Raw genomic sequence first — 56,873 nt, forward strand, 5'->3', positions numbered from 1 at the left:
GGTCATTTTATTTATTACCAATTACTGAACTACGCTTCGAAATCGTAGTCGCCAGGGTCTTCATCCACTGCCATCATGGGTTCTTCCTTATCCCTCTTATCAAGGAATTGCAGAGTTTGCGCCACGATCTTCGTGAAGTACTTTGTTTCGCCTTTATCTTCATACTTGTCAGTCTTCAATCGACCTTCAAGGTAGATGAGACTGCCTTTCTTCAGATATTCCTGGCAAACTTCGCCAAGCCGACCCCAGGCTTCAACGTTGACCCACTCGGTCGATTCTTTCGTCTCGCCGCTCTTGTCCTTCCAGCGATTGCTGACAGCAAGGCTGAAATGAGTCACTTTTTTGCCGGTAGGGGTGAACTTACTTTCGGGGTCCTTGCCCAAACGGCCGATTAATTGAACGCGGTTTAGAGTTGGCATGGCTGCTCCCCTTTTGTTTCATAACTTTTAGATGCTAGTGTACGTGTCATATTAGTCTCCTTTTTTATCTAAAAGAACAATAGGTTGTGTCGAACAGGGTTATACTTTAATTAGCTTTCAGTTTCCTTGGGTGCTTCTGTGGATTCAGTAGTCGCAGCCACCTTTTTCTTGAGAACAGGCAGGCCGGTCTTCATTTCGACTACATCATAGCCTTCAGGCACGGCGTCTAAAGCGCCTTCCTTGATCTCCTTCGAGAAGAAGAACATTCTGCCTTTCGAGTGTAGGTAGTAGGTAGTTCCTTTTGAGTTGGTATGTCCGTATGCCATTATTATCTCCTTTTGTCTGAGTGTAACAAGAGTGTAGAACAAAGTTTCTAGCCTGTCAAGCCCCTAATTAGGGTATTGTATAGACAAATCTACTCGGAGCAGACATGAACACCGTATCCAGCCTCTCTGACCTAAGAACCGCCCGCCTCTCTCTCAAAGGGATAGTTGGTCTTGTCCCGACTATGGGATACCTACACCAGGGGCATCTCTCTCTCATCCGCCAGGCGAAAGCTGAGTGTGACCATGTGATCGTGACCATCTTCGTCAATCCTGCGCAATTCGGGCCAAACGAAGACCTCTCGAAATATCCCCGTGACCTCGAGCGGGATTTGAGCCTAATTCAGCCTCTCGGAGTCGATCTGGTATGGAATCCTACAGCGGAAGTAATGTATCCGACTGGCTACCAGACCTGGGTGGAGGTCGAAGCGATGACTCGTCCACTGGAAGGCGCAATGAGACCCGGTCATTTCAGAGGTGTAACTACCGTAGTCGCGAAGCTATTCACTGCTACTCAGCCTGATAAGGCTTATTTTGGCCAAAAGGATGCGCAGCAGGCAGCGGTCATCCGCCAAATGACGCGGGACTTAAATTTCCCAATCGATATTGTGGTCTGCCCTATCGTGCGCGAGGCAGACGGGCTGGCCATGTCCAGCCGTAACAAGTATTTGAGTGCCGAGGAACGCAAAGCCGCCACGGTGCTGTTCCGCGCTTTGAGTGCGGCAAAGGCGTTGTACGAGGCAGGCGAGAGGGATGCGGAAAAAGTAAGAGGAAAGATGAAAGAGGTGCTGGCGAGTGAGCCGCTGGCACAGATGCAGTATGTCTCCTGTGCAGATTACGACACGCTTGAGGAGTTGGATGCGATTAAAGGAAAAACACTGCTTTCGATGGCAGTGTTCTTAGGTAAGACAAGGTTGATCGATAATTTTGTACTGGGCGGATGAAACACAGACGCGCGTTTTTCATATTGCGAATATTCAGCGGAACTGTTCTTACAGTCTGCGCTCTGCTTGTCATCCTTGGGTTGATCGGGTTGTATGATGTCTTACACCCACCGCGCAAAATCCCGCCCGGCACTACTTTGATGGAAGAAAAAGTCAACTTTCAAAGAGTTGACCTGTTGACCGAAGATGGCATTCGCCTTACAGCCTGGTATACGCCACCAAAGAATGGAGCGGTCATCTTATTGGCGCATGGATACGGCGACAATCGCCCCGAATGGGTATATGCTTTGCTCGCCAAAAAAGATTATGGAGTGCTGGCCTGGGATGCGCGTGCACATGGCGAAAGCGATGGGGATATTTCGACTCTCGGTTATTTAGAAGTTCTGGATGTGAAAGCCGCGTTGGAATATGCATTGTCTCAGCCTGACGTTAAGCACATCGGTGCCTGGGGTGGTTCGATGGGCGGGGCGACAATGATCCGCGCAACAGCTCAACTTCCAGAGATAGAAGCATTGATTGTGGATAGCACATTCACCTCTTTGAATGATGAAGTCGATTTCCTTGTACCTTATCCGATCATCAATCCGCTAGCAAAATTTTATTTAACGCTAAGCCTTGATGTTGACTTGAACGATATCAGCCCGACTACGGTCATTAGTCAGATCAGCCCGCGCCCAGTGTATATCATTCAAGGCAGCATGGACTCGGTTGCATCACCTGATTCTGCCCAAGCACTATTCGATGCGGCAGGTGAACCAAAATTTTTATGGGTTGAGGAAGATGCGATCCATTTGGGGGTACATATGAACAACCCGTCTCGTTATCAAAGAAGGATCATGCGTTTCTTTGACGAATGGTTGTTGATTAAAAGGGAGGCTAACTATCAGAAATGTGACGTGTTTCACCGCTGACTGATACGCTCTCACCGACCTTCAAACTATATTTCACCAACAAACGGGAGGGCACTCCCATATCTTCTCCCTGTAATATCGTGAAGGCTTTTTTACCCTGCCAATTAATATCGCGCAAATATCCAGCCAGTGCCGCGGCTGCTGCACCTGTTGCGGGATCTTCATAGACTCCGCCTGAGGCAAAGGCATTACGAGAGTGGAACACTTCGTCAGATTCTAGCCATAGGATACTAATTGTGACCAGGTCCTCATCAGCCATGAGTGATTTCACAAGCTCGAATTGATAGCCCATGTCTGCGAGTGTTTTTCGATCTTTCACTACCATAATGAGATGCCTGGCGCCTGCAAAAGCAAACCGAATTGGAAACTCTGGAGCGAGCTTATCCTTTGCCAGACCGAAGGCCGCAAGAATTTTATCCACATAAGTCTCTGGCGCATCCTTGGACCAGGCCTCAGGGGATTGAAGTGTTACCGTAAAAACTCCGTTGTCAGATTTATCCGCCTTTACACTGATCTCGCCATCATTCAAATAAAGCTTGTAATTCCCTTCGCCAAAGCGTTCCCCTAAAGCTGCTCCGCTCGCAATAGTGGCATGGCCGCAAAACGGCACTTCCCTCTCTGGCGCAAAATAGCGGACTCTCCAGCCATCTTCCTGTTTTACCAGAAATGCCGTTTCAGAATAACCTACCTGTTTGGCAATCGCGAGCATTTCTTCCGACGCTGGCATCTCATCGTAAAATGCCACGCCAGCCGGGTTACCACCTTCACCTTTGTACGAGAATGCAGCTATTTTTAATATGTTCATGGTCATCCTTTGGAAATATTTGATTAATAAAAAAATTCTATATTACAGACAAGCTTCAATCCTTAATCACCGAAGAAACTCCAGGCATTACCAGTTGCTGAAACATCTCATCCATCTTCTGCGGTGAGTAGGACATATCATGTTTGATCCACCATTTGATCAGAGTCATCAAGGAAGCGGTCAGATAATCGATAATAACTGTCGCAGGTATTGAAGCGTTTTTATCAGTCGTTAGATGGCGTTCAATTCTTACTTGAATATCCCTGTGCACAATTCCATCGAGGGTTTTCATGGCTAAATTCATAGCTGGGTCTTTGGCAATGACCTTCATAATATGTCCCTGTGCTTGTATGTGATGGAACCAGAGGCGGGTCGGCAAGAATGAATTGTTTCCTTCTTCATCGTGGGCAATCGAGTCGGCATGTTGGTCCAGGTTGCCAGCAAAGATTCCCTGATGACCCACCAGCAAATCATTCTTATCCACATAATGCACATAAAAAGTTGAACGCGCCACATCTGCGCGCGCAATAATATCCTGCACCGAAATATCTTCGTACGTCTTTTCTTTTAACAATGCCAAAAGCACATCCTGTAAAAGCTGACGGGTTCACCGCGCACGCCGATCCTCTTTTTCATGTTTCATAATCACAACTCCATGTTTTCGGACAATCTATTTCATTTGTCCATTAACGGACATTCTTCGCATACTGCATGTTGACTACCACCCACCCCGTCATTATATTGAAAAGATATTTTATATCATACACATAAGGATGAACAAAATGAAACAAGCCTTCTTACATTATCTGCATGGCACTGAATTATGGGCCAGCCACCTGCCACGTATCCCAAAGGGACTTTCCCTTCTTGCAGTGATTGGATGTGCCCTTGGCGCCGCTTCTTTTTCTGGATTTGTAGCTGATTCAAATCTATTAAAGTTTTCCAGCTTTGGGCTGGGCATCCTGCTGATAGTGCCTGCCCTGCTCGCAGGACTCTTCGCCTATCGCAAGTGGAGCTACGCATTGGACATCCGCAAACAAATGCTTGATTCCATCACCTGGCGCGGCGATGAAAAAGTTTTGGACGTTGGCTGCGGCAGCGGACTCATCCTGAATGGGGCCGCCATGCGATTGACAAACGGTAAAGCCACAGGGATCGATATCTGGGCTCCACATAGCGGCGGCGGCAACCTTGAATTGTTGTGGAAGAATGCCAAAGCCGAAGGAGTGGCAGACAAGATCGAGTTCAAAAATGCGGATGTGCGGAAAATGCCTTTTGAAGATGCATATTTCGATATTATTTTTTCCAGCGGGGCATTGCATCATATCAGCCATAATTTTCCAGATCATGAGCAGGCATTGAACGAAATGGCGAGGGTGCTCAAACCAGGTGGAAAGATCATCCTGTGGGATACAACTCACATGGTCAAAGGCTATGCCTCAAGGATGAAATCCGTGGGTATTACAAGCGACGTAAAAGAAACAGACCGATTCCCGCTAGGGTTTGAAATGAGCATGATGGTTGGAAGAAATAAGAAGCACGGACAATGCAACTAACATAATTCCACTGGTATACTCCAATCAGACCAACATAGTCTGAATTGGAGGTTGCCTTGTCCCGATTAAGCCTGAGCACACGTTTTACCTTGATCCTGAGTGGAGTCTTCCTTATAGGTATAGCACTCAGTGGAGTGATCTACTGGCGTACGCTTCAACAACGTGCGCAGGAGGAAATCACATCACAAGGTTTGCTTCTGATCGAAACGATGAATGCTGTCCGCGGATATACGACCAAGAACGTCCGCCCGCTGCTTGCGGATGATCTGTCTGCCAGCTCTGAATTCATTTCGGAGACTGTTCCAGCTTTTTCCGCCCGAACGGTGTTTGAGAACTTCCGCGGCCAGTTGGATTACTCCACGTATCTTTACAAGGAAGCGGCTCTCAGCCCTACCAACCCCGCAGACACTGCCGACGCCTTCGAGACTGATTTGTTGACACAGTTTTCAAGCGGTGAGACCACGGGCGAGGTCAGCGGATACCGCGACTTAAACAATGAACGTCTCTTTTATATCGCCCGCCCATTGACGATTGGAGCTGAAAGCTGCCTCGAATGTCACAGCACGCCTGAACAGGCTCCGGCGAGTCTGATCGCTACTTATGGGGATCAAGGCGGCTTTGGTTGGGAGTTGGGGCAAGTGATCGCCGTCCAGATCATCTACGTCCCTGCCACGGAAGTCTTTGATGCCGCTTTCCGCAACTTCACGCTGGTGATGGGAATTTTCGTGATCACATTTGCGCTGGTCATTCTGTTGATCAACTCACTGCTCAAGAGGTATGTGATCCAGCCTGTGTACGTGTTGAGCGGGCTTGCGGATAAGATCAGCGCGGACGAGAATTTTGCAACAGAGTTGGAAAGCCGTGCGTTGCAAACCATTACCAGACGTTCCGATGAATTGGGCAGCCTGGCGCAGGTTTTCTGGAAGATGGCCTCGGATGTGTACGAGCGTACTGGCATGTTGAAGAAACAGGTTAATCAATTGATCATCAAAATTGACGAGATGCGCCGCAAAGAGCAGGTCTCGGAAGTGACGGAGTCCGAGTTCTTCACCGATCTGCAAAAACGCGCGCGTGAACTTCGCAACAAAGGGCAGGCTCCGGGCAGCGAAGGCGAAGCATCAGCAGATTAAACATAATTAACCCCAAATTTTATTTGGACGCAGATGAACGCTGATTTACGCTGATGAAAAGCAAAATCAGCGTTTTCTGCGTTTATCAGCGTCCCGTTTTTCTCTTAAAAACAAACTCACCCACGAAAGATTAGTTTCGGGGTGAGTCGTATTTAATTACACAGCCAGTTCTCAATCATCAAATCACCCGATCATTGCCACCATCCACAGGGACTTGAGCGCCTGTTGTCTTTGAGAATAACGGGCCGCACATTTCAGCGGCGAGTTCGGCCACGTCATGGCTTGTCACTTCCACATGCAGAACATTGTTGGTTTTATATTGCTCAACGGTCAGGCCGTAGCTTTGAGCGCGCTTTTGCAAAACTTCCTCGGTCCAGATGCCGGTATCGAATACGGCATTCGGATGAAGAATGTTTATGCGGATGTTGTCAACTCCCCATTCTAATGCGGCCACGCGCGCCAGTTGAGTCAGCGCAGCCTTTGAAGCGGAATATGCGCTCAGACCCGGACCTGGAGCGGGTACGTTTTTCGAACCGATCACGACTACCCGTCCGCCGCGCGGAGCAAGCTTGAGGAGAGGATGAGTCATATTCATCAGCACCAGGTTTGAGTTAAGGTTGATGCGCATCACTTTGTCCCATTCAGCAGAGGAGAGTGTTGCAATCTGCTGGCTGGCTGGGAAGATGCCAGCGTTGAGGATCAACATATCCAATCCGCCAAAGCACCGCACTGATCCTTCCAATGCAGAAACTAGCGCGGCTTCATCTGTCACATCACAAACTATGCCAAGAAAATCCTTGCGCTTATGGAGACTCGTGATGGCGGGGTTGAGATCAAGCCCCACCACCGCCGCACCACGAGCGAGCAGGGAAGCGACACAAGCCTTGCCAATGCCCGAGGCTGCACCGGTGACAAGCGCGATCTCGCCCGCAAATACTTTCGGCGTGCCCTGCCGTTTGAGCTTGGCTTGTTCAAGATCCCAATACTCCATGTCAAATAGATCAGATGCAGGCAGGGCTCGATAGCCTCCCAGCATTTCGGCGCGGGTGATGATCTCGATGGTGTGACGATAAATATCCTCGGTGATGGATGCGTCGCCCGCTGTGCGCCCCAACGTTATGAGACCAAGCTCCGCATCAAGGATAACGCGCGGCGCGGAGTCAAGCATGGTCAACTTTTGCGAGGAACTCTTTGCGTGTTCATCAAAGTATTTTTTATAATCCTGTGAATACCTGGTAGCATCCCGCCCAAGCAAGGGGAGGCGCTTGGTGCGGATCACATGGTCGGGTGTGGCCGGGCCTTGCTGGCTGACAGTTTCAATGTCGGTGCGCCGCACAAAGTTCAATACGCTTTCATTGGAGTGAGTGGAAAGAATCAGAGGGAAACCAGCAATGGCTGATACGTCCTTGCGCAGGGCGGCAAGGGATTGTTTTACCGGCTCATCCGTATCTTTGGTGGATTTTTTTACATCAATTGTCCATGCTTTCTTACTTTGCAAATACGCTTCTGCTTTGCCCACCATCTCGATCATTCGGTCATAACTTTCCTTTGCGGTGGCGCCAAAGGTAAAAATGCCGTGATTCATCAGGATCAGGCCAATGGTTTTTGATGTGGCTTGCTCATTAAAAAGAGCCGACACCGCACGCACCAGCTTAAAACCAGGCATCACATACGGAACGACGATCATAGAACCGTCATTGAAAATTTCCTGAATACGCTTTTCTCCGTTTGTTGAATTAGTAATGGTAACGATAACATTTGCGTGTGTATGGTCAACAAAGGTATGCGGGAGAATGGCGTGCAAAATTGCTTCCACTGATGGAGCGGGCGCGGATGGATTCGTCATGCTGAGTTGCAGCTCACGCGCCATCTCTGTGTCCGAGAGTTGTTCCAACGTGGCAAGCTTCAACAAATAATCCAATCGGCAGGGAGAAAATCCCGCCGCTTCGATGGTCGCCAGATCCCAGCCGCTGCCTTTGACATATAAAATCTTTTCGTCCTGCCCGAACAAATTCTTTTCAGTTGCCTTGACGGAGGTATTCCCGCCGCCGTGCAGGACGAGCGACGGGTCCGCACCTTGCAGCCGCGAGGTGTAAACACGCTGTTCGAGTAGGCTGGTGAAGCCCGCGGCGTCGTTGTCATTCCATTTGTTTTGCATTTATTACTCCAGAAAGTAGGTCGGTTTGAAAAAAAATAAATTTATTGAAGACATTATATTCTCATCTAGCTTTAAAACAAACAGACCGCATAACGAGCGCGGTCTGTTTGTTTACGAATCACCCTGTATATCATTTACTCATAGAATTCTTGTCAAACATCCATTTCTGCAAAATGTTCCATCAACAAACGGTGAACGAAAATATAACTTCCGCCTACGCGGCGGAGAAAAATAAGGTCAACAGCACTTTCGAGAAACGAGATAAGAGACCGTGGCAAGTATCTTTGCCATACCAAGATGTATCGCAAGATATAGTGTTGAAAAAAGGCATCAAGTCCGCCCTGCAGCCCACCAATCAACCCGATACTCAGCCCACCACTCAGTCCACCAGACAGCCCGATAATCGGTCTGAAAATCAGCCCACCACTCAGTCCGAAAATCAGCCCGAAAATCAGCCAGAAAATCAACCCACGAAAAATTCCATTATTAAGAGTTTGACTTATGCGTTGTCCGGGATAACTAATCTCTTCTATTTGCTCTCTGCTCAATCCGAAAATGAGCTCGACCATCAGCCAGACCATCAGCCAGACACCCAGCCCGACAATCAGCCCGAAAATCAGCCCGAAAATCAGCCCAACACCCAGCCCGAAAATCAGCCCGAGAATCAGCCCAACAATTAGCCCGAAAATCGACGCCTTATAAGCATCTTTCCAGGACCATCTTAATTTATCCGCCATTTGAATTACATTGCTCAGCCCGACAATCAGCCCGACACCCAGCCCAACACCCAGCCCGAAAATCAGCCCAACAATCAGCCCGAAAATCAGCCCGACACCCAGCCCGACAACCCATTTATATAAGCGTCTTTGTTTGTTATCTTCGAGCCACGAAGGCTGCACTGCTTCGATCTGAAATGTAATGATATTGTGCTGAATCATCTTTCGGGCAAGCCAACTTAAGTAATGTAATGTTTCCTTTTTTGTGAAAGAGAAGTTGTTTGAACGGGCTGAACGCTCAAACATTCGGTCGATATAGGTATCGAAAAGATGTTTACGCTGGTTACCCCTATTTTTCGAAGCGGTCAGTTCTTCGACTTTGATGTCTTTATAAGCAAGCGTCATAATGCTCAACATGAGCGGAGTTTCCGCCAGTTCCCGCAAGACTTTATCTTTTTTGAGAAGTTCTTTTGCACCTGCCAGGCTCTTACCTAGCCTGGCAAAGTAAGAATCAACTTGCTTTGAAGTGAGCGGCTGTAATGTGATGGCACCCTCCATTGAGAATTTCGTGCCAATGGCAGAATATTCTTCAATACGGCTGCAAACAACGAGTGAGGTTAAGCCATAATTAGTTCTAAATTGATTTATGGTCTCTACGCAATTTGCACGGCTTTCCTGCTTTACCTCATCCAAGCCATCCAGTAACAAAAGTATCTTGTTTTCACTTACCCACTTAGGCGCGGCCCTTCTTGGGACGTAATATATAAGATTTAATTGATCTACAAGCCAGTCTGCAAGTATTTTTTTTCAGTCCATGAGGCAAGGTTGAACACGACGGGAATAGGCTCGGTTTCATCATTGCGGGCGCGTTCTATTAATCGGCGGGCAAGCTCAATAAGCATGGTCGTCTTGCCCGAACCCGGTGCACCTAAAATCAGAAGGGAACGTCCTACACCGATTTCATCGAATATCTCCAACATAGATTTACCTTTAGGCAATGTCTCATTTGTTGATTCCCTTTTGATTGCCCAGGGATAGTTAATGACAGTCGGATCTTCTTTAATTCCCAATTCGAGCAGAGCGACGCCATGTAATGATTTTTCCAGAATTCCCTTAACCCAAAAGTTTTCGACATGGTTAAGCATCGCACGGCGATTGTGCTGGTCAAGGGTTTCGGTTTGCCTCTCATCAAGTGATTGAACCCAAATTGCAAATAAAATCGCTATAAATAATGGGATGATGTAATAGTAAACCCACCAATTGATACCAAGAAATTGTTTTAGCGTGTTGCTCTCAAAATAGGTGTAGGCTTCCACGAATCCCCATATCCCTGCAACAAGGGTTAGATAAGTGGTTATGAGTGCTTTCCAAAACGCCCACATTTTTAGCATTATGTGTCTACCCTGATAAGAATTGGAAGTATTATAACTGAACAAGCCGCATCATCACGGACACGGCTTGCCTAATCTCTAATTCTCTATTTCTCAATTACTATTTACCAATTACCTGGTGGTCTCGATATGCCATTCGCAACGAACGCTCATGGTTACTCGACCACCGGGATTAATCCAACTTCCCCGTAATCATTGCCATCTTCACTTCACCAATCGCCTTTGTGATCTTAATATCACGCGGACAGGCTTCGGTGCAGTTGAAAGCGGTATGACAGCGCGCCACGCCATCAGTTTCAGCCATGACCTGCATGCGCTGGTCGGCGGCTTCATCGCGGCTGTCAAAGATAAAGCGATGCGCGGTCACGATGGCGGCGGGGCCATAGTATTCGCCGTTCGCCCAATAGGATGGACAGGAGGTGGTACAAGCCGCGCAAAGGATACATTTGGTGGTCTCGTCGAACCGCGCGCGGTCTTCGGGGCTTTGCAATCGCTCGCGCCCATCTTCTGGCAGCGGGCTGTTGTTGATGAAATATGGAAGCACCTTCTTGTAATTATCGAAGAATGGTTCCATATCCACGATCAAATCCTTAGCAACCTTCAAGCCGAGCAAAGGTTCAACGGTAATGTTCGTGCCCACATCACGGATCAAAACCTTGCAGGCCAGCATATTGCGCCCATTGATGCGCATTGCGTCTGAACCACAGATGCCATGCGCGCATGAACGGCGGAATGAAAGCGTGCCGTCTGTTTTGCCTTTGATCAGTTCAAGCACATCCAGCACGCGGTCATTTTCATCGGCTTCCACTTTATACGTCACGTAGTTGCCGCGCTGGTCTTTCTCGGGGTTATAACGGAAAATTTTGACTGTAACTTCCATAAAGACTCCTCATTATGTCGTTGCGAGGGCGCTCTTGTTCTTTGTCCGAAGCAATCTCCTCAATGAGTGAGAGATTGCTTCGTCGGGGCGGGCACCCTCCTCGCAACGACATGATTTATATATTAATAAACTCTTGCCTTTGGTTGATGTTTCGTGATCACCACTGGTTTATAGTTAATCTCAAGTTTTCCGTTCTTCTTTGCGATCAACGTATGCTTCAACCAGTTCTTGTCATCGCGTTCGGGGTAGTCCTCACGGGAATGTCCGCCGCGCGATTCTTTTCTGTTCAACGCGCTCATCGCTACCACTTCCGCAATGTCGAGCAGGTTGCCAAGCTCCCAGGCATTCAGCAACTCTGTGTTGAAGATCCTGCCGGTATCGCTCACGCGCACGTCCTTGAATCTCTTTTGCAATTCACGCACTTTATCCAGAGCAGATTGCATATCCTTCTCGTTGCGATAAATGCCGACATCGGCAAACATGATGTTCTTCATTTCATTAGCGAGGTCGAACGCGTTTTCTTTTCCCGACCCGTTACGCAGCGCATCAAACTCGGACCGTGAGCCTGAGTCAGCGTTCTCGGGCAGTTTCTCAAATTCGACAGTCTTCGCATATTCCGCTGCTTTGAGCCCTGCATGTTTGCCGAACACAACAATATCGAGCAATGAATTCGTCCCCAGGCGGTTTGCTCCGTGGACTGAGACACAGGCACATTCACCTGCTGCAAACAAACCAGGGAACACAGTGTTCTTATCGTCAATCACTACTTCGCCAAATTTATTAGTGGGGATGCCGCCCATCGCGTAATGTGCCGTCGGCTGGATGGGCATCAGCTGAGTCACCGGGTCAACACCGAGGTAGACGCGGCAAAAATCCACAATGTCAGGAATCTTCTTTAGAACAGCATCAGCCGTCAGATTATAGGGAGAGCCGTCCGGGTTGGTGCGTCCATCATCTTTGGCAAATTTATTTACCGTCTCAGGACGAATATCCAAATAAACGTAGTTCTTGCCATCAATACCGCGGCCTTCCTTGATCTCGGTATAGATCGCGCGCGAGACAACATCGCGTGAAGCCAGGTCTTTGACCGTGGGCGCATACTTGGGCATAAAACGTTCGCCCTTGCCATTGATCAAAACGCCGCCTTCGCCGCGTACGCCTTCGGTGATGAGAATGCCGAGTTTATAAATACCGGTTGGGTGAAATTGGAAAAATTCCATGTCTTCGAGCGGAATGCCGCGGCGTAAAAGGATGGCCGGGCCGTCACCCGTATATGCATATGCATTGGATGTGACTTCAAAGATACGTCCGTAACCGCCCGTTGCAAAGACCACCGCTTTTGCATGGATGGTATGCAGTTCGCCGGTGGCGAGTTCTACAGCCACGATGCCTGCGGCCTTGCCATTGACCATAATGAAATCAAGCACTTGATATTCATCATAGAAAGTTACTTCATTTTTAATACACTGCTGATAAAGAGTTTGCAGGATCATGTGACCCGTGCGGTCTGCAGCGTGTGCGGCGCGTCGCACGGGTTTGCCCGTTTCATTATTGGTGTGCCCGCCGAATGGTCGTTGTGAGATGCGACCTTCGGGGGTACGGTCAAATGGAAGGCCCATGTGTTCCAGTTCGAGGACTGCGTCGATAGCTTCATTGCACATGAACTCGATTGCGTCCTGGTCGCCTAAATAATCCGACCCTTTGACGGTGTCGTACATATGCCATTCGGGTTTGTCTTCTTCGTAGTTGCCCAGCGCAGCAGAGATGCCGCCCTGCGCTGCGCCTGTATGTGAGCGCGTGGGATATAACTTGCTGATGACCGCAGTCTTTGCCGTTTTGGACGCATATAACCCTGCCATGAGTCCAGCGCCGCCCGCGCCGACAACGACCACATCATATTGATGAACTTTTGCCATGAATTACTCCTGAGTATAAAACAGCAAACACGAAGGGCACTAAGTACACAAAGGTTTAAATTGGTTTTCCTTCGTGCTCTTTGTGTCCTTTGTATTTAAGAACTTATGAAGTCAAGATGAGATACAAACCCATGCCCATTAGGGAAAGCATCATGATGACGCTCAAAAAGCGGACGACTTTGCGCCCGCCATCACCTGCAATGTAGTCATCCGCAATGACGACCAGCCCGTGCACGCCGTGCGCTGTTGAAACAAGCAGCAAAGCGCTGGCGGTTAATTTCCAAAATGTGGAAGCCCAGGGAGCAAGGTCCGGCACATCCGTGCTCTGCACATGAGATACATTGGGCATGAAGGCCCAACGCATCACATCCGCAAAGTTCATTTGGTTGCGCGCACCCATGATCAAGGCGCCGATCAGGCCAACGAGGATCAGACCATATATCGCCAGGGCAGAGAGGCGCGTGAAGATCCACATGATGGCTTCGAAATTCGTTAATCCGCGCTGTTTGATGGAAAGGTTTCTTGATTTTGCAGTCATCCTAGCCTCCCAATGCCGTGCTCATGATCACGAAGACCGAAAGACCAAAGAGCGGCAGGAAGACGGCCCACTCGATCCAAATGGCCTCACGATGGTAGTCGATCAACTTTGGGAACAGGTCCAGGATGGTAATGCGCAAGCCGTTGATCGCATGGAACAACACGCAAAAGAAAATAAATATCTGGAAGGCCCAATTCTCATAAATGCCGTTGAGGAACCCCCCGGTTCTGCCGCCGATGAAAGACGCCAGGATGTGTATGGTAATGAAGATCGCCATGCCCAGGCCACCAATGCGGTGCAGGACATACGTCAACATTGGTCCTTGTCCCTTGTAACGCAGCCCCGTGTACAGGCTGACATTCCTTTTCAAGCCCATCTATGCCTCCGTATCAAAATTTTAGGAAGATTCGCTTGCAATCTCACCCAAGTTTATGTTCTTAATATTGCAAGAGCCTATTTTACTCTCGAACCTTTGAAATCGCAAAATAAAGTGAAAACATGAACAATAAAGGTGACAATCATCCTAGTTATTTCATTATCAGCCTCCTACAAAAAAGCGGACATTGACCCTTATAATCCAATTCAAACCGCTTGTAATTTATAGTACTTTCTTTATTCATGATCTCGATTCGGCAAGCGCAACAAAATCTTTAGGAGGCGCACATGTCTGGTTCGCATGAGCTTTCCCGCCGCGATTTCATCAAAGTGACGACGGGAATTGTGGGTGGCTTGATCGGCGCAGTGATCGGTCTTCCTGCTGTTTATTATTTGATCGACCCTGCACTGCGCGAGGGTGGAAAAGATGCATGGATTCCAATCGGCAAATTCGAGGATATGCAGGTCGACAAACCCTATCCCTTCTCCTTCACGCGCGTACAGGTCAACGGTTGGGAACGGACCGCCAGCTCCTTCGGTGGATACGCCATTCGTAAATCGGACGATCCCAAAGACCTGCTCGTCCTCAACAGCCGCTGCACGCATCTTGCCTGCACCGTAAACTGGCACGAAGAATCTGACGCTTATATCTGCCCCTGTCACGATGCCAAATTCAGCATGGAAGGCGAAGTACTGGATGGCCCTCCTCCCCGCGCGCTGGATGTCTACGATGAACACCGCCTGACAGAAGACGGCCTGATCGAGATCTTCTTCAAGGAAGGTTAACTAGATTCTGTCATGCTGAGCGGAGCGACACTTGCGCCGCGCGCAGTGCGGTGAGCATCTCGTATTTTGGAGTAGAGACCCTTCGCTGTCGCTCAGGGTGACAAGTCCTGGAGCAAATCTATGTGGAATAACATTTATTTATGGCTCGATGAGCGCCTCGGCCTCAACGACATGTACACCAACCTGCTTGACCGCCCCGAACCGAAAACAACATGGTGGAATACGCTTGGTTCGGCCAGTATGTTCCTTTTCATCATGCAGGGACTGACGGGTATCTTCCTCACCGTTTATTACACCCCATCTCCAGATCATGCCTACGACTCTGTGCAATACATCATGGAAGGTGTGGCATTTGGTTGGCTGATCCGCGGTATCCATCACTGGGGCGCAACCTTAATGGTGATCGTGGTCTTCATCCACATGTTGCGCGTGTTTTATACCGCTTCGTTTAAATATCCACGTGAATTGACCTGGCTGATCGGCATCGGACTTTTCCTTACCACCCTCGGCATGGGCTTCACAGGTTACCTGCTCCCATGGAATCAAAAAGCCTATTGGGCAACCACCGTCGGCACACAAATTGCAGGGACGGTTCCCTTCCTGGGCGAGTTCATCCTCAAAGCCCTGCGCGGCGGACCAGAACTCAGCGCCCTGACCTTGCAGCGTTTTTTCTCCGCACATATCTGGATCATCCCCGCTGCTCTCGTAGGTTTGATGGGCGCACATCTGTACCTCATCATCAAACACGGCGAGTCGCACTTTCCAACCAGGGAAGACTAACCCTTTTCGTCATTGCGAGGAGCGGAGCGACGAAGCAATCTCCGATACTATGATGGAGATTGCCTCAGGCAAAGAACACCTTCGCAATGACGGTGGAGTCATTATGAACGACGAAACAAAAAAGAAAATCAATAAAAGATACGAACGCGAGCTCAATAAAGGCGAACGCTTCTGGCCCGATACCATCTTCAGAGACTTGATTGTATCGCTGGGTATCTTTCTACTTTTGATCCTGCTCGCATCTTTTATTGGCATTCCCGCCGAGCCCAAAGCCGACCCAAGCGACACATCTTACATCCCGCGCCCCGAATGGTATTTTCTCTTCCTCTTTAAATTCCTCGCACTCTATGGGCAGCTCCCCGTCATCGGCAAGATCGAATGGATCGCAACCGTTCTCATCCCTGGCATTGCCATCGGCGTGCTGACTCTAATGCCATTCATTGAGAAGAATCCAAACCGATATTACAGCAAGCGCGTATTGCCGATTTCGATCATGACCATCATGGTAACAGGTATTGTGTTGTTGACGTTAATGTCCGAAGTCCCTACCGTTTCCGAAGATGGCTCGACCTTGCTTGGGACTCTGCAAACCATTATTGGGATTTTCATCCCCCTGACCGCTTACATCTTATTTGTCTTCTTCAAATCGAACACCCGCCTCATGCTCTGGACGACAAGCCTGGCCGCCATTTCGATGATCCTCATCTCAGGGACGGTGCTTGCGCTCGCCCCCGAAAAGAAAGCCGAAGAGACGGAAGTCGCCGTCACGTTGGTTGACCAGATCTTCGCGGGGCAGGACCTGTACTCTGTCCATTGCACAGAATGCCACGGTGATGATGGTTCCATCGCGGTCATCGAAGGCGTGGAAGGACTCGAAGGCGAAGAGATCACCCCGATCAACAGCCGTGATGTGCTCTACACCATCACAGACTCCGCCATGGGTGAAGTCATCGCTTATGGACGTCCGAATGCGGGTATGCCTCCGTTCGGAAAAACATACGGAGGCGAACTCTCCAAGAGTGAGATGGATTACATCACAGTGTTCATGCGTTATATGTGGGATGATAGATTTGAAATTCCAGAAGAAGCACTCAAGCCTTTATTCCCGCCGCTTGCAGATGGAGAGGTACCATCCTATGATGTGCACATCCAACCAATCGTCAAACGCTATTGTGTCTCCTGTCACCGTGCTGGCAAGGAAAATAATAATTACCTGATGACAAGCTACGAGGAAATTCTCACCACCGGCGACAACGTTGCCAACAACATCATTGCCGGGGATGAAAACAGTTATCTCCTGCAAGTCATTCAGGAACACGCTATCATGAATCCGGAGAAACCTGATGAGGAACTGATCGCAGTCATGCCGCCCACCCGCGCCTTGAAACCAAATGTGATCGATGTCTTCATCCGCTGGATCATGAACGGCATGCCGCAAACGGCAGAGGAAGCGGGAGCGCTATCCATAGTGCCAACGCCTGCAACGACACCAATGCCGTAATCTAATTTGCATAAATAAGATGGTCATCGACTTTGCAGATGACCATCTTATTTTTTTAAGTATTGACATATGTATCATTTATGGTACACTTGTTGCATGGATGGAGATAAAGAAGAACCAATTTTGGATGTTGTCTTTTACCGCACAGAGTCTGGTAATGAACCTGTTCGTGAGTGGCTAAAAGACCTGCCGCGTGAAGATCGCAAAAATATTGGTGAAGATATTAAGACAGCGCAATATGGCTGGCCATTGGGAATGCCATTGATACGAAAACTGGAGCGAAATCTTTGGGAAGTTCGATCAAAGATAAGTTTTGGGATTGCGCGGGTGATTTTCACAGTTAAAGGAACAATGATGATTTTATTACACGGCTTTGTTAAGAAATCACAAAGGACACCAAAGGATGATTTAAATACTGCCCGCCGCAGATTGTCGGACATAGAGAAGGAGTAACGACATGAGAAGCAAACATATTGGAAGTAACTTTGACGACTTCCTGCGAGAAGAAAAAATATATGATGAAGTGAATGCTGCCGCAATTAAACGGGTGGTTGCATACCAGATTGCACAGGAAATGAAACGCCGCAAACTTACAAAAACTGAAATGGCAAATCGTATGAAAACCAGCCGCGCCGCATTAGAACGCCTGCTTGACCCAACCAATGCATCGGTAACGCTATTCACGCTGGAACGTGCTGCTTCTGCTTTGGGAAAAACACTCAAAGTCGAATTGGCATAAACAAGTAAAACGTTTCCCTAAACCCAAATTTTCAAACTGGAGAACCATGAAAACAATAAGTGGATTGGAATACATTGAAATGGAAGCTGGCACCGGCACTCAGGCTGAGGCCGGTAAATCTGTCAGCGTGCATTACACAGGCAAGTTTCAGGATGGCAAGGTCTTTGACAGCTCCGTTACTCGGGGCGAGCCAATCACCTTCCAATTGGGCCGCGGCAACGTGATCAAAGGCTGGGATGAAGGCATTGCCCTGATGAAAGTCGGCGGCAAGGCGCAACTCATCATTCCGCCTGATCTGGCCTACGGCGAACGCGGCGCAGGCGGAGTCATCCCGCCGAATGCCACACTCGTCTTTGACGTTGAATTGATTTCAGTGGCTTAAACAAAAAGGTCGGGACTTTCAAGGTCCCGACCTTTTTGTTCTAAGAATTTAATTTCAGGATTTATTTTTCTTTCTACTTTTTTTGCCTTTCTTCTTATTCGCAATATCTATCATCATTTTTACCTTCTGGGATCGGTTTGAAAAAGCCTTTTCTGTTCCAATTATTCCACCCGTAGAGGTTAATAAATAATTAAATTCCCATTCGCCGTTGTCATTCAAAAGGTATTGTAGCTTGGTTGCATTGAGCACTTGTCCAAAATGTTCAGCATGTTCAATGGCTGGCTCTAGCCTCTCTAAAACTAAGGCTGAAATTACTGTATTAGGATCACTTGTACGAGCCACAAACTCAATTAATGGATTAGTGGGCACGACAAATATATAAGTTACAGGACGACTCTTTGGATGTGCATATTTAACATACTTTATGATTGTGATCTTTAGGAAACTATAAAACTTGGCAAGATCTTCTGCAAAAACATCTCCACTTTTTTCAACAACTTTCTCTGCAAATTTCTTAACTATATCTTTTGCGAGCAGATATCCAACGATTGTCTGTGAAAGTTTAATTATTATCTCTGGATCTGGCACAGCAGCTTTTCGACCAAATATAGATGTTTCAAATTCAACATTAGATTCAGATCGAATTTCATTGAACATTTGCTTAGCATCATTGTAATCTTCAAAGTTAACTACATCAAAAGATATTTCATAGTCGTTTGTTTTCTGTTTTTCATATCTTTCATTAAATGGGCTTTTGTCAATTTCACTTTCTTGTTTTAAGAGTATTATCCCATCGCCTAAACTGAGTTCTTCAATTTTCTCAAAGACTTCAGTTTCTGTAATCAATTGGTATTCACCATCTTCTCGCATCTCAACTGTCGCCGATATTACTTTTCCCTTTGGAGGTAAAGTAACATCATGATCAGTGCCAAACAATGGTTTATCTCCATTGTTGATGGACTCGGCAGCGTGCTCAAGAGCTTCGCGAGTTATTTTCATATTTTGTTTGTCAATATGTGTTGTAGCAACAACTGCTCGAATTATTTGTGCCATAACTCTTATCTTCCTAAAAAACAATTGCTAGTTTTTATTTACAGATTATCCGATTCTAGCACAAACCCCTCTCTCATTTCCGAAAGAGGGGCTCACTAATTGCTAAGAGTTGCTGTTTTCAGTTCTTACTTCCTAGGTTTCTTCTTTGCCGTTTTCTTGACAGTCTTCTTGGCAGCAACTTTCTTCTTTGGTGTGGCCTTCTTCGTTGCAACTTTCTTCGCAGCTGCCTTCTTTGCAGGCGCAGCGACTTTTGCAACTGGCGGAGTCTTGTCCATCCAGTTGATGATCGCATCACCAAATTCGGAGCACTTGATCTCCTTCGCGCCGTCCATGAGACGGGCAAAGTCATATGTCACGGTTTTGGCCGCCACAGCGCCTTCCATGCCTTTGACGATCAAATCGGCAGCTTCGCCCCAGCCCATGTAACGCAGCATCATCTCACCAGAAAGGATGACCGAGCCTGGGTTGACCTTGTCCAAGTCAGCATATTTTGGCGCGGTGCCGTGAGTCGCTTCAAAAATGGCGTGACCGGTCTCATAGTTGATATTCGCTCCGGGCGCAATGCCGATACCACCGACCTGCGCGGCCAAAGCGTCGGAGAGGTAATCACCGTTTAGATTCAAAGTAGCGATCACATCATAATCACGGGCGCGGATGAGGGTGAATTGCAGGCTCACGTCAGCAATCGAATCTTTGATAAGTAGCATCTTCTTCCACTTGCCGTCGCCATGTGTATTCCACAACTTGAGGGCTTCTTCCACTTCACTTTTGATATCGTTCTGCTGGGCAGGGCTCATCATCTCGAAACCGGGGTCGATCATCTTGGCGTTTTCTTCCACGCTTAGATTCTTGTTGGCTTCCTTATTGCCAAGGATCCAAGTCTCGCGCTCGGTGACGATCTTGTCTCGGAACTCGCGTTTGGCAAGGTTATAACCCCAATCCTTGAACGCGCCTTCAGTGAACTTCATGATGTTGCCCTTGTGGACAAAGTTCACGCTCTTGCGTTTGTTATCCAACGACCATTGGATTGCGGCGCGGATGAGTCTTTCGGTACCTTCCACAGAAACAGGTTTGATGCCAATACCCGCCGTGTCAGGGAAGCGCATCTTGGCATATTCCTTCGGGAAGGCTTCCTTGAACAAGTCTTTGAATTTCTTGTTTTCTTCCGTACCATATTGGAATTCGATACCGGTATAAATATCTTCGGTGTTCTCGCGGAAGATGACCATGTCTACATATTCAGGGTGCTTCACAGGGGAAGGTACACCTTGATACCAACGCACGGGGCGCTGGCATACGTATAAATCCAACAGTTTACGAAGCGTAACATTCAACGAACGGATGCCGCCGCCAATTGGAGTGGTAAGCGGGCCCTTGATGCCAACGATAAATTCCTTGAACGCCTCAGTGGTTTCATCGGGCAGCCAGCTCTGGAACATCTTGAACGGCTTCTCGCCCGCGTACACTTCCATCCAATGGATCTTGCGTTTCCCACCATACGCCTTTTCCACCGCCGCATCGAACACACGCACCGAAGCGCGCCAGATGTCGCGTCCCGTACCATCACCTTCCACGAAAGGGATGATCGGATTATCGGGAACATTCAACTTCCCATTTTGAATTGAAATCTTTGCCCCGCCTGCGGGGACTTTAACATTTACATATGTCATGCTAACCTCTTTTGATTTTTTTGGAAATATTTGCTGGATTATATCACCCGTGATATTTTGAACTAAGTGACGATGCTCTTAACCTTTGTTATACTGCGCTCATGCTCAAACTCCCCGGCCTGATCGATCCCCACGTCCATTTGCGCGAGCCTGGCGCAACACATAAAGAAGATTATGACTCCGGCACCTGCGCCGCACTGGCAGGCGGATTTACGATGGTGCTGGCCATGCCGAATACAAAACCTCCGATATTCGATAACACGACCCTCGACCTGGCTCTAAATGCTGCAAAACAAAAAGCGCGTTGTGACTATGCCCAATTCATTGGCGCAGGTCCTGATAACGCGCAGATTGCCTCTTCGCTCGCGCCGAAAGCTGCCGGGCTAAAGATGTACCTTGACTCAACTTTCGGCGAACTGCGCCTGGATGACATGACTCTCTGGATGCCGCATTTTGAAAACTTTCCGAAGCAATATCCCATCGTGGCGCATAGTGAAAGCAGAACCATGGCGGCAGCTATTTTATTCGCTGCCATTTATGACCGCCCACTTCATATCGCACATGTTTCATTAAAAGAAGAGATCCTGCTCATCAAGGCCGCCAAGGAAAAAGGAATCAAGGTGACCTGCGAAGTCTGCCCGCATCATCTCTTCTTGAGTAATGAAGACCTGCCCCCACCCAACCCTCCCCCAAATTCTGCGAATTTGGGGGAGGGTAAGGGAGGGGGTAGAAAAGAAGTCCGCCCACGTTTGGCGACGAAAAAAGATGTGGATAGCCTATGGGAAAACATGGATGTGATCGATTGCTTCGCCACCGACCATGCCCCGCATACGATCGAAGAAAAAGATTCAGATAATCCGCCACCTGGATTCCCTGGACTGGAAACTGCACTCCCTCTGCTCTTAACCGCTGTTTCCGAATCCCGACTCACGATTCCCGATCTCATTGAAAAAATGCACACCAATCCTAAAAAAATATTCAATCTGCCTGATCAAGCTGAAACCTGGATCGAAGTGGATGAGAATGCAGCATATGAGATCAAGGCTTCTGAACAATTTACTCGCTGCGGCTGGACTCCGTTCGAGGGTTGGAAGGTGAAGGGCAAGGTACGTAAAGTCGTCTTACGCGGCAGAACCGCTTTTGAAGATGGCAAAATATTGGTAGAAGCTGGATATGGAAAGAATGTGAGGGGATAAAAATGCAATTGCTATCCGAAATATCCCATCCGTAGGCCATATTTGGGTGGATTTGTTCAGACAATAAGTTTTTCAACATCCAAAATCTGTGGATAACTGCCTCTAAACTGTGGAAAACTGCCTCACCCTGTGGACAATAGGGGCAATTTCCAGAAAAGTGGTCTGACAACTTAAAAAATGAGACCGCCATATATGGGGGGTAGTTTTTTTAAATACCGAAATATGGATGACTCTCTAAAACAATAACTTATCCGCAGGCGATGTGGATAAGTTATTCAGAATCCCTCCACAGCCATGATCATGCCTGAAAATTGAATCAGGCTTAGGCGTGGTGGGAGGCAAAGCGGGCCCCCCCACAAGTGGTGATGAATCAGTTTTATCCACATTATCCACACCCCCTACTAATATTACTAAATCATAATTATATATATATACTTCTTGAATCTATTAAGTGAATCCTGTACAATCCTATTAAGACAGTTTGTCCCCACTTTGCCAACCTTGGGAGGTTGCCATGGATATGATCAAAGTTTCAGCCAACTCCCGTACCTCCGCAGTCGCCGGGGCCATCGCAGGCGTGATCCGCGAGCATAAACGGGCAGAAGTGCAAGCCATTGGAGCGGGCGCCGTGAACCAGGCCGTCAAAGCTTTGGTGCTTGCCACCAGTTATCTCAAGAATGATGGGATTGACGTAGTGTGTGTCCCTGAATTCGTGGATGTGGAAATTGAGGATAAGGTTCGCACCGCAATCAGGATGGTGATTGAACCTCGTATTCCGAATCCGTAATTAAGGTGACACTTGCATTGGGGGATGCTGTCACCTTAATTTATTCGACAAGCGAGACCAGGGTGGCGTATAATCTTCGCATTCTTCCCATGCAAAAATGGAATGGTTTTCCACGTGTAATATTACTTCTCGTCACGCTGATAGTTCTGCTGACAGGGCTTTCCGCACCTACGATGGTGAGTGAATCCGTGAGTGCGGCACCAATGATGGCAAGCGCATTAGATGTAATTATCAGTGAAGTAGCATGGGGCGGGACCGCAGCAAATTCATCTCATGAATGGATTGAACTATATAACACCACTAGTTCAGCTATTGATATATCAAGCTGGACTTTGATATCTTCTGATGGCACTCCCAGTATTACTATATCACCAGGAAAAATAATCCCTGCAAATGGATATTATTTACTTGAGAGTAGTCTTGATGCACCGATTTCTGATATTACAGCAGATCAAACTTATACAGGCACTTTGGGGAATACCAGTGAGATACTGACACTACGCCAGGGGGCGACTACAATTGATACCGCAAACTCGGGATGCAGTGGTTGTTGGTATGCTGGTTCGGGTTCTCCAGATTACTATAGTATGGAAAGAATCGGTTTTCTAGCGGATGATGTTGCATCATGGGCTTCAAATAATGGCGTTACGCGTAATGGCTTAGCATCAGATGGTATCACCCCAATCAATGGGACACCCCACAATTCAAAAATTGACCTTGCACTGTCAATAAAAATGAAGGATATCGTTGGTAATACACCGCCTTTTACGGCTACTTTCACCATTACAGTAAGGAACATGGGTTATGGCACGGCTACAAATGTTTCTGTGAAGGACGATCTACCTGTGGGATTAACATTTGTTTCATATGTTAGTAGTGTTGGGGCATACAATGAAGCTTCAGATACCTGGACAGTTGGTTCATTGCCAACTGGAGCAAGCGAGACCTTAGATATTACTGTATCGGTGACAGGCAGTGGGATCATTACAAATATGGCAGAGGTATGGACAAGCGACCAGCTTGACCCTGACTCAGCTGTTGGAAATAGCTCCACAACCGAAGATGATGATGACTCTATAAAGGTTGGGCTACCCATATTGGACATCACAAATACTGTGAGCGATCCAACCCCAAATATAGGAACGAATGTTGCGTTCACAATTTCGGTGAGCAATCCGAATACGGCTGCAACAGGGGTAGAAGTTGACGCTCTGTTACCGGTTGGGCTGAACTACATCTCACATTCTGCCACCCCAGGCACTATATACAATAGCAGTTCAGGTATTTGGACTATTGGCAATCTTACAACTGGCGCGAGCGCAACATTAATCGTTACCGCCACAGTGATGTCTAACGGCTTGAAGACATATGTGGCAGATGTATCTTCCAATGAATTTGCTAATAGCTCAGCTTCTAGCAGTGTCAATCCAGTCGGGGGAGAGTCGGATTTGCGACTGGTACATGAACCAGTGGTTATCAGCACAAGTACAGCAGATCAAGTTGTGTTACCCATCAAAGTTTACAACGATGGACCGTATGATGCTACCGCAGTAGATGTGAAGGATATCCTACCTTCAGGTTTAACATTCGTATCATATACAAGCACATCTGGTACTACATATTCCAGCAGCACGGGCATTTGGACAATCGACGGCATTTCAAATGGCGCAAGTGCATTTTTGAATATCACAGTAAAAGTTTCATCCAGTGGAACATCCACAAATAATTTTGCAGAAGTATGGGTGTCAGACCAATTTGACCCAGACTCCACGCCGGGAAATGGTGATAATGGGGAAGATGACAACGACAGCGTAGAAGTTCCTATTGTAGACTTGAGTCTTACAGAAACTGTAGATATTGCCCCAAGTAGCGCTATTTTTACAATTAAAGTCACCAATTCAGGCCCGGATGGTGCAAGCGGCGTGAAGGTTAAAACATCATTGCCCACGTTGACATCAACTTATACATTTGTTTCAGATGGAGAAACCCAAGGGTCTTATAACAATGGCACTGGCATATGGGATGTGGGAGCACTGGCGGATGGCGTAACTGCAACCCTGACGATTACCACAACTACTTCAGGTTCGCTTTCAGTAAATTGGGTGGAGGTGTCAGCCTCTGATCAGGTTGACATAGACTCCGTTCCCAATAATGGCTCGAAGACGGAAGATGATGATGCCAGCGCTCCGTCAGCCGATCTATTCTTGACCCAGTCGGTGAACAATGTGAACCCGGATCTAAATACCAATGTAATTTTTACGGTCACCCTAAACAACCTGGGAGCTGGTGAAACTACGAATGTGCAAGTGAAAGATGTGTTGCCTACAGGTTTAACTTATGTGTCCTATACGAGCACCTCAGGAACCAGTTATTCCAGCAGTACCGGGATTTGGACGATTGGCACAGTGCTCAGTGGCGAAAGCAAGGTTTTGAATATCACTGCAAAAGTAACGACGGTTGGAATGAAGACGAACTGGGCGGAGGTATGGAAATCTGATGTAACCGACCCTGACTCAACCCCTGGAAATAGCTCAACCACAGAAGATGATGATGCCAGCGCCACAATCACCTCTTACAGGTCGATTCTCATTAATGAAGTTGCATGGGCTGGGACTGGATCAACTTCTGCTTTGCAGAACGATCAATGGTTGGAATTGTATAATCCGAGCAGCGCGTCCATAAATATTACGGGTTGGACTCTGACATCCGCATCTATCAATATTACTTTGTCTGGCACGATTTCAGCCGGCGGTTTTTTTCTCCTCGAACGTGGTGATAATCTTACTGTTTCCGATATAACCGCAGACCAAATCTATACCGGCATACTTTTGGTTAGTGGAGAAGTGCTTACCCTGCGCGATAACTCAGGAAGTTTCATTGATACTGCCAATGGGAACGGCGGCGGTTGGCCGGCAGGCAGTTCCTCCACCTTCGGCAGCATGGAAAGAATATCTGGAACCACCGAAAGCGACAGTTCATGGGTAACGAATACTGGCGTTAAGAAAAACGGAAAGAATGAAATTGGCGGCAATATTTTGGGAACTCCAAGGAATGGGAATTCAACTGGCAGTAGTTCTTCAACCCCGGTAGCCACAGTAACCCCGATTCCCACCAGTACCCCAATCCCTGCGGCGGTTGTGATCGACCCCCGTCCCATCATCAATGAGATATTGCCCCGCCCCGGCTTCGATTGGAACCAGGATGGTCGCGTGGATGTCTTTGATGAATTCATCGAGATCAAGAATCTTACAGCCATTGATATTAATTTGTCAGGCTGGGTGCTGGATGACGAGGAAGATACAGGGTCAGAACCATACATAATACCGAGCGTCATCTTGAAACCCGGTCAACGCGTTGTCTTCTATGGGTTGGAAACCAACATCCTGCTCAGTGATGGAGGCGACACCGTGCGGCTCATTCACCCAACCAACGGAAAGATATACGACGCTTACACTTACTCCATCGCAAAGTATGAAGACCTGTCCATTTGCCGTTTGCCCGATGGCAATGTCTTTGGCGGATGGTATGATGATTGCATCCCCACGCCCAACCTCACCAACACGCGCGAAGGTGTTGCGCCATCCATGCCGGGGGGTGGTTATGAATCATCTGTCTGCGAATTGCCCGATACCCTCCCCGAAGAATTCCTGCTGGCAGAATGTCATGGTTATGGAGCAAATATTTGGAACGCCTTTTATTGGGATGAGAGCGGCTGGCTCGGCACTCGAATCATTCCACAGAATTTGAGTAAGTGGGAAACATTCATCAAGTAGGTCGGGTATATGTCGTTGCGAGGAGGGCTTTTGTTCTTCCCGACGAAGCAATCCCATATTATTAGGAGACTGCTTCGGCAAGGAACAAAAGCGCCTCGCAGCGACATTGTTTTTTGTAGTATAAGGAACACATGGAAACCTTCTTCTCTTTCTTGGAAAAACGAGTCGATGACTCATCCTCCCTTTTGTGCATTGGGCTCGACCCTCACATCCCCGACTTAAAAGAGCCCACCGCCGCCTCCGCACTGGACTTCTGCCTGACTCTGGTCAAGCAGACCGCTCCCTACGCTGCGGCATTCAAACCCAACGCTGCCTTCTTTGAAGTCTTCGGCGCAGAAGGTTGGACGGCATTGAAGACTGTGATCGAAGCCATCAACGAAGAATCAGCCCGAATGGGTTCACGCATCCCCATCATCCTGGATGCGAAGCGTGGTGACATTGCATCCACGGCGGAAGCCTATGCCCAATCCGCTTTTGAATCGCTCGGCGTGGATGGCATCACTTTGAATCCATACCTTGGCAGAGACTCAATAGAGCCATTCATCCAGAATCCAGAAAAAGGCGTTTTCCTGCTTTGCAAAACATCCAACGCAGGCTCAATGGACTTGCAGAATTTGCTCGTCCTGCCATCGGGTTCAGACAGCCCCATGCCTTTGTATCTTTATGTGGCGTATATGGCTCAGGAATGGAACGTGAACAAAAACATCGGCATCGTGGTTGGCGCAACACATCCGCAGATCATGGAAATGATCCGCGCCGCCGCACCTGACTTATGGTTTCTCTCGCCCGGCGTTGGTGCTCAAGGAGGCGAATTGGAACTGGCGCTCAAGTCCGGCCTGCGCAAAGACGGCAAAGGATTGTTGCTCCCTGTATCGCGCGCCATCTCCCGTGCGGATAATCCCGGCCAAGCTGCGGCGGAGATACGAGATCAAATTTTAGAAATCAAAATGCAGTTGAACCGCGAAGGACGCTAATGTCGCAAAGAAAAACAAAAAATATTCTTTAGACTATTCTATGCTTGGCGGCAAGAAGGATGTAACCATGGCAGACAAATTACGAATTACGAATCACGAATTATCGAACTTAGCCGATGACCTCCTCTCCGCTGGCTGTATCAAATTCGGTGACTTCACCCTCAAGTCTGGGCTTAAATCACCCATTTACATTGACTTGCGCCAGATCATCTCTCACCCAAAATTGCTGGCAGATGTTGCGAAAGCTTACCTTCCCATAATCTCCAATCTCCAATTCTCTCGCATCGCGGGCTTGCCTTATGCAGCCATTCCCATTGCAACAGCGATCAGTCTTGCGGGAAATTACCCGATGATCTATCCGCGCAAGGAAGCCAAAGCCTATGGCACAAAAGCTGATATCGAAGGTGAATATCATGCAGGCGAGATTGCTCTCATCATTGACGATCTTGCTACAACAGGCGGAAGCAAATTTGAAGCCATCGAAAAACTGACAGGCGCAGGGTTGATCGTGAAAGATGTGGTTGTGTTGGTGGATCGGCAATCAGGAGCGAAAGAGTCGCTGGAGCAGGCAGGGTATTCCATGCACGCAGTGTTGACTATATCCGCTTTGCTGGATTATTGGGAAAGCAATGGGAAAGTGGAGAAGGATAAGATCGAGGCGACCCGTGTTTTCTTGAAGCAGAGTGGATAAGCGATGTCAAAAGTAGTTGTCAAAGAATCGCTCATCAATGGGCTGGGTGTGTTTTCGTTGAAAGACATTTCAAAGGGGGAGGAAATATTGGCAATCGATGATTCGCGCATTGTTATACCTGAATTTCCACTGGATGAATCCAAAGGCGAATTTGATTATCACTGTGATTATTTAGCGGGCGGAGAAGTCATGCTCATGCAGTTTCCAGAACGACATATTAATCACAGTTGCGATCCGAATACTTTTGTCAGGACTATTCTTGGAGTCCGCCATGTGTTTGCACTCCGATCAATTTCCGTTGGAGAGGAGGTTACGTACGATTATTGCATCAATGGGTTTGGGGATACACTATGGGAATGTAATTGTGGAAGTATCCGCTGCAAAAAGACCATCCACTCGGATTTCTTCCATTTGCCATATGCCCTTCAAGTGGAGTATTTGCCGTTATTGGATGATTGGTATATTGAAGAATACAAGGAAAAGATTCAGGAATTATTGGCAAAGGAAAAGGGTTTGAAATGAGCTGGAGCATATTAGAATCCCAATCCCCTAACATCGCAGAATTTGGAAAAGCGCGCCTGCATAACAAGGTCGCCTATCTTGCCACAGTTCGCAAGGATGGCTCGCCGCGGGTGCATCCTTTCACACCGATCATTGGCGAAGGTCACTTCTTTGTTTTTATGGAACCTACATCACCAAAAGGAAATGACCTGCGCCGCGATGGGCGCTTTGCCGTTCATTGTTCGATGAAGGATACGAGCGGTGAGAGCGGCGAATTTATCGTCACGGGCAGGGCGAAGTTTATCGAAGACCCTGAGTTACGAGCGCTGGCTGTACGCATCTCACCTTATAAACCTGCCGAGCGATACGTCCTTTTTGAATTTGATATCGAAAGTGTTGTAATGACAGAATATAAAGATGGAGAGTCAGTTCACAAACGTTGGAAAGTTGATGCATAGAAATAAAGAGAACTCGGAGATTTTACAAATCTCCGAGTTCTGGATTAAGCTGCTGTAGATTTCACCTGCACCACATCCCAAATCACTTCTGGGTGTTTTGCCGCAACTTGCAGTAATACTCGCGCGGCGCCCTCTGGTTCACGGCGACCTTGCTCCCAATTTTGCAGTGTCTTAACGCTGATGCCCATCAAGGCTGCAAATTCATTTTGTGAAAGTTTGTACCCCATGCGAATCTTTTTCACGTTGGGTGACTTGATCACAAATGTGCGCGATGGTTTGGTCTTACCTCGCAGGATCCGCCCGCCTTCACGGACACTTGCTACCAGTTCGTTGAATGATTTGTCTTTCATTTGAACTCCTGTTCCACGATCTCACGTAGCACCTTAAGCTGTTGGGCTGTAAGATCATCTTTTTCATTCTTCGGATACATAAAAAGCATTAAAATCTGATCCTGTGCAGTGACCCAATAATAAATCGCTCTCACTCCGCCGCGTTTTCCTCGCCCGCTCATGGACCAGCGAATTTTTCTCAGGCCTCCGCTGTGGGGAATGATCGCGCCCGTGTCCGGGTGAGCGGATAAAGCTATTTGCAATTGACTATACTGGTCGTCTGTAAGCAAAGTAGTGACTTGACGTGTAAAAACGCTGGTTTCGATGAATTGCATGGATAAACACAGTATACGCCAATGACGTATATTTGGTCAAGTTGTTAATTGATAATATTTTAGCGATAGAATCTATTAAGGAGTTTCTATGCCAAAAAAACATACCTTTAAAGCCACCATCCAAAACGCAGGCGGAGGTGGCGCCTTCGTGGAAGTCCCATTCGATGTGGAAGAGGCGTTTGGCTCGAAGAAGCCAAAGGTCAAAGCCATGATCGAGGGAGTTCCGTATCGCGGCTTATTGACACGCATGGGAACGGAATATCACATACTGATCATTCTGAAAGGCATCCGTGAGCAGATCGGTAAAACTTTCGGCGATGAAGTGAAAATTACAGTGGAACCAGATATCGAGCCGCGCGTGATCGAAGTCCCCCCAGAATTGAAGAAGGCATTCAAGACTGAAAAGGAAGCAAAGGCCTTTTTTGAAAAGCTGGCCTATACTCATCAGCGTGAATATGTGATGTGGATCAACGAAGCCAAAAGAGACGAGACGCGGCAGGCACGCATCCTCAAAACGATTGAGATGTTGAAGAAGGGTAAAAGATCGCGATAATTTCAGCGAAGAATAGAATGGCAAAACTTAACATTGGTGACCGACAACTTTTTTATGCTACTACAGGCTCTGGTACTCCAACGGTAATCTTCGAATCTGGGCTTGGTGATACATCCGAAATATGGGTAAAAGTTCAACCAATCATTGCTGAACACACCCATGTATTCAGTTATGACCGCGCGGGTCTCGGACAAAGCGACCCTGCCTCGAAGCCTCGCACCTGCCAGGATATGGTGGACGATTTGAAATTACTTTTGGCTGGTGCACATATTTCACCTCCGTATATTCTGGTCGGGCATTCATTCGGTGGCATGATAGTCCGCTTGTTTGCCAGCCAGCACCCTGAAGATGTTATTGGAATGGTGTTGGTGGATGCGACACACGAAGATCGGACTTCCGCGTTCGAGAAGGTACTATCCGAAGAGTTGATCGTGCGCAACCGTGCGTATCTTGTGGACCCTGCGCGGAATTCCGAAACTCTTGATCGCATCAAATCCGATGAGCAGGTGCGGAACGCGCGGATGCAATTTGATTTTCCGCTGGTGGTTTTAACTCGCGGACTGCCTGACGAAGCCTCAGATGTCTGGCCAAGCGCAGATCTCCAACGAGTCGAACAGGATTTGCAACGTGAGCTTCTCAAGCTTTCCTCCAACAGCACTCTTGTTATTGCTGAAAAAAGCGGACACTTCATCCAACGCGATCAGCCCGAGCTTGTTATTGAAGCGATACAAAAATTGATGGCAAGATAAATGTATCATCTTCTTCGCCCCACCCTCTTTCGCCTCGACCCTGAACGCGCGCACGCCCTCACGCTTCACGCATTACGCATTACAGGAAATATCGCTCCCTTGCGTTGGCTTGTTGCGCAGCAATTCAAAGCGCTGCCAAAGCCTATGCATGTTTTTGGGTTGGATTTCAAAAACCCTATCGGGTTGGCCGCGGGATATGACAAAGATGGTATTGCCATTCGTGGACTCTCCGCTTTGGGCTTTGGTCACGTGGAAATTGGAACGGTCACACCCAAGCCTCAAGCTGGGAATCCGTCCCCGCGCGTTTTCCGCCTGCTGGAAGATGAAGCCGTGATCAACCGCATGGGCTTTCCAAGTCGCGGCTCGGAGTTTGTACAAATGCAATTGGACCCCAACCTGCGAGTCAATTGGATCGAACGGGTGGTCGGGTTTTCACCGCGCAGGCAACGCATTACCAAACGAAAATGGAATACTATTTTGGGCGTGAACCTGGGCAAGAACAAGGATACGCCCAACGAAGAGGCAGTATTTGATTATCTTGCCCTATTGCAAAACTTTGCGGGCCTTGCGGATTATTTGACTGTCAACGTCAGCTCGCCGAATACAGTGGGGCTTCGCAATTTGCAAGGACGCGAAGCTCTTGAAAAATTACTTGCGCAATTGCATCAACAACGTTTGATCGAACAAACTGAATATAAAAAGCGGATTCCCATTCTCGTAAAGCTTGCGCCAGACTTAAGCGAATCAGAACTTGATGAGGCCATTGAAGCCATCATCCGCGCGGGGATGGATGGAATTATTGTTACGAATACGACTCTCGAACGTGATGGGTTGAGGTCAGAATATCAGCGTGAATCAGGCGGCTTGAGTGGCAGTCCGCTGACAGTTAAGAGCGAAGCGGTTCTTCGTCAAACGATCAAGCGCGTGAATGGAGAAATTCCAATTGTGAGCGTGGGCGGAGTCATGAGTCCGGAAGATACAAAACGCCGCCTCGAGATGGGGGCGGCGCTGGTACAAATATATACGGGTCTGATCTATCGCGGCCCCGGGTTGGTTAAAGAGATCGTGAAAGGTCTATAAGTTATTGCTGTGCGCTGCGGATGGCCGGCATGGGAGCATCATTGCGGCGGGTGAAAAAACCATCGGGCAAAGGCAGGGGGGTGAGAGTGCGGGCGGATGAAAGCGCGTCAACAGGCTCAAGATATAAATTGATCGGGCTTTCTGTGCCGAGGCGGATATCCTGAAAAGCGAAGATGACGAAGGTCCCATCCGGGCTGAAGGTTGGATCGCGATAACAGCAATTCCCTTCAAAGGGTGCGAATTTTTCAAATTTATGGGTGAAGGTATTGTAAAGACCCATATCTCCAAAGCCACCGTTGCGGCGGTTGCTGTTCATAAAGAAGAGCAGGTCGCCATCCCAATCAAAGCTGGTGATCTCATCGCTGAATGCGAAGCGCGCACCGGGGAAATCGTCCAAGCGCGTGGGTTCGGCCTCACTGCAAAGATGGATATCCAATATGCGAATAGTGTCTGCAAAGACTCCGCTGGAGGGTGCGAGATATTTGATGGCAAGTTTTTGTCCGTCGTCTGACCATCGGGCGTCTGTTACCGCAAGATCCTGATAAAAGAGACAACCTTCAAGCGCAAGCAGTTCACTCTTTTTGGTGGTATTCCTTAATATTTCAATATCAAACGGAATCACATACAGTTCACGCGCCATGCTGAAAGCGGCCTGTGTGCCATCAGGAGATACGTGAAAGGATTCAAAATATTCCGCAGAAACAAAGCTAAGGATGATCTCCTCACGCTCGGTTTCAATATCCACGGTCTTTACGGTTTTGCCAGCCATGTACAGCAGGGTCTTGCCATCGGGCAGCCATTCCAGGTTGAACTTTGCCACTCCATCACTGGTGATGTCTTTCAGGTCGCTGCCATCCACGTTCATGATCCAGATATCGTTGTTTCGCAAAAATGCGATCTTATCTCCGCCGCCGATGACAGGTAGCGATGAAACAGACGCTTCAGTCGGTGCTATGGTAGCGGTTTCAAGAATGGATGATGTGTCTGTGGCTTCGATTACTAGTGCAGATGTTTCGATTGGCGGGATGCCAGCGATGAGTGTTGCAGACGGTGCTTCATTTCCTCCAAACGGAAGCAGGCTGCTGGCCAATAAAACGACTCCTATCCCGATCAGCCCTACAACGAATATCCCCGCTACAACGAGGGCTACTGGAACACGACGGCTTTTCTTTGAAACAAAGGTTTCGTTATATGGCGAACTTTTTAATGTTGGATGCTCGTGCTTCCCTACTGAGGTAGGGGTTTCGCCACGCAGGAAGGCCTTGATCGTTTCCACCATCTCAACCGCAGTTGAGAAGCGGTCATCCCTGTTTTTTGCCATACTGGTGGAAATGACCTTTTCCATCCAGACTGGCAGGGTTGGGTTTGCTTCCAGAATACGTGGGACAGGCTCGGTCAGGTGTTTGATCGCTACGGCCAGGGGAGTATCAGCATGGTAGGGCTGTTTGCCCGTCAGCATTTCATATAGGATGACGCCCAGGGCATAGATATCGGTGCGTCCATCAACGTTTTCCCCGCTGGCTTGCTCAGGAGCCATGTAAGCCGGTGTGCCGATTATGGCGCTACCGGTCACACTGCCTGCTTCACCTTGTGTAAATTTGGCTATCCCAAAATCGGAAATAAGGGGAACGCCTTTATTTGTGAATAATATATTGCCCGGCTTGAGATCTCTGTGAACGATGCCTCTGGCATGAGCTTCATCCATGCCTGGGGCGATTTGCTCCAGAATTTTGACAGCGTTTTCCACACTGAATAACCCGCTTTTGATCCGCTCGGATAGTGATCCCCCATTCATGTAACGCATAACGAAATAAGGCTGGTTATTTTCCTCGCCTACATCATATACCGGCACAATGGAGGGATGTTCCAATTGGGCGATGATCTTGGATTCGCGCTCAAACCGTAATCGGAACTGCGGGTCGGCGTGAACGAGTTCGGGCGGCAGGAATTTGATGGCCACCTCGCGTTCAAAGCGCGGATCGTATCCGCGATAAACGGTAGCCATACCCCCACGCCCCAATTCATCTTTGATCTCGTAGCGGCCAATTTTCTCGGGTTGCATGTGGCAAGTATACTATCCAAATCTGCGAGTGCAAGAAATAATTATTGCAAATATGATAGGACGGAAGAGTCTTCTGAAAAAATCTTCTTAACACGAAGGGCACTAAGTACACAAAGGAATTCTTAAAAACTCTGTGCGATCCGTCTTGTCCGTGTCCAAAAAGCCTTTAAGAAACAGTTTCTTATGATATATAAAGCCCGCCGGTGGCTTCCATCCAATCTGCGATCTTTTCAACGGCAGGTTCAATGCGATTATCTGAAATATCGATTTCCAACTTGGGCAGGATCGATTCACTTGCAAGCCTGCGGATCAATTTTTGCTCTTTGATGAAGATGTTTAGATCGTCATATTGAGCTGGGTTACCGGAAACTTTAAGCCTCTCAGCCCGCGCGGTTTGAAATGATTCGGGTGAGCGTGTCAACAGAACAAGGCGGAAGTTAAGCGGAAGCAGTTTTTCCTCCAACCAGCGGAAATCGTAATCCTTGTTATAGGTATTCAACTGATACATACGCGTGGATAGATGAAAGCGATCCACGATCCATGAATAATATTTTTGCAGTTCGAATAGTTTCACCCATGTAGCATAGGTTTCCATGGCAAGTGATTCTTCCTGCGGTTCAAAATTGATCAACCCGCGCCCCCAGGGGAAGTTGGTGAATGCGCACCATTCGCCAGACACTAGCGGAGAGTGATATTTATATTTGCGCGGCCCTACAATGCGCGGATGTTCGTTCAGCGCAAAAGCAATGTCGGTTTTGAAGGTCAGGCGTGTGCCTTCGAGGATGATCTTTGGGGTAAGTTTGGGCATGGTTGCATTATATCTACATCGTCAGTTTTTTACCGCGAAGCACGCTAAAGCCGCTAAGAAAACCTTAAAAACTTCGCGCTGTTTGCGTGCTTAGCGGTTCAAATTGGTATTTTGCACTATCGGCCGCTTGATAGCCAATTAGTCCTGTTACAAAATTCTGATAAGATTCTGAAACTTTCCTCCTACACAGTTGTGGTATATTCCCGCATACAATAGGTAAAATTATGGACGATAAAATCACAATCATCGAAGGACCGCCCCCAATCTTTGAGCACGTTAATGATGGTTGGGCAATGGGCTTGAACGAAAGCCCAACTCTCTCCGTCCCTGCGCTAACGCGTTTACGAACCTTTAACGGTCCCGCGCTCGTGCAGAGATGTTATACCGCCTGGCACAACAAGTCATCCATCCACTTGCATTATCGCAACGACATGGGCCTCGAGCAAACCGCTCCCATCCTCGCCGCCCGCAATGTAGATACTCCCGATGGACACGTCCTGCTTTTATGGGTCTATCTGGATGGTGATGGCGTGGAATACGAAATGGACGCCGGCGACGACGACCAGGCAGATGATTTTCCAGACGAATAGAAAGGATCAGGTGACAGTCACTCCAAAGTGACTGTCACCTTTTTTGACTCACATGACAACGCTTCTTTCCTCGACCCAAGCTGGCTCTGTTATTCTGACACTTAATCGCCCCGAACGTGCTAACGCCTTCAACTTTGAATTGACCAATGAATTACAACGTGCCCTCACCGATGCAGAGAATAATCCAGATGTGAGGTGCGTGGTTATCACTGGCACAGGCAATGTCTTCAGCGCTGGGCAGGATATTGGCGAAATGAAAAAGGGTGGCGGCGAGATTTCCTACCGCGAGCATTTGAACAAAACTTATAACCCGTTGATCTTGCAAATCAGGAATATGGGCAAACCTGTCATCGCCGCTGTGAATGGAGCCTGCGCCGGCGCAGGCTTTGGTATTGTGCTAGCCTGTGACCTGCGGATCGCCAGATCGACCTCTTATTTCGTGGTGGGGTTCAGCGGCATTGCCCTCGCACCCGATTCTGGTATCTCATTGTTTCTGCCCAAATACATTGGGCTTGGGCGGGCGCAGGAATATTTTTATTCCAACAAAAAGATTCCCGCGCAACTGGCTTATGAGTGGGGCATGGTCAACCAGGTGGGTGGATTCAATTATCAGCGGCTGGTCATGCAAATTGCGGGCACGCTGGCTCGAGGTCCGCGTGAAGCGTTTGCGGCGGGGAAGAAAGCCTTCAACCAGGCTATCCTGCCCAATCTGGAGGAAGTCCTTGAGCACGAGGGAATCCTGCAAGATAAAGCGGGCAAATCGGTGGAGCATCAGGAAGGTGTGGCGGCCTTCTTTGAGAAACGTGCGCCAAAATTTCGGTAGCGTATCTTTTCACTAAGGGTGCGGGTTGTAAGAAGTAATCAAAAAACGCCATAATTTATCAAAAACAAGTGGATTTTTGTCATATTGACGCAAATTTAATTATCGTGTAAAGTTTGAGGGCAATTGTGATTTATTGGATTAACCGTATGAGCCAGTGTATTGACATACATCGTGATCAAAGCGGGCAACCCCGTCCGGGGTGCCCGCTTATATTTTCTTAAAAACCCTTCTTAGGAGAACATCATGGCAGGACAAATCAATGCTTTTGAAATGGCGCAGAAACAATTTGATGGCGTAGCCAAACAATTGAATCTCGACTCCGGTGTGGCCGAAATGTTACGCTGGCCGATGCGCGAATTTTCCTTCCGCATTCCGCTTCGCCTGGATGACGGATCGCTCAAAGTTTTTCAAGGTTTTCGTGTACAGCACAACGATGCCCGTGGCCCCAACAAAGGCGGCATCCGTTTTGCAGCCAACGAAACCATGGATACCGTGCGCGCGCTCGCCACATGGATGACATGGAAATGCGCCGTTGCAGATATTCCGCTGGGCGGTGGCAAGGGCGGCATTATTGTTGACCCATCCACATTGAGCGTAAATGAAAAAGAAGAATTATGCCGCGGCTGGGTGCGCGCCATGTGGAAGAATATTGGTCCGCGCAATGATGTGCCAGCCCCCGATATGGGAACCACATCTCAAATGATGGGCTGGATGATGGATGAGTATTCACGCCTTGTGGGCCAATTTACTCCTGGCGTATTCACCGGCAAACCTCTTGGCGGTGGTGGTTCATTGGGACGAACTGAGGCCACAGGCTATGGTGTGATCTATACAGTACGCGAAGCCATGAAGCACCTCAACATCGATTCAAAGAACTCTGTTGCAGCATTGCAGGGTTTTGGTAACGTTTCACAGTATGCAGCCATTGGATTTATTGAAATGCTTGGCGGCACAGTGGCTTGTGTTTCCTGCTATGATCGCCATGATAAGAAGGCTTATACCTACAGCAAGAAGGGCGGCATCGATCCGCGTTTCCTGCTCACCATCGTGGATGAGTACGGCACGATTGACAAGGTAAAGGCACAGGATGCCGGCTACATCGTTGAAGATGGCGATGCCTGGATCACTAAGGAAGCCAATGTATTGATCCCTGCAGCGCTTGAAGGCCAGGTCAATGCCGATACGGTTAAGAAGATGTCCAAGAATGTCAAGATCGTGGCTGAAGGCGCAAACGGGCCCTGTACGCCCGAAGCAGATGAAACGTTCAAGAAGAATAATATCTTTGTCATTCCAGACTTTTTATGCAATGCAGGCGGCGTGACCACCTCCTATTTTGAGCAGGTTCAGAACGATATGAACTTCTACTGGCCGAAAGATGAAGTTCTGCAAAAACTCGACCAAAAGTTGACATCTGCCTTCTATGGTGTGGTTGAACGCAGCGAAAATGAAAAAGTATATATGCGTGATGCTGCCTATATGGTGGCTATTGATCGCGTAGTGAATGCCATGGAGATGCGCGGCTGGTTGACGGGGAATGCGTAAGAAGAGATCAGGGACTAGAGAATAGAAAAAGAGGACTTGTCTAATAAGCAAGTCCTCTTTTTGATTCTCGCTTCACTTAACTAAGGGCTGATTTTGTAAAATTAATCTTTAGCAAAAGGTCGTGATTCCCTGAGCGATAGCGAAGGGTCTCTACGATAATCTCAGAGATTCTTCGCTGCCGCTCAGAATGACACAGCAAAAGACAAGTGGATATTAACCTTTGTGCCCCTCCAGGCAGGTGACTCCATCCGCGCCTACATGCGCATCGTGGACTGTGCCTGCGGGCAGGTCGAGTCTATCCCCGGCGTTCAAGTTAATTTGTTTGCCCAAATCTGGCAGGCCAAAAGTGATGCTTCCCTGCACAACATAGATGACCTTGTCAAAGTTGTGTTTGTGAGCAGAATAAACATCGTATGGGCCGTTTGACCATGAATATGGATCAAGACCCTCATCAACCATCAACTGCCACAGCGTTGACCGAGTCGGTGGTTCAGGATCAGGCCAGGGTGTGAGGAGAGGCGTGTTTGTCATCTTTACGGTTCAACGGGATAGCCTGCGTCGATCCAGGCTTCAAGTCCGCCGAGCAGGGCATGCACGTTTGTATAACCATTATGCAAAAGAAGGAACGCCGCACGGGCGCTGGTGTGTTCGTTGGGTCAGGTGCAGTAGGTGATGATCCACTGGTCTTTTTCGAGAGGGATGGTGCTGATGTTATTTTCAAATTCATCCAGCGGAATCGAGATCGCGCCAACCGTATGTGCTTCGACGTAGGAGTCAGCGCTTCTCACATCCACAATTACAGCTTGACCTGAATCATATGCAGACTTGGCTTCATCCACTGGAATGCGCGGCACTTGAGCCTCGGTCAGCGGTGCTTGTGGATTGGTGTCGTTTTGGGCTTGTGTTTGAGTTGGGAGCGCAGTTACAGCAGGCTCTACTGTTGGTAAAACTGTATTGCAAGCGAGGGCCGCAAGTACAAGAATTGAAAACGCTAAGAGTAGTTTATATTTTTTCATCTCTCTCCATGAAAGACTTAATCGTAGGGACACAGCGAGCCGATCCATGATTTTGCCTATACCGCACTCGGTCACAAATTGCGCTTTTTCTAAAGGTGGAAAGCGTAATTTGTGACCGTGGGTATTATATAAACCGTTTCGCTGTGTCCCTACTTTTCAGGAGCACTATTACAACTGAGAATAACGCTCCACACGCTTGCCGATGACGGCCAGGCTATCGGCCCAGAATTTTTTGGTGCGGATGTTTATGCCAAAGCGGTCGGCTAGTTCTGCCGCGCGATTTTCTCCGGTGGAGGCCAGCAGATTCTTATAAGCAGGCACAAATTCCGCACCGCGTTTTTCATAAATGGCATACAAACCTGTAGCAAAGAGCAAACCGAAGGCGTAAGGATAGTTATAGAAGGAGAATCCGCTGGAGTAATAATGAGGCTTCCAGGTCCACATGAATTTTTGTAGGTAGTTTTCGTCCAGACCTTCGCCGTAGGTGGCTTTCTGAGCACGTTCCATGATCTCGCTCAGATCGCCTGCAGAGAGTTCGGACTTTTCGCGGCGTTCAAAGACTTCCTTCTCAAAGAGATAACGCGAGTAAATATCCACGATCACGCCGGTGGCATTGTTCATTTGTGCTTCGAGCACGGCTAACTCTTCCTGCGGATTGGCCACCTGCTCGAGCACTGCTTGAGTAACGATGGTCTCGCACATGATGGAGGCGGTCTCAGCCAAAGTCATGGGCGTGGCTTGTTGGAGTTCGGTCTTGCCCGCTTGATAAGCACATTCATTGTGGAAGGCATGACCGAGTTCATGTGCCAATGTGCTGACTTGATCGAAGGAGCCGTCAAAGTTGCTGAGGATGCGGCTTTCCTTCACGCCTGAAACACCCATGCAGAATGCGCCTCCGCGTTTGCCATCGCGTTGTTCGGCATCGATCCAGTTGTTGTCAAAGGCGCGTTTGGCAAATGTGCCAAGCTCGGGAGAAAACTTGTTGAAGTTAGTGACGATGAAATCGCGCGCTTCATCGAATGAATAGACCTTGTCGGTCTTGCCCATCGGAGCGGAAATATCCCACCAGGCCAGTTTTTCCTTGCCGAGCAATTTGGCCTTGTGTTTGAAATATTTCTGGAACATCGGGAACGAATCTTTCATTGCTCCGAGCATGGCGTCCAGTGTGGCGCGGTCTATGCGGGCGAAGTCAATCGAGGCGTGCACTGCATCTTCACGTCCGCGTTTTTTATCGAGAGTCAGCGTTTCACCTTTGACCCCGTTCATACAGGCGGCCAGAGTTTCCTTGACTCCCTCCCAGGCAATATTCTCCGCTTCGTATCCGCGTCGGCGGGTGGGTTCATCGGGATGTGAGCGCAGGTTGATCAACGCAGGCATGGGCATTTTCTGCATTTTGCCATCCAGTTCAAAGTCTACGGTGAGTTGTGAAGTAACCGTCCCCTGGAGTTTGCCAAAGGCGTTGCCCCCGCTCAAGGTCAGTTCGGCGGCGAGTACTTCCTCCGCTTCGCTCATCAAATATTTGGATTGCTCAGCCGCTTCGTTAAGAGAGAACTCGTGAGACTTGGCAGAGTTATTTGTCTTTGCGGCTTTCTTGATTGCAGCCTTGCCCAACTTACCAACCCAGGCCTGGAATTTGGTATTGAGCACGCTGGCCTGCACAGACATTTGCTCGAATTCCGAGAGGGCGCGCATGGCATCCTGGTTGCGTGAATCGGTGGTGACATAGGAATAAATAAAGGGGTTGATGGTGCCTGAAAGCTCAAAGAGTGCGTTGAAGCGGTCTACAGATTCGCCAAGCAATTTGCCGAGTTTCTTCGGCTCGGTCTTTGCATCTGCTTTGCTGGCTTTCTTGAAAAACACTTCCATTTCATCCAGCATGGATTTATATTTCTTGACGGCGCTTTTGAATTCCTTGGATTCAAGTGACGGATAGAGATTGGTCATATCCCAACGTGTGGCAGAAACGGTCATTTTATAATCTCCTTGTGAAATGATAATTAAGTATACCGTGATTGGGTTTGGAACAATACCTACTCAAGAGGGACATAATTCCAGGAACTTTTTGGTGTTTTTTCGGTCATTTTGGAGTAAAGTTAACTTACACAGCGTCACATAATTTGCTAAACCAGAGTTGTGATACTTACTTGCAATTTCCATCAAAAGTTTACTTATTTGTGACACGAGCGATAGACAACGGAGGCATTTTATGAAACAGGACAAATTTCTCACAGGCATTCTGATCGGGATTGGCGTGCTCATCCTGCTGGCGTTGGGGCTGTTCTTCACGCGGCAGGACAAACGCGATTATGTTGCCGATGACACGCCAGATGGTGTGGTGCACAATTATGTGCTGGCTGTTTTGAACAAGGATTATCAAAAAGCCTACGGTTATCTGGCAGATCTCGAACATAAGCCCACTTATGAAGAGTTCCGCCAGTCTTTCTTTAATGGCATGGTCAACCCCGGTGATGTGGGCGTGGATATTGGCCCCGTGGAAACCCATGATGACGAAGCGGTTGTGACTCTTTCCATATACTACTCCAATACCGACCCCTTTTCCAGCCGCTATGCCAGCGAAGACCGCGCTTTGCTGGTGAACCAGAACGGTGACTGGAAGTTGAGCTCCATGCCTTATAACTTCTGGGATTACAACTGGTATCAGGAACCATATAAGCCGTAATAGTTATGTCGTTGCGAGGAAGGCTTCAGCCCGACGAAGCAATCTCCTAGTTTGCAGGAGATTGCTTCGTCGCAAAGAGCAAGAGCACTTCTCGCAATGACGGAGTTTAAACCTATGAAAACCATTCGACGACTTTACTTTTACGCCGTAGCCGCCATCAGCATTGAAGTGGTGATGTGGGGCATCATCAGCCTGCTTCGCTCCATTTTCAGGACAAGCGAAGTTGTGAATAGCGCTTCCGCGCTGGCGCAAGCATTATCACTCATCCTGGTAGGCGTGCCGATCTTTCTTGTGCACTGGTTATGGGCACAGCGCGTCTCTGCAAAAGATGACGAGGAAAAAACGGCCAGTGTTCGCGCAATTTTTTTCTATGGGATTTTGCTTGGCACACTGATTCCCGCTGTACAAAATCTGCTCGCGCTGATCAACCGTACATTCCTCTCAGCGGCAAATCTGTATACCTATCGTGCCATAGTCGGCGGTTCGCAAACCTGGATCGATAACCTGATCGCCATCGTCATCAACCTGCTGCTTGCGGCCTATTTCTGGAACATCTTAAAAGCCGAATGGCGCACCTTGCCTGAAACCGAAAACTTCGCTGAGATCCGCCGCCTATATCGCTTCATCTGGATGCTGTATGGCTTGCTCATGGTGGTCTTCGGTGCACAACAAGCACTGGACTACGCTTTCACACTGTCCACTGGTGATGTACTTGGAGAGCTTGGACGTGAGACCGCTGTCAACGCGATTGCTTTGTTGGTGATCGGTTCCCCGATCTGGTTCTTCTCCTGGCGCATCTTGCAGGACGCTTTGCCTGACGCAGAGCGTGCTGAAAAAGAATCTTATCTACGCCTTGGCATTCTCTACCTGCTTTCGCTCAGCGGTGTGATCGTGGTGCTGTCGGCTGGCGGCAGTTTGATCTACATGATCCTGATGTATGTCTTTGGTAATGGAAAGAGTTTCGCTGAATTCATACAGGATATTGGCGGCCCCATTTCGATTGGTGTGCCGTTTGGGGTGATCTGGGCCTACTATGGAAAATGGCTCAACCAGCAATTTGCATTTGATGAGGACTCTCCCCGTCGTGCAGGCAAACAGAGACTCTACGCCTACATCCTCTCTCTCCTTGGTCTTGCGGCGACATTCTTTGCAGTTGCCTCCCTGTTTTCACTTGTCATTGACCTGCTCACTGAACAGATATATCTAAGCAGCGATGGGTTTACTTCCCCGCTCTCCCGCGCATTAGCAGCTTTGATTGTGGGGCTTCCGCTCTGGCTAATGACCTGGCGTCCTGTGCAGGCAGATGCGTTGGAAGATGGCCCCGTTGGTGACCATGCTCGCCGCTCGGTGATCCGTAAAACATATTTGTATCTTGTGCTGTTCGCCTCCGTTATCGGCGGGATGGGTGCGGCTGGCGGCTTGATCTTTACATTGATCAATGCTGCGCTGGGTGGTGAAACAAGTAATTTTGCAAATTCCACCCTCAATACATTACAAACTTTGATTCTGTTCGTGGTGCTATTGCTGTATCACCTGTCCGCTTTGCGCAAGGATGGCGCATCACGTGCGGATGTATTGGAAGCCAAACAGGAAAGTTTCAAACTCCTCGTGTTGGATAACAGTGATGGTAAGTTTGGTGAATCGATCAAAACATCTTTTGCAAAACGCGCCCCCAAAATTCCTGTGACTGTATTGAACGTCAAAGATGGCATCCCTGCCGACACAAAGGCAGACGCTGTCATATTGCCAGGTTCGCTGGCGGTCAGCCCGCCTCAAAATGTTTCAGCGTGGATCAGCTCCTTTAATGGAAGCAGGCTCATCGTCCCAGATGAAGCGGCGGGCGTTTACTGGATGAATGATTTTGGGCAGGCGGCTGAATCGGTGCGGGCATTGGCTGAAGGGCAGGAACTCCGCCCGCAATCCGCAAGCAGAACAACCCCTGTGTGGACCTATGTTGCCTATGTATTCGCGGCATTGTTTGCATGCCAGGTGTTGTTTATGTTGACGATGCTTGGTGTTTCGTTGGTGACAGGATTCTAAGTCATTGCGAGGGCATCGCCCTCGCAATGACATCATACTAATGATATACTTTTGAAAATTAATCAAAAGAAATCGAGGGCGAACACCCATGAAAGTTACTGTCCTTCAAGAAAACCTGGCACGAGGCTTGAGCATTGTCTCACGCGCCGTGTCACCGCGCAGTACACTCCCCGTATTATCAAATATTTTAATTGCATCTGATGAGGGCCGCCTGCGACTCTCTGCCACCAATCTTGAATTAGGAATTACATGTTGGATCGCGGCACGCATCGAAGAAGATGGTTCAACTACTGTTCCTGCGCGAACCTTCTCGGATTTAGTGAATGCCATGCCAAGCGACCAGGTGCAATTGACCATCGATGTGAAAACACAAAACCTGCACGTGAAGGGCGGTTCATCGAACAACGATATCAAGTGTATCGATGCGCAGGAATTCCCGCCGCTCCCCACACCTGAAATGGACGGTGCGGTGCAATTGAATGTGGCTGATTTCAAAGAGATGATCCATCAGGTTGCGTTTGCCGCTTCCACAGATGAAGCCCGCCCAGTCTTGATGGGTGTGTTGATGAATGTTGAAAAAGACAAGGTCACCATGGCGGCGGCGGATGGCTTCCGTCTTTCGGTGCGTAAGGCACAACTTTCACAAGCCGCATCTCAACCCCTCAACGTTATCATTCCTGCGCGTGCGCTGAATGAACTGGCTCGTATTGCAGCGGATGGTGAAGAATCCATTTATATGGTTGTGCCAAAGAATCGCGGACAGGTGCTGTTCCGTGTGAAAGATGTGGAAGTTGTTTCGCAATTGATCGACGGGACTTTCCCCGATTACCATCAGATCATTCCGCGCAGTTACAAATCGCGCACTCTCGTTTCAACCGCCTCACTTCTCAAAGCTTGCAAGCAGGCTGAAATTTTTGCGCGCGAAGGTTCGAACGTGGCGCGTTTGGATATCAAAGAATCTAAAGGCGAAATGCAGCCCAGCGAAGTTGAAATTTCTGCCACATCTGAAGAAACTGGCAAGAACGAAACCATCGTCGAAGCCACGGTGGATGGTGGCAGCGTGCTGATCGCGTTCAACGTCAAATTTTTGCGCGAAGCCTTGGAAGTCATCAAGACACCGAATGTTGCCTTGGAAACATCTGCGGCGAATGCTCCGGGTGTGGTCAAGCCAGTTGGCGACGATAATTTCCTACACGTCATCATGCCGATGCATTTGGGATAATAAAAAAATGGGCGACTCAGAGTCGCCCATTTTTTATCTTAATGAACAGAACATTTGTTCTAGATGCTTCGCCTCACTTCTAACTGATAACTGCTCCTGTTTCTTCAACCTGACTCTGTACTGGGAGTCGTTTCGTCCATACCAACCATGCAATGAACAATGCCATTCCAATCCATGCAGTTGGTGCGGCAAGAGTTCCGCCAAATGCCATGTTGAAACCAGGTTGGAAGAATATTATTGGCAGCCCGGCAACTGCATTTACTGATCCATGAGCCAGCGCCGCCACCCAGGGACTCTTTGTATTCAAATACATCCACGAAATGATCGTGCCGAGCAACACACAAAAGACGATCATCATAAATACGCCAAGCACTGGATAGCCCGGATAATTATGTCCCTGCATGATCACAGGTGTATGCCAAAATCCCCAAATGATTCCGCTGATCAAGATGGCTTTCCATTGACCAAGGGGCATCAAGTGTGGAAGCAAGAATCCTCGCCAGCCCAATTCTTCACCAATCGCAAATAGTATATTGATGAAAGGCGCCAGTGTGATCGCAAACAGAATTTGCAATATCACAATGATACCCATAGGAACTTCACTACCGTTCGCGGCGGATGCCATTGCATCGCGGATCATCGTGAAGTTCATATCCAGTTTTGCAATGCCGAATAATAATGTCAATAATCCGCCAAGGATGGTCAATGCAATTGGTAGAAACCACGCCCAAAGATAAAAACGCTTTGGTCCCAGGGTATTCAATCGCAAACTATTGAACGGTTTCTTTGCGATGAATAAAGTTGTAACAATGGCGGCAACACCTGGTCCCCACATGGCGATGGCCCATAGCCCTTGAGTCATTAATCGCTTGTTGACTGGTTCCATCTCTCCAAACAAAAGCGGAGCGATGAACAACGGCCACGAAATAAGAAATGTAATTATCAAAAACCAAGTTAGAGATTTTCTTTCAATCATTTTATTTTCCTAATTAGAACGATGGCATGGAACGGCGGCGGATCGTTTCGCGCGTTAGCGGACGTTTGGCAACAATAGTCACTTTCCCGCTCCCTTCGGGTGTGTAGACCTGAGTTGCCTCCCATCCTTCCTCACCCCATTCATTCAATATGGCTTCGATGGCTTCGTCTTTTGTGCCAAACATACTTCCTATCGTTTGTACGCGATATTCCCATTTTTGAAATTCATTGTTCATTTTATTCTCCTGTGTTTCACGTGAAACGAAAATATGCGACTCTTTTAGGGTCGCATATTTGATTTTAGATTCGTGTTTCGTTACGATATAACACGTAGGAATAGACCACCAGAAACACTGTTGACCCGATCAATGGAATGAACATCAGCCAGAAGGCTGTCGTTCCGCCGAAGAATCCTCCAACAATGGCGAAGACTCCTGAAATCATAAACAGGGTTGAGCCAAGTTGATGCGTTTTGTCCCAGACTGAATCACTGGAGAGAGTCCAAGGGGTCCGTATCCCAATGAAGAAGTTGCGCTTTGCTTTCTTCAGCATGTATCCAACAAAGATAAACAGGACGCCCATGAAAGGCAGCATGGCATTGCTCATCTTGAAGCCCTGATAACCGAGGCTCCAGGCTAATGTCAGCCCGTGTACGTAAAGCATGAAAGCCACGATGAAAACGATGAAGAGATTGAAGGTCTCACGGAATTGCGCGATGTTGGCTTTGAGTGGATCAATATTTGGAACTACAAGGAATAAAACGAACATTCCAAGCGTGATAAGTGGCATGAGGAATACGCCCCAGAATTTTGGCATATAACCATCTACTTGATCGTTGACATTCCAGTGTGATGCCATTTGTTCTGGTAGTTGATTCCACAACAATGCACCCGCGATCAAGGCAATTGCGATCAAGATCAAAACAATAATAGTGGTAAGTTTGGTTGTCATTTTTTGTTTCCTTTCGAATTCGTTTCACGTGAAACGTTGGGGCACAGTGGCTGATTGAGAGTCAAAGCCGTTTATATACCGCTGTGCCCCTACATTATTTTTCCTTTGGCAAATTATTCTGCGCCAGTGAGACTATGCCGCTCAAACCGCCGAGATTCATCGTATCCACCGCGGACGATGGCACGATCACCAGCGCGCCCTTTTCCTTCAAACCTTCAAAGAGCATGTTCATGGCCCGCAGGTGTAACGCGGTTGGGTTATTGATGTAAGACTTTGAAGCCTCCGCAAATGAAGCCGCGATCTGCTTTTCAGACTCACCAAGGATCACACGCGCTTGTCTTTCACGTTCGGCTTGCGCCTGACGCGACATGGCATCTTCCAGATCCTGTGGAATCACAATGTCGCGAATTTCCACCGATTGAACGGTAACACCCCAAGGCGTGGTGCGTTCATCAATTACAGCTTGCAGTTCTTTGTCAATCGCACTGCGTCCGATCAAAATATCTGCCAGCATCTTTTTGCCGATGATGTCGCGCAAGGCAGTTTGTGCAGCCCAATCTACAGCGGCGCGATAATCTTCAACTTCAAGCGCGGCTTTCTCAGCATCCCACACAACCCAGAAGAGCACAGCATCTACATCCACAGGTACGGTATCTTTCGTCAGCGTTTTCTGCGCGGCAAACGGCGTGACCATTACACGATGATCGATCCAGGTTGATGCACTGTCTACAATGGGAATGATCCAGAACAAGCCTGGGCCTCTTAAACCGATGAATTTACCGAGCCGCAGAACGATCACCTTTTCCCATTGCGATGCAACCTTCAATGCAAACATCAGATATGTACCGATCAACGTCCAACCAAGAACCCACGCGCCAAGCACTGCATCTGGATATCTGCCATCGCCAAGGATCGCTCCCAATGTTGCGATCACAAGGAATATTCCAAATAACGTTCCTGCAATTGGCGGGATGTGCTGATCAATATTCTTTTTCTGAATTGCGGATTTAAGTAGTCTTGTGTTCATTTTTTATTCTCCTGATCGATAATTATTCATTGTCGCTGTCAGTCGCTTCTTTCCACGACTTCAAACTGTCTCTAACCATCTGGCTGACCTCGCGCTCCGAGAATCCCAACCGAAGGGACTCGCTGATGAATCGATGCGTGAGAGCGGCCAGCGATTCGTGCCTCAACTTTTCACTGACCTCCGGGGGCGGTTTCTCCGTGATGAATGTGCCGCGCCCTTGCTGCGTGGATATAATCCTTACCTCATCCAGCATACGATATGCGCGTGCCACAGTATTGAAGTTGACTCGCAACTCCTGCGCCAGCGCACGAACCGTGGGCAACTGGTCGCCAGGTTTCAAGATTCCATTTGCCAACTGACTTTGGATCTGATTTACGATCTGGGTATAGATGGGTAGCCCGGAATGGAAATCAAGCTGTAAGGTGAGTTTTTTCTCTGTCATGGGCCGCCTTTATATTGTACTAATTGTATCATTGTAACAATTGTAGCATTTAAGCGGATTTTGTCAATATGAATTTTATAACCTGTTCAACAGCAAATTGACTATCAAGCGGAATGTGACAGCATAGCATCGGCTTGCTTTGCAGGATCAATTTTCAGTTATGTAATGAAGCGCTTCTTGTTTACAGTCCTCTTATAATTTAAATTATGCCTGCATGGTAGAATTTACAAAGTACTGCATGATTTGTTGAATCACAATTTAATTTTCCCACTCGTTTTTTACACTTGAAAATTCGGAAAATTATGCGATGAGCAGTGCCCGCATTAAATAAGGAGAATACATATGGAAACAAAGACTGGTACATGGACTGAGAAAAAAGGTTTGGCTCAAATGTTAAAAGGCGGCGTTATCATGGATGTGGTGAATGCCGAGCAAGCCAAAATTGCGGAAGATGCCGGTGCGTGTGCGGTGATGGCATTGGAGCGTGTGCCTGCTGATATTCGTGCGGATGGCGGCGTGGCGCGCATGTCTGACCCGGATATGATCCTGAAGATCATGGATGCAGTCAGCATTCCTGTGATGGCGAAGTGCCGCATTGGTCACTTTGTGGAAGCGCAGATACTGGAAGCCATTGGCGTGGATTACATCGACGAATCTGAAGTGCTCACCCCTGCTGATGAGGAACATCATATTCTGAAGCACAACTTCAAAGTGCCGTTTGTTTGCGGATGCCGTAACATTGGCGAGGCATTGCGCCGCATTGGTGAAGGCGCAGCGATGATCCGTACCAAGGGCGAGGCAGGCACGGGCGATGTGGTGGAAGCGGTGCGCCATGCCCGTAGTGTGATCGGTTCCATTCGTCAGTTACAGACGATGAACGATGAAGAGTTGATGACCTTTGCCAAGAACAACGGTGCGCCTTATGAATGGGTCAAAGAGACCAAAGAACTCGGACGCATGCCTGTCGTCAATTTTGCGGCGGGCGGAGTGGCCACTCCTGCAGATGCGGCTTTAATGATGCAGCTCGGCGTGGATGGTGTGTTCGTTGGCTCTGGTATTTTCAAGAGCGGTGATCCTGCCAAGCGTGCCGCGGCCATTGTCAAATCTGTCACGCATTATCAGGACGCATCCATTCTTGCGGAAGTAAGCAAAAACCTTGGCGAAGCGATGGTAGGACGTAATGCTGCCCAAATGCCCGAAGGTGAGCGACTTGCTGTGCGTGGATGGTGAGTTAATGTAGACACGTAAAAAAGTATATAAGTAGACACGTTCTTGTTACTTATGTACATCTCTACTTGTTTACCTGTATATATAGATTATGAAAATTGGAGTTCTCGCCCTACAGGGCGATTTCGCAGAACATATTTCCATGCTCAACAAGATCGGCGTGGAAACAGTTGAAGTGCGTTTGCCCAAACACCTTGATGGGTTAGATGGATTGATCATGCCAGGCGGTGAATCCACAACGATTGGCAAACTTGCAACGGCTTATGGGTTGATGGAGCCTTTAAGAGAGTTTGGAAAAAGCCACGCAATTTGGGGTACATGCGCGGGCGCGATCTTTCTTTCAAAAGATATTGGCCGTGACCAGCCCCTGCTTGGATTAATGGATATCAAAGTCCAGCGCAATGCTTTTGGCAGGCAGGTGGATTCGTTTGAAACCGATCTCGAAATTGACGAGTTGATGAAAGCCACTGGCACGGAAAATCCATATCATGCCGTCTTCATCCGTGCGCCGATCATTGAATCAGTCAGCGGAAAAACGAAGGTGCTTGCAACTTTGGAAGATGGCCGCATCGTTGCGGCGCAGGAAGGCCATTTGCTGGCTACTTCCTTCCACCCTGAGTTGACCGGCGATACTCGTTTTCACGAATTTTTTATTTCTCTGGCAAGTTAACTCGTCATTGGGAGGAGGGCGTTCTTCCCGACGAAGCAATCTCTCCTAATCATGTCGGAGATTGCTCACCGCACTGGCACGTGGTGCAAGTGTCGGGCGAAAGAGCATCGCCCTCGCAATGACGTGAAGCATAAATATGACTATTCGCTCACTTGACCTGCTTGATATTCCCACCATTGCTCGCTATCGAAACGATGTATTAACCCTCGATAGCGCGCGTGCCCTCACGCGTGGCCATCCTTTGGGAGCGATGGGACTGCTCGCATACATCAATCCTGCGCGCCATTTATATGCAGCGATTGATAATGGCGGCGAGTCCGCTTTGCTGGGTGGGATCATTCATACAAAAGGCGAGTCGTTTGCAAAATTGTTATATCTGGCACCTTCGTCCAACTTGCACGATCCTCGCTTGCTGGCCCTGATCGAACATCTTGCAGTCCAAGCGGGAGAGTGGAAGGCTGTTCACCTGATTGCGGAAGTGGAAGAGACCAGCGATGTTTTCCCCGCCTTGCGGATGAGTGGGTTCTCCGTTTATGCATGGCAGAGAGTATGGGATGTGAGTCAGCTTGAGAAAACAGAATCAAGTTCCAGCTTAAAGTGGAGGCGCATGCAATCGGTGGATTTGCCCGCGGTGCAGAGTCTGCATTATCAAATCGTGCCGCAATTGCTGCATCCTGTTGAGCCTGCGCCAAATCATGTGATCGGATTTGTACACCAGGATATCAAATGTTATGCGAGCGTTACATCTGGAATGTATGGTGTGGTGCTAACGCCCCTCATTCATCCCGATGAAAATAATGTCAGTGAAAAGATCGCATCCCTTATTGAAGGTTTGCCAGACCGCCGCGGACGTCCCGTTTATATAAATGTGCGTTCGTATCAAGCCTGGCTTGAACCGGTGTTGGCAGACCTTGGTGCGCAGGCATCCGTGAGGCAGGCCGTAATGGTGAAACATCTTGCGCGTTTGGTAACCAACGGGCAGCCCGCGCGCACTGTTCCTGCAAACGCCGGAGTGCAGCCCTCGCGCATGAGTAGAATGGATGTGGATGAGTAGCTGGTCTATCTATGATAACGGGCGAAGCATCGGTACGGTGAGCGCAGAGGGAGGCGTGATCCTGCATGATGAAGAACACTCCAGCGGCGCACGGATTACATTCAAGCGCGGCAATGCATACGTTTCCGTTTCCGTTAATATCTATGGCTGGATGGATCACACACGTTTTTTCACCATCGACTCTGATGCGCAGCGTGAATATAAAGCCATGAAATCTTCGCTGGGTATGGTACTCAATATGATCAAGTCATCAGATGCAAAAGATTTAAAAATTTGGGAAGCGCTCTCGGATTTTGTAAGGCGGTTTCCGTAAATGCTGAAGGCACTGCTATTCGATTTTGATGGGCTGATTCTTGATACTGAAACGCCCGAGGTTTTGGTTTGGCAATCGATCTATCGCGAACACGGATTTGATCTCCCGGTTCATGAATGGGAAAAGACGATTGGCGGATACGGCATCTCAACCTTTGATGCGGCGGAACATCTTTCGCTTCTTTCTCAGGGACGGCTGGATCCTGTTTCGATGCGCACTCGCTACCGAAGAGAATCTGATCTGCTGATACAGGCGAGTTCGATCATGCCGGGCGTGATGAATATGATCGAACTCGCCAGGGAGCAAGGTATACATCTTGCAATTGGTTCCAGCTCGCCGCATTCATGGGTGGATACGCACGCAAAACGACTCGGTATCTTCCATTATTTCAAGCCTATTATTTGTCAGGATGACGTGCCGCCTGGCAGGACAAAGCCTAACCCGGATATCTACCTGAGGGCGCTGGAGCAACTCAAAGTCCAGAATACGGAAGCGGTAGTCTTTGAGGATTCGGTCAACGGTGTGGAGGCAGCCCGCCGCGCAGGGATTTTTGTAGTGGCCGTCCCAAATCCATTAACTGCCAAGATGGGCGTTAGCGGCGATATGACAGTTGCATCGCTGACAGAATTATCCTTGCAGGATTTGCAAGCGAAGATTCCTTAGATAACTTTGTGTCATGCTGAGCGGAGCGAAGCATCTTCAACCATAGCGAGCGAGACCCTCACCTGCACCGAATGCAGGTACGGTGTCGTTCGCGAAGAGCGCTTCCTCAGGGTGACACAAGAACGGAATGAAGTATATGCCTAAAAAAATTGCGCTTATGATCGTGAGCGTGCTTGCATTGGCAGGCACAACATTTTTTTGGGCGAGGGGAAATGAAGAACCTGAAAGTATCGTTACTCCGGTTGTGACGATGCCATTCGTTCCCACTTTTACACCAGCCATTATTCCCGAAACCATTCCAATTGAAGATAGCCCGCTCAAAGATGCGATCATTGCCTCTGGCGATTATTTGGTGCGGCAGCAACTCCCGAACGGCGAGCTTTCATATCAGGTGGACATATTAACCAATGAGAGATCCTACACACCTTCTTATATTCGGTTGGTCGCGGGGGCTGGGTCCCTTTTCACGGTGTGCAGGGTTTCAGGGGATTCAAAATATTGTGAAGCGGGCGACCGTGCGCTTGACCATTATCTTGAAATGCTGATCACTGACCCGCAAAAATTTACCGGTACATGCCTTTATACAAATGGCGGCTGTCCGCTTGGCGGCGCTGCATTAACTATCGACGCAATTTACAAACGCTGGCAGGCTACTGGGGAATTTATTCTTGAAGACCGCAATTTACTCACAACTGCAATTGACTTGGGCTATTTCATTGTTTCAATGCGCAAGCCAGCGGGCGGCTTTTATCAATCCTATGATCCGCACTTCAATGGCACGGTGGACCCGGATTATTTCGTCACTTATTTCACCGGTGAAAGCCTGTACGCGCTTTTGCAATTGTATGAAATGACAGGCAATGAGTTCTGGCTCAAACAGGCGCACGAAGTGAACGATTACATGATCCAGCAGCCTATTACGGAAGACCACTGGCACAGTTATGCCTTTGCCATGCTCGCCCACCAGGATAAACTTGGCAAGGCCGATCATAGTTATGCTGTGGAAATTGCGAATACAGTTATAGAAGGGCAAATCCGCTCGCTTAATAAGGCCAACACCAGTATTGCTACCGCCACAAAAGTTGAAGCGCTTGCGGCGCTGGCGCAGGCGTTTTATCTTTCAGATGCCGACCATGAGTGGCTGGATCAGGAGATACGTACTTTCATCACTTTTGTACGAGCCAGGCAGATACCGGATAATGACTGTAGTTTTGATCTGAGCGACGATACGATATTAAATTATGGAGGCGGCATCTTCAGCAGTTGTGAAGACCCATCCATTCGAATTGACGGGGTACAACATTGGATCAACGGGGTGACTGCGTATTTGGAATATCAGAGTATGATTAACGAAAAGTAGCATCTTTGAAAGTGGTTTGGTGTTATGGTACTAGTACCAATTTCAAAAATACCATGTCGCTCTGAGGGAGCGTTCTTCGCCACCGAAGAGTCTCACACCTTCGAGAGGTGAGATCCTTCGCTACCGCTCAGGATGACATTTTTGAGATGACTTGTAATAAAGAAATGGAGTAAAAAATGAGTATAGGAAAAATCAAATGGCAGTCGATAGTTTCAAACTATGCCTACCCTGAAACCTGGCGTAGTTTGTGGCAGGTGTTCAATTCAGTCGTTCCCTTTTTTGTCTTGTGGTACCTGGCGTACCGCAGTCTTGAAATCGGATACTGGCTGACGCTTCTGATTACCGTGCTCGCGGCTGGATTCATGGTGCGGATGTTTATCATCTTCCATGATTGCTGTCACGGTTCGTTCTTCAGTACCCCGCTTGCAAATAATAGATTGGGATTATTGCTGGGTGTGGCAGTATGGACACCTTATTATGCGTGGAAGCATTCCCATGCCATTCACCACGCTACTGCCGGTGACCTTGACCGCCGCGGCATTGGCGACGTCTACACCATGACGGTGGAAGAGTATCTCGCCTCGCCCTGGTACAAAAAAATTGGCTACCGCATCATGCGAAGCCCGTTGATTCTGTTCACCGTTGGTGCGCTGATCGTATTTGCGTTCGGGCATCGTTTCTGGGACAAAGATGCCGGCAAACGCGAGAAGAACAGCGTGATCTGGACCAACATTGCCCTGTTTGGTTTCATCGGCTGGACGATCTATCACATCGGCTGGCAGGCTTATTTGCTGGTCGAAATTCCCATCTTGCTCATGGCTTGCGGCGCGGGGGTGTGGTTGTTCTATGTTCAACACAACTTCGAGCCCACCTATTGGGAACGCCATAAGGATTGGGAGTTCTTCAAAGCCGGTATGGACGGTAGTTCATTCTACAAACTCCCCAAGGTTTTGCAGTGGTTCACGGGCAACATCGGTTTTCATCACATCCATCACCTCAGCCCGAAGATACCCAATTACAAACTTGAAGAATGTCATAACGAAAACCCGATCTTCCAGATCGAACCGCTTACGCTAAAAGACAGTTTGAAGTCGCTCTACTTCCGTTTATGGGATGAAAAAGAAAAGATGCTCGTCGGCTGGCGCGCAATAAAAAAGTACAGAATGCAAATGCAAAGCGATAAGATGTAAATAAAAAGGACTGGCTCTGAAAAGCCAGTCCTTTTTGATTCTGCTAAGTTATATGACTTTTTCACGCAATGCCGAGCTGATGTAGTCCATTGTTGCCACCACGATTGCAATGGCGAGCATTTGGGCGCTGGCTGCGCGGTAGTTGAGCAGGTTGATATTCTGCTGTAACAAAAAGCCGATTCCACCGCCGCCCACAAAACCAATGATGGTGGACATGCGCACGTTAATGTCCCAACGGTACATAGTGTAGGAAATATATGGGGGAATGATCTGTGGGATGACTGCATAGATGATGGTCTGCAAACGATTGGCCCCCGTCGCTTCAATCGCCTCCAGCGGACCGGATAGGATGCTTTCAACCTGTTCAGAATATAGCTTTGCCAGGCTGACGATGGTATGCAGACCCAATGCCATCACACCCGCAAATGGACCTATACCCACAGCGATCACGAACACGATGGCCATCACCAATGCTTCCACTGAACGCAGGGCGTTGAGGAAGGTGCGGGTGATGGAATAGATCACCATTCCAATGGGCAGGGAATCTTTGGGTTTGGTCAACACCGCCAACAGGAGGCCGGCGGTAGCGCCCACTGCAATTGGACCCCAGAGCGTGTACATTGGCTCGCCAATCTGGTAGAGCCATTCCACTAACTGCCCAAGCAGGCCCAGAACGGTTGCTCCAGCGATGGTGGTCAGGATCAGGTTCAGTGTTTTTATTCCAGAGGCGGGTAATTTCTCTGAGCCAAGTTGACCAATGCGCCCCATGATACTGCTGAGTGTGCCGCCAGCAGCCAGGGCTCCCAACGCGGGGGTAGTAATGGCAAGAATGTCGCCCACTTGGAACAGGAAGTACCCCAGGAAACCAAATGAACCCAGCGATGCTTCAAGGGATCGTCCGGCGCTCATTGCCAGGCTGGCTAATTGGAATAACCCATAAAAACCGACCAGTACCGTCAATAGAATTACACCCAAGCGTGCCAACCGTGTGCTTTGACTTGGCAGGGAAATTTCCTCCTGAGGCAAAGCCCAGCGTATACCGAGCCATACTAATACAGGAGATAAGAGAATGCTTGCCAGGTTGACAAAAGCATTCGAGCCAATGGATGCGCTGAAATTCCCAACCCAACGCACAGCCACAAAGCCGATCAGGATCCCAATCGGCCAGCCCAAAACGGAAAGGGAGATGCTGGTCAATGGGCTTTTGACTGTCTTCATCAAGTTGCGTGCGGCGATAAAGCTCAGTGGTATGGCGAGAATGGTGCCAAAGACGGTAGCCAACAATGCGAGGAATACCGTCTCGACGATCTTCTCCCAGGTATCATGTGCAGTTTTGGAAAAACGCGGAGCACCGACATTCCTGCGAAGTGTGGCACGAATAAATTGAACATCATCGCTGATTCGGTTGGGGAGTTCCATGTCTACGATGAAATGCCCATCCGCATCAGTTTCAGCATTTACGCGGCCAAGGGATACAACATTGGTTGGGTCATTGCCGGGGATGAACCGGATGGGGCCAACAGTGTAGGGAGCAAAATTGTATCCCTCCACCTGGATCACATCGCCGGGGTTGGCGCAAGCCGGGGTGATAACAATATAAGGCTCAGTTGTATTGTGTTCCGGCGCAGGTGCCTGGCTGCCATCCGCTAAACAGGGAACATAGATGGGGTAGTTAACCACCTCTTGAACCTGTTCATATTCAAAGATCGCAGGTTGTGCCAGGGCGCGTGTTACACGCACCAGACTCTGCTGGCGGTTTTCGCTGCGGAGCTCCTCCAGGTCTACCTGGGTAATCTCAAAACCGTACGCAAAAATGATC

The 56,873-nt window shown here is 48.4% G+C and carries 59 protein-coding genes (1 of these 59 running past the window's edge); 33 read left to right on the forward strand and 26 right to left on the reverse strand.

Features of this window, described 5'->3' with window-relative positions; translation table 11 throughout:
* Positions 1-29: 29 nt before the first annotated feature.
* Both AC14M5_RS01360 and AC14M5_RS01365 read right to left on the reverse strand, forming a co-directional pair.
* Positions 30-419: a single-stranded DNA-binding protein gene (locus tag AC14M5_RS01360; RefSeq protein ID WP_484027824.1), complete on the reverse strand. Its 390-nt coding sequence runs from the start codon at positions 417-419 to the stop codon at positions 30-32.
* A 110-nt stretch (positions 420-529) separates the two neighbouring features.
* Positions 530-745 carry a hypothetical protein gene (locus AC14M5_RS01365; RefSeq protein WP_484027825.1) on the reverse strand — a complete coding sequence of 72 codons (216 nt, stop codon included), beginning with the start codon at positions 743-745 and terminating at the stop codon, positions 530-532.
* Positions 746-849: 104 nt separating this feature from the next.
* Here AC14M5_RS01365 and panC point away from each other — a divergent pair, with 104 nt between their 5' ends.
* Both panC and AC14M5_RS01375 read left to right on the forward strand, forming a co-directional pair.
* Positions 850-1,686: a pantoate--beta-alanine ligase gene (gene panC, locus AC14M5_RS01370; protein WP_484027826.1), complete on the forward strand. Its 837-nt coding sequence runs from the start codon at positions 850-852 to the stop codon at positions 1,684-1,686.
* Entirely contained in the window at positions 1,683-2,597 is a 915-nt protein-coding gene (locus tag AC14M5_RS01375; protein WP_484027827.1) for an alpha/beta hydrolase, read from the forward strand. The genes panC and AC14M5_RS01375 overlap by 4 nt, the downstream gene beginning before the upstream one ends.
* Here AC14M5_RS01375 and AC14M5_RS01380 read toward each other — a convergent pair.
* Together AC14M5_RS01380 and AC14M5_RS01385 are read right to left on the reverse strand one after the other, a co-directional pair.
* Entirely contained in the window at positions 2,563-3,402 is an 840-nt protein-coding gene (locus AC14M5_RS01380; RefSeq protein WP_484027828.1) for a PhzF family phenazine biosynthesis protein, read from the reverse strand. The genes AC14M5_RS01375 and AC14M5_RS01380 overlap by 35 nt on opposite strands.
* 55 nt (positions 3,403-3,457) lie before the next feature.
* The gene (locus tag AC14M5_RS01385; protein ID WP_484027829.1) at positions 3,458-3,982 is read right to left on the reverse strand and encodes a TetR/AcrR family transcriptional regulator; all 525 of its coding nucleotides are present in this window, start codon (positions 3,980-3,982) and stop codon (positions 3,458-3,460) included.
* 202 nt (positions 3,983-4,184) lie between these two features.
* Between AC14M5_RS01385 and AC14M5_RS01390 the strand changes: the two genes are divergently transcribed.
* Both AC14M5_RS01390 and AC14M5_RS01395 read left to right on the forward strand, forming a co-directional pair.
* A complete protein-coding gene (locus AC14M5_RS01390) occupies positions 4,185-4,958 on the forward strand; it encodes a class I SAM-dependent methyltransferase (protein WP_484027830.1) in 774 nt (257 codons plus the stop codon).
* 56 nt (positions 4,959-5,014) lie between these two features.
* Positions 5,015-6,088 carry a Tll0287-like domain-containing protein gene (locus AC14M5_RS01395; RefSeq protein ID WP_484027831.1) on the forward strand — a complete coding sequence of 358 codons (1,074 nt, stop codon included), beginning with the start codon at positions 5,015-5,017 and terminating at the stop codon, positions 6,086-6,088.
* A 178-nt stretch (positions 6,089-6,266) separates the two neighbouring features.
* Here AC14M5_RS01395 and AC14M5_RS01400 read toward each other — a convergent pair whose 3' ends face one another.
* The 7 genes from AC14M5_RS01400 to AC14M5_RS01430 all read right to left on the reverse strand — a co-directional run bounded on the left by AC14M5_RS01400 (position 6,267) and on the right by AC14M5_RS01430 (position 14,063).
* Entirely contained in the window at positions 6,267-8,246 is a 1,980-nt protein-coding gene (locus AC14M5_RS01400) for a bifunctional aldolase/short-chain dehydrogenase (protein ID WP_484027832.1), read from the reverse strand.
* A gap of 152 nt (positions 8,247-8,398) precedes the next feature.
* Entirely contained in the window at positions 8,399-9,655 is a 1,257-nt protein-coding gene (locus AC14M5_RS01405; RefSeq protein WP_484027833.1) for an NACHT domain-containing protein, read from the reverse strand.
* Between the two features lie 86 nt (positions 9,656-9,741).
* Complete coding sequence (locus tag AC14M5_RS01410) at positions 9,742-10,353, reverse strand: hypothetical protein (RefSeq protein ID WP_484027834.1); 612 nt, start codon at positions 10,351-10,353, stop codon at positions 9,742-9,744.
* Between the two features lie 172 nt (positions 10,354-10,525).
* Positions 10,526-11,233 carry a succinate dehydrogenase iron-sulfur subunit gene (locus AC14M5_RS01415; protein WP_484027835.1) on the reverse strand — a complete coding sequence of 236 codons (708 nt, stop codon included), beginning with the start codon at positions 11,231-11,233 and terminating at the stop codon, positions 10,526-10,528.
* A 122-nt stretch (positions 11,234-11,355) separates the two neighbouring features.
* The gene (locus AC14M5_RS01420) at positions 11,356-13,149 is read right to left on the reverse strand and encodes an FAD-dependent oxidoreductase (RefSeq protein ID WP_484027836.1); all 1,794 of its coding nucleotides are present in this window, start codon (positions 13,147-13,149) and stop codon (positions 11,356-11,358) included.
* Positions 13,150-13,252: 103 nt separating this feature from the next.
* Complete coding sequence (locus AC14M5_RS01425) at positions 13,253-13,687, reverse strand: succinate dehydrogenase/fumarate reductase transmembrane subunit (protein WP_484027837.1); 435 nt, start codon at positions 13,685-13,687, stop codon at positions 13,253-13,255.
* 1 nt (position 13,688) lies between these two features.
* Entirely contained in the window at positions 13,689-14,063 is a 375-nt protein-coding gene (locus AC14M5_RS01430) for a succinate dehydrogenase/fumarate reductase transmembrane subunit (RefSeq protein WP_484027838.1), read from the reverse strand.
* A gap of 287 nt (positions 14,064-14,350) precedes the next feature.
* Between AC14M5_RS01430 and AC14M5_RS01435 the strand changes: the two genes are divergently transcribed.
* From AC14M5_RS01435 to AC14M5_RS01460, 6 genes are all read left to right on the forward strand, one after another.
* A complete protein-coding gene (locus AC14M5_RS01435) occupies positions 14,351-14,848 on the forward strand; it encodes a QcrA and Rieske domain-containing protein (RefSeq protein WP_484027839.1) in 498 nt (165 codons plus the stop codon).
* A gap of 120 nt (positions 14,849-14,968) precedes the next feature.
* Positions 14,969-15,628, forward strand: coding sequence for a cytochrome b (locus AC14M5_RS01440; RefSeq protein WP_484027840.1), 660 nt, complete (start codon positions 14,969-14,971; stop codon positions 15,626-15,628).
* Between the two features lie 103 nt (positions 15,629-15,731).
* A complete protein-coding gene (locus tag AC14M5_RS01445) occupies positions 15,732-17,129 on the forward strand; it encodes a c-type cytochrome (RefSeq protein WP_484027841.1) in 1,398 nt (465 codons plus the stop codon).
* Positions 17,130-17,225: 96 nt separating this feature from the next.
* Positions 17,226-17,582 carry a type II toxin-antitoxin system RelE/ParE family toxin gene (locus AC14M5_RS01450; RefSeq protein ID WP_484027842.1) on the forward strand — a complete coding sequence of 119 codons (357 nt, stop codon included), beginning with the start codon at positions 17,226-17,228 and terminating at the stop codon, positions 17,580-17,582.
* A gap of 4 nt (positions 17,583-17,586) precedes the next feature.
* Positions 17,587-17,868 carry a helix-turn-helix domain-containing protein gene (locus tag AC14M5_RS01455; RefSeq protein ID WP_484027843.1) on the forward strand — a complete coding sequence of 94 codons (282 nt, stop codon included), beginning with the start codon at positions 17,587-17,589 and terminating at the stop codon, positions 17,866-17,868.
* A 46-nt stretch (positions 17,869-17,914) separates the two neighbouring features.
* Positions 17,915-18,250: an FKBP-type peptidyl-prolyl cis-trans isomerase gene (locus tag AC14M5_RS01460; RefSeq protein ID WP_484027844.1), complete on the forward strand. Its 336-nt coding sequence runs from the start codon at positions 17,915-17,917 to the stop codon at positions 18,248-18,250.
* 54 nt (positions 18,251-18,304) lie between these two features.
* Here the strand turns inward: AC14M5_RS01460 and AC14M5_RS01465 are convergent, their stop codons facing one another.
* Positions 18,305-19,303, reverse strand: coding sequence for a hypothetical protein (locus AC14M5_RS01465; RefSeq protein WP_484027845.1), 999 nt, complete (start codon positions 19,301-19,303; stop codon positions 18,305-18,307).
* Between the two features lie 125 nt (positions 19,304-19,428).
* Positions 19,429-20,973, reverse strand: coding sequence for an NADP-dependent isocitrate dehydrogenase (icd, locus tag AC14M5_RS01470; RefSeq protein ID WP_484027846.1), 1,545 nt, complete (start codon positions 20,971-20,973; stop codon positions 19,429-19,431).
* A gap of 101 nt (positions 20,974-21,074) precedes the next feature.
* On the opposite strand from icd, the gene AC14M5_RS01475 reads away from it, so the two are divergent.
* From AC14M5_RS01475 to AC14M5_RS01505, 7 genes are all read left to right on the forward strand, one after another.
* Positions 21,075-22,169, forward strand: a complete 1,095-nt coding sequence (locus tag AC14M5_RS01475) for an amidohydrolase family protein (RefSeq protein ID WP_484027847.1) — start codon at positions 21,075-21,077, stop codon at positions 22,167-22,169.
* A 514-nt stretch (positions 22,170-22,683) separates the two neighbouring features.
* Complete coding sequence (locus AC14M5_RS01480) at positions 22,684-22,956, forward strand: stage V sporulation protein S (protein WP_484027848.1); 273 nt, start codon at positions 22,684-22,686, stop codon at positions 22,954-22,956.
* Positions 22,957-23,045: 89 nt separating this feature from the next.
* Positions 23,046-26,729 (forward strand): lamin tail domain-containing protein, encoded by a 3,684-nt coding sequence (locus AC14M5_RS01485; protein ID WP_484027849.1) that lies wholly within the window; start codon positions 23,046-23,048, stop codon positions 26,727-26,729.
* A 131-nt stretch (positions 26,730-26,860) separates the two neighbouring features.
* Positions 26,861-27,703, forward strand: coding sequence for an orotidine-5'-phosphate decarboxylase (pyrF, locus tag AC14M5_RS01490; RefSeq protein WP_484027850.1), 843 nt, complete (start codon positions 26,861-26,863; stop codon positions 27,701-27,703).
* Between the two features lie 67 nt (positions 27,704-27,770).
* Positions 27,771-28,394 carry an orotate phosphoribosyltransferase gene (gene pyrE / locus AC14M5_RS01495; RefSeq protein ID WP_484027851.1) on the forward strand — a complete coding sequence of 208 codons (624 nt, stop codon included), beginning with the start codon at positions 27,771-27,773 and terminating at the stop codon, positions 28,392-28,394.
* 3 nt (positions 28,395-28,397) lie between these two features.
* The gene (locus tag AC14M5_RS01500) at positions 28,398-28,916 is read left to right on the forward strand and encodes an SET domain-containing protein (protein ID WP_484027852.1); all 519 of its coding nucleotides are present in this window, start codon (positions 28,398-28,400) and stop codon (positions 28,914-28,916) included.
* Positions 28,913-29,353 carry a pyridoxamine 5'-phosphate oxidase family protein gene (locus tag AC14M5_RS01505; RefSeq protein ID WP_484027853.1) on the forward strand — a complete coding sequence of 147 codons (441 nt, stop codon included), beginning with the start codon at positions 28,913-28,915 and terminating at the stop codon, positions 29,351-29,353. Before AC14M5_RS01500 ends, AC14M5_RS01505 begins: the two co-directional genes overlap by 4 nt.
* A 44-nt stretch (positions 29,354-29,397) precedes the next feature.
* Here AC14M5_RS01505 and nadS read toward each other — a convergent pair whose 3' ends face one another.
* The gene (gene nadS, locus AC14M5_RS01510; RefSeq protein WP_484027854.1) at positions 29,398-29,703 is read right to left on the reverse strand and encodes a NadS family protein; all 306 of its coding nucleotides are present in this window, start codon (positions 29,701-29,703) and stop codon (positions 29,398-29,400) included.
* Positions 29,700-30,017 carry a type II toxin-antitoxin system RelE/ParE family toxin gene (locus AC14M5_RS01515; protein ID WP_484027855.1) on the reverse strand — a complete coding sequence of 106 codons (318 nt, stop codon included), beginning with the start codon at positions 30,015-30,017 and terminating at the stop codon, positions 29,700-29,702. Before AC14M5_RS01515 ends, nadS begins: the two co-directional genes overlap by 4 nt.
* 88 nt (positions 30,018-30,105) lie before the next feature.
* On the opposite strand from AC14M5_RS01515, the gene AC14M5_RS01520 reads away from it, so the two are divergent.
* From AC14M5_RS01520 to AC14M5_RS01530, 3 genes are read left to right on the forward strand one after another with little or no spacing between them, the layout of a single operon-like run.
* Positions 30,106-30,570, forward strand: coding sequence for a YdeI/OmpD-associated family protein (locus AC14M5_RS01520; protein ID WP_484027856.1), 465 nt, complete (start codon positions 30,106-30,108; stop codon positions 30,568-30,570).
* Positions 30,571-30,587: 17 nt separating this feature from the next.
* Positions 30,588-31,319, forward strand: a complete 732-nt coding sequence (locus AC14M5_RS01525) for an alpha/beta fold hydrolase (protein WP_484027857.1) — start codon at positions 30,588-30,590, stop codon at positions 31,317-31,319.
* Complete coding sequence (locus AC14M5_RS01530) at positions 31,320-32,399, forward strand: quinone-dependent dihydroorotate dehydrogenase (RefSeq protein WP_484027858.1); 1,080 nt, start codon at positions 31,320-31,322, stop codon at positions 32,397-32,399.
* 1 nt (position 32,400) lies between these two features.
* Here the strand turns inward: AC14M5_RS01530 and AC14M5_RS01535 are convergent, their stop codons facing one another.
* A complete protein-coding gene (locus AC14M5_RS01535) occupies positions 32,401-34,461 on the reverse strand; it encodes a protein kinase domain-containing protein (protein ID WP_484027859.1) in 2,061 nt (686 codons plus the stop codon).
* A 181-nt stretch (positions 34,462-34,642) separates the two neighbouring features.
* Positions 34,643-35,269 (reverse strand): hypothetical protein, encoded by a 627-nt coding sequence (locus AC14M5_RS01540; RefSeq protein ID WP_484027860.1) that lies wholly within the window; start codon positions 35,267-35,269, stop codon positions 34,643-34,645.
* Positions 35,270-35,493: 224 nt separating this feature from the next.
* Here AC14M5_RS01540 and AC14M5_RS01545 point away from each other — a divergent pair, with 224 nt between their 5' ends.
* The 3 genes from AC14M5_RS01545 to AC14M5_RS01555 all read left to right on the forward strand — a co-directional run bounded on the left by AC14M5_RS01545 (position 35,494) and on the right by AC14M5_RS01555 (position 38,224).
* Complete coding sequence (locus AC14M5_RS01545; protein WP_484027861.1) at positions 35,494-35,859, forward strand: hypothetical protein; 366 nt, start codon at positions 35,494-35,496, stop codon at positions 35,857-35,859.
* A 52-nt stretch (positions 35,860-35,911) separates the two neighbouring features.
* Positions 35,912-36,682, forward strand: a complete 771-nt coding sequence (locus tag AC14M5_RS01550) for an enoyl-CoA hydratase/isomerase family protein (RefSeq protein WP_484027862.1) — start codon at positions 35,912-35,914, stop codon at positions 36,680-36,682.
* A gap of 243 nt (positions 36,683-36,925) precedes the next feature.
* A complete protein-coding gene (locus AC14M5_RS01555; RefSeq protein WP_484027863.1) occupies positions 36,926-38,224 on the forward strand; it encodes a Glu/Leu/Phe/Val family dehydrogenase in 1,299 nt (432 codons plus the stop codon).
* Positions 38,225-38,437: 213 nt separating this feature from the next.
* On the opposite strand, the gene AC14M5_RS01560 is transcribed toward AC14M5_RS01555, so the two are convergent.
* The 3 genes from AC14M5_RS01560 to AC14M5_RS01570 all read right to left on the reverse strand — a co-directional run bounded on the left by AC14M5_RS01560 (position 38,438) and on the right by AC14M5_RS01570 (position 41,211).
* Complete coding sequence (locus tag AC14M5_RS01560) at positions 38,438-38,755, reverse strand: cupin domain-containing protein (RefSeq protein WP_484027864.1); 318 nt, start codon at positions 38,753-38,755, stop codon at positions 38,438-38,440.
* 125 nt (positions 38,756-38,880) lie between these two features.
* Positions 38,881-39,240 carry a rhodanese-like domain-containing protein gene (locus AC14M5_RS01565; RefSeq protein ID WP_484027865.1) on the reverse strand — a complete coding sequence of 120 codons (360 nt, stop codon included), beginning with the start codon at positions 39,238-39,240 and terminating at the stop codon, positions 38,881-38,883.
* Positions 39,241-39,408: 168 nt separating this feature from the next.
* Entirely contained in the window at positions 39,409-41,211 is a 1,803-nt protein-coding gene (locus tag AC14M5_RS01570; protein ID WP_484027866.1) for a M3 family oligoendopeptidase, read from the reverse strand.
* 235 nt (positions 41,212-41,446) lie between these two features.
* Here AC14M5_RS01570 and AC14M5_RS01575 point away from each other — a divergent pair, with 235 nt between their 5' ends.
* The 3 genes from AC14M5_RS01575 to dnaN all read left to right on the forward strand — a co-directional run bounded on the left by AC14M5_RS01575 (position 41,447) and on the right by dnaN (position 45,182).
* Positions 41,447-41,920, forward strand: coding sequence for a hypothetical protein (locus tag AC14M5_RS01575; RefSeq protein WP_484027867.1), 474 nt, complete (start codon positions 41,447-41,449; stop codon positions 41,918-41,920).
* A gap of 114 nt (positions 41,921-42,034) precedes the next feature.
* Positions 42,035-43,960 (forward strand): DUF5671 domain-containing protein, encoded by a 1,926-nt coding sequence (locus tag AC14M5_RS01580; RefSeq protein ID WP_484027868.1) that lies wholly within the window; start codon positions 42,035-42,037, stop codon positions 43,958-43,960.
* An 88-nt stretch (positions 43,961-44,048) separates the two neighbouring features.
* A complete protein-coding gene (gene dnaN / locus AC14M5_RS01585) occupies positions 44,049-45,182 on the forward strand; it encodes a DNA polymerase III subunit beta (protein WP_484027869.1) in 1,134 nt (377 codons plus the stop codon).
* A gap of 79 nt (positions 45,183-45,261) precedes the next feature.
* Here dnaN and AC14M5_RS01590 read toward each other — a convergent pair whose 3' ends face one another.
* The 5 genes from AC14M5_RS01590 to AC14M5_RS01610 all read right to left on the reverse strand — a co-directional run bounded on the left by AC14M5_RS01590 (position 45,262) and on the right by AC14M5_RS01610 (position 48,577).
* Entirely contained in the window at positions 45,262-46,158 is an 897-nt protein-coding gene (locus AC14M5_RS01590) for a lysostaphin resistance A-like protein (RefSeq protein ID WP_484027870.1), read from the reverse strand.
* A gap of 13 nt (positions 46,159-46,171) precedes the next feature.
* Entirely contained in the window at positions 46,172-46,393 is a 222-nt protein-coding gene (locus AC14M5_RS01595) for a DUF4177 domain-containing protein (RefSeq protein WP_484027871.1), read from the reverse strand.
* A 64-nt stretch (positions 46,394-46,457) separates the two neighbouring features.
* Positions 46,458-47,108: an SdpI family protein gene (locus tag AC14M5_RS01600; protein ID WP_484027872.1), complete on the reverse strand. Its 651-nt coding sequence runs from the start codon at positions 47,106-47,108 to the stop codon at positions 46,458-46,460.
* Positions 47,109-47,202: 94 nt separating this feature from the next.
* On the reverse strand, positions 47,203-48,135 hold the full coding sequence (locus AC14M5_RS01605) for a slipin family protein (protein WP_484027873.1): 933 nt from the start codon (positions 48,133-48,135) through the stop codon (positions 47,203-47,205).
* A gap of 22 nt (positions 48,136-48,157) precedes the next feature.
* Positions 48,158-48,577, reverse strand: a complete 420-nt coding sequence (locus AC14M5_RS01610) for a GntR family transcriptional regulator (RefSeq protein WP_484027874.1) — start codon at positions 48,575-48,577, stop codon at positions 48,158-48,160.
* A 342-nt stretch (positions 48,578-48,919) separates the two neighbouring features.
* Between AC14M5_RS01610 and pdxS the strand changes: the two genes are divergently transcribed.
* From pdxS to AC14M5_RS01645, 7 genes are all read left to right on the forward strand, one after another.
* Positions 48,920-49,807, forward strand: a complete 888-nt coding sequence (gene pdxS / locus AC14M5_RS01615) for a pyridoxal 5'-phosphate synthase lyase subunit PdxS (RefSeq protein WP_484027875.1) — start codon at positions 48,920-48,922, stop codon at positions 49,805-49,807.
* A gap of 88 nt (positions 49,808-49,895) precedes the next feature.
* Positions 49,896-50,474 carry a pyridoxal 5'-phosphate synthase glutaminase subunit PdxT gene (pdxT, locus tag AC14M5_RS01620; protein ID WP_484027876.1) on the forward strand — a complete coding sequence of 193 codons (579 nt, stop codon included), beginning with the start codon at positions 49,896-49,898 and terminating at the stop codon, positions 50,472-50,474.
* Positions 50,475-50,610: 136 nt separating this feature from the next.
* A complete protein-coding gene (locus tag AC14M5_RS01625) occupies positions 50,611-51,528 on the forward strand; it encodes a hypothetical protein (protein WP_484027877.1) in 918 nt (305 codons plus the stop codon).
* Positions 51,521-51,841, forward strand: a complete 321-nt coding sequence (locus tag AC14M5_RS01630) for a hypothetical protein (RefSeq protein WP_484027878.1) — start codon at positions 51,521-51,523, stop codon at positions 51,839-51,841. Before AC14M5_RS01625 ends, AC14M5_RS01630 begins: the two co-directional genes overlap by 8 nt.
* Positions 51,842-52,504 (forward strand): HAD family hydrolase, encoded by a 663-nt coding sequence (locus AC14M5_RS01635; RefSeq protein WP_484027879.1) that lies wholly within the window; start codon positions 51,842-51,844, stop codon positions 52,502-52,504.
* Between the two features lie 136 nt (positions 52,505-52,640).
* Positions 52,641-53,864 carry a prenyltransferase/squalene oxidase repeat-containing protein gene (locus AC14M5_RS01640; RefSeq protein ID WP_484027880.1) on the forward strand — a complete coding sequence of 408 codons (1,224 nt, stop codon included), beginning with the start codon at positions 52,641-52,643 and terminating at the stop codon, positions 53,862-53,864.
* A gap of 176 nt (positions 53,865-54,040) precedes the next feature.
* Positions 54,041-55,054 (forward strand): fatty acid desaturase, encoded by a 1,014-nt coding sequence (locus AC14M5_RS01645; RefSeq protein WP_484027881.1) that lies wholly within the window; start codon positions 54,041-54,043, stop codon positions 55,052-55,054.
* 48 nt (positions 55,055-55,102) lie between these two features.
* Here AC14M5_RS01645 and AC14M5_RS01650 read toward each other — a convergent pair whose 3' ends face one another.
* On the reverse strand, positions 55,103-56,873 hold the 3' portion of the coding sequence (locus AC14M5_RS01650) for a PhnE/PtxC family ABC transporter permease (RefSeq protein WP_484027882.1). It continues 68 nt past the right edge of the window; only the last 1,771 of its 1,839 coding nucleotides appear in the window; the start codon falls outside the window, past its right edge; the stop codon is at positions 55,103-55,105.

Source organism: Candidatus Villigracilis sp. (assembly GCF_057083605.1).

Excerpts from the sequence above, each read along its gene's own strand:
- dnaN (WP_484027869.1), top strand. The coding sequence starts at position 44,049 with ATGAAAGTTACTGTCCTTCAAGAAAACCTGGCACGAGGCTTGAGCATT.
- AC14M5_RS01570 (WP_484027866.1), bottom strand. The coding sequence starts at position 41,211 with ATGACCGTTTCTGCCACACGTTGGGATATGACCAATCTCTATCCGTCA.
- AC14M5_RS01595 (WP_484027871.1), bottom strand. The coding sequence starts at position 46,393 with ATGAACAATGAATTTCAAAAATGGGAATATCGCGTACAAACGATAGGA.
- AC14M5_RS01535 (WP_484027859.1), bottom strand. The coding sequence starts at position 34,461 with ATGCAACCCGAGAAAATTGGCCGCTACGAGATCAAAGATGAATTGGGG.
- icd (WP_484027846.1), bottom strand. The coding sequence starts at position 20,973 with ATGACATATGTAAATGTTAAAGTCCCCGCAGGCGGGGCAAAGATTTCA.
- AC14M5_RS01560 (WP_484027864.1), bottom strand. The coding sequence starts at position 38,755 with ATGACAAACACGCCTCTCCTCACACCCTGGCCTGATCCTGAACCACCG.
- AC14M5_RS01375 (WP_484027827.1), top strand. The coding sequence starts at position 1,683 with ATGAAACACAGACGCGCGTTTTTCATATTGCGAATATTCAGCGGAACT.
- pdxS (WP_484027875.1), top strand. The coding sequence starts at position 48,920 with ATGGAAACAAAGACTGGTACATGGACTGAGAAAAAAGGTTTGGCTCAA.
- AC14M5_RS01450 (WP_484027842.1), top strand. The coding sequence starts at position 17,226 with ATGGATGGAGATAAAGAAGAACCAATTTTGGATGTTGTCTTTTACCGC.
- AC14M5_RS01425 (WP_484027837.1), bottom strand. The coding sequence starts at position 13,687 with ATGACTGCAAAATCAAGAAACCTTTCCATCAAACAGCGCGGATTAACG.
- panC (WP_484027826.1), top strand. The coding sequence starts at position 850 with ATGAACACCGTATCCAGCCTCTCTGACCTAAGAACCGCCCGCCTCTCT.
- pdxT (WP_484027876.1), top strand. The coding sequence starts at position 49,896 with ATGAAAATTGGAGTTCTCGCCCTACAGGGCGATTTCGCAGAACATATT.
- AC14M5_RS01520 (WP_484027856.1), top strand. The coding sequence starts at position 30,106 with ATGCCAAAAAAACATACCTTTAAAGCCACCATCCAAAACGCAGGCGGA.
- AC14M5_RS01575 (WP_484027867.1), top strand. The coding sequence starts at position 41,447 with ATGAAACAGGACAAATTTCTCACAGGCATTCTGATCGGGATTGGCGTG.
- pyrE (WP_484027851.1), top strand. The coding sequence starts at position 27,771 with ATGGCAGACAAATTACGAATTACGAATCACGAATTATCGAACTTAGCC.
- AC14M5_RS01420 (WP_484027836.1), bottom strand. The coding sequence starts at position 13,149 with ATGGCAAAAGTTCATCAATATGATGTGGTCGTTGTCGGCGCGGGCGGC.
- AC14M5_RS01605 (WP_484027873.1), bottom strand. The coding sequence starts at position 48,135 with ATGAACACAAGACTACTTAAATCCGCAATTCAGAAAAAGAATATTGAT.
- AC14M5_RS01635 (WP_484027879.1), top strand. The coding sequence starts at position 51,842 with ATGCTGAAGGCACTGCTATTCGATTTTGATGGGCTGATTCTTGATACT.
- AC14M5_RS01485 (WP_484027849.1), top strand. The coding sequence starts at position 23,046 with ATGCAAAAATGGAATGGTTTTCCACGTGTAATATTACTTCTCGTCACG.
- AC14M5_RS01515 (WP_484027855.1), bottom strand. The coding sequence starts at position 30,017 with ATGCAATTCATCGAAACCAGCGTTTTTACACGTCAAGTCACTACTTTG.
- AC14M5_RS01480 (WP_484027848.1), top strand. The coding sequence starts at position 22,684 with ATGGATATGATCAAAGTTTCAGCCAACTCCCGTACCTCCGCAGTCGCC.
- AC14M5_RS01640 (WP_484027880.1), top strand. The coding sequence starts at position 52,641 with ATGCCTAAAAAAATTGCGCTTATGATCGTGAGCGTGCTTGCATTGGCA.
- AC14M5_RS01545 (WP_484027861.1), top strand. The coding sequence starts at position 35,494 with ATGGACGATAAAATCACAATCATCGAAGGACCGCCCCCAATCTTTGAG.
- AC14M5_RS01415 (WP_484027835.1), bottom strand. The coding sequence starts at position 11,233 with ATGGAAGTTACAGTCAAAATTTTCCGTTATAACCCCGAGAAAGACCAG.
- pyrF (WP_484027850.1), top strand. The coding sequence starts at position 26,861 with ATGGAAACCTTCTTCTCTTTCTTGGAAAAACGAGTCGATGACTCATCC.
- AC14M5_RS01525 (WP_484027857.1), top strand. The coding sequence starts at position 30,588 with ATGGCAAAACTTAACATTGGTGACCGACAACTTTTTTATGCTACTACA.
- AC14M5_RS01555 (WP_484027863.1), top strand. The coding sequence starts at position 36,926 with ATGGCAGGACAAATCAATGCTTTTGAAATGGCGCAGAAACAATTTGAT.
- AC14M5_RS01565 (WP_484027865.1), bottom strand. The coding sequence starts at position 39,240 with ATGAAAAAATATAAACTACTCTTAGCGTTTTCAATTCTTGTACTTGCG.
- AC14M5_RS01610 (WP_484027874.1), bottom strand. The coding sequence starts at position 48,577 with ATGACAGAGAAAAAACTCACCTTACAGCTTGATTTCCATTCCGGGCTA.
- AC14M5_RS01475 (WP_484027847.1), top strand. The coding sequence starts at position 21,075 with ATGCTCAAACTCCCCGGCCTGATCGATCCCCACGTCCATTTGCGCGAG.
- AC14M5_RS01600 (WP_484027872.1), bottom strand. The coding sequence starts at position 47,108 with ATGACAACCAAACTTACCACTATTATTGTTTTGATCTTGATCGCAATT.
- AC14M5_RS01500 (WP_484027852.1), top strand. The coding sequence starts at position 28,398 with ATGTCAAAAGTAGTTGTCAAAGAATCGCTCATCAATGGGCTGGGTGTG.
- AC14M5_RS01645 (WP_484027881.1), top strand. The coding sequence starts at position 54,041 with ATGAGTATAGGAAAAATCAAATGGCAGTCGATAGTTTCAAACTATGCC.
- AC14M5_RS01435 (WP_484027839.1), top strand. The coding sequence starts at position 14,351 with ATGTCTGGTTCGCATGAGCTTTCCCGCCGCGATTTCATCAAAGTGACG.
- AC14M5_RS01625 (WP_484027877.1), top strand. The coding sequence starts at position 50,611 with ATGACTATTCGCTCACTTGACCTGCTTGATATTCCCACCATTGCTCGC.
- AC14M5_RS01530 (WP_484027858.1), top strand. The coding sequence starts at position 31,320 with ATGTATCATCTTCTTCGCCCCACCCTCTTTCGCCTCGACCCTGAACGC.
- nadS (WP_484027854.1), bottom strand. The coding sequence starts at position 29,703 with ATGAAAGACAAATCATTCAACGAACTGGTAGCAAGTGTCCGTGAAGGC.
- AC14M5_RS01550 (WP_484027862.1), top strand. The coding sequence starts at position 35,912 with ATGACAACGCTTCTTTCCTCGACCCAAGCTGGCTCTGTTATTCTGACA.
- AC14M5_RS01360 (WP_484027824.1), bottom strand. The coding sequence starts at position 419 with ATGCCAACTCTAAACCGCGTTCAATTAATCGGCCGTTTGGGCAAGGAC.
- AC14M5_RS01630 (WP_484027878.1), top strand. The coding sequence starts at position 51,521 with ATGAGTAGCTGGTCTATCTATGATAACGGGCGAAGCATCGGTACGGTG.
- AC14M5_RS01440 (WP_484027840.1), top strand. The coding sequence starts at position 14,969 with ATGTGGAATAACATTTATTTATGGCTCGATGAGCGCCTCGGCCTCAAC.
- AC14M5_RS01580 (WP_484027868.1), top strand. The coding sequence starts at position 42,035 with ATGAAAACCATTCGACGACTTTACTTTTACGCCGTAGCCGCCATCAGC.
- AC14M5_RS01505 (WP_484027853.1), top strand. The coding sequence starts at position 28,913 with ATGAGCTGGAGCATATTAGAATCCCAATCCCCTAACATCGCAGAATTT.
- AC14M5_RS01590 (WP_484027870.1), bottom strand. The coding sequence starts at position 46,158 with ATGATTGAAAGAAAATCTCTAACTTGGTTTTTGATAATTACATTTCTT.
- AC14M5_RS01455 (WP_484027843.1), top strand. The coding sequence starts at position 17,587 with ATGAGAAGCAAACATATTGGAAGTAACTTTGACGACTTCCTGCGAGAA.
- AC14M5_RS01380 (WP_484027828.1), bottom strand. The coding sequence starts at position 3,402 with ATGAACATATTAAAAATAGCTGCATTCTCGTACAAAGGTGAAGGTGGT.
- AC14M5_RS01465 (WP_484027845.1), bottom strand. The coding sequence starts at position 19,303 with ATGGCACAAATAATTCGAGCAGTTGTTGCTACAACACATATTGACAAA.
- AC14M5_RS01365 (WP_484027825.1), bottom strand. The coding sequence starts at position 745 with ATGGCATACGGACATACCAACTCAAAAGGAACTACCTACTACCTACAC.
- AC14M5_RS01400 (WP_484027832.1), bottom strand. The coding sequence starts at position 8,246 with ATGCAAAACAAATGGAATGACAACGACGCCGCGGGCTTCACCAGCCTA.
- AC14M5_RS01445 (WP_484027841.1), top strand. The coding sequence starts at position 15,732 with ATGAACGACGAAACAAAAAAGAAAATCAATAAAAGATACGAACGCGAG.
- AC14M5_RS01540 (WP_484027860.1), bottom strand. The coding sequence starts at position 35,269 with ATGCCCAAACTTACCCCAAAGATCATCCTCGAAGGCACACGCCTGACC.
- AC14M5_RS01460 (WP_484027844.1), top strand. The coding sequence starts at position 17,915 with ATGAAAACAATAAGTGGATTGGAATACATTGAAATGGAAGCTGGCACC.
- AC14M5_RS01430 (WP_484027838.1), bottom strand. The coding sequence starts at position 14,063 with ATGGGCTTGAAAAGGAATGTCAGCCTGTACACGGGGCTGCGTTACAAG.
- AC14M5_RS01410 (WP_484027834.1), bottom strand. The coding sequence starts at position 10,353 with ATGCTAAAAATGTGGGCGTTTTGGAAAGCACTCATAACCACTTATCTA.
- AC14M5_RS01390 (WP_484027830.1), top strand. The coding sequence starts at position 4,185 with ATGAAACAAGCCTTCTTACATTATCTGCATGGCACTGAATTATGGGCC.